At 68.2% G+C, this 57212-nt stretch carries 46 protein-coding genes and 1 pseudogene (2 of these 47 running past the window's edge); 22 read left to right on the top strand and 25 right to left on the bottom strand.

What is annotated here, in order from left to right:
- The 5 genes from C8D93_RS16430 to C8D93_RS16410 form a co-directional block, all read right to left on the bottom strand.
- Nucleotides 1–827, bottom strand: partial view of a type I restriction-modification system subunit M gene (locus C8D93_RS16430; RefSeq protein ID WP_110266317.1) — the 5' portion only. 805 nt of this gene lie to the left of the window's left edge; only the first 827 of its 1632 coding nucleotides appear in the window; it begins with the start codon at nt 825–827; its stop codon lies off the left edge, out of view.
- Nucleotides 824–1846, bottom strand: a complete 1023-nt coding sequence (locus tag C8D93_RS16425) for a virulence RhuM family protein (RefSeq protein WP_110266316.1) — start codon at nt 1844–1846, stop codon at nt 824–826. The genes C8D93_RS16430 and C8D93_RS16425 overlap by 4 nt, the downstream gene beginning before the upstream one ends.
- 172 nt (nt 1847–2018) lie before the next feature.
- Nucleotides 2019–2765: a DUF3800 domain-containing protein gene (locus tag C8D93_RS16420; RefSeq protein WP_110266315.1), complete on the bottom strand. Its 747-nt coding sequence runs from the start codon at nt 2763–2765 to the stop codon at nt 2019–2021.
- Between the two features lie 26 nt (nt 2766–2791).
- Nucleotides 2792–4093, bottom strand: a complete 1302-nt coding sequence (locus C8D93_RS16415) for a restriction endonuclease subunit S (RefSeq protein ID WP_110266314.1) — start codon at nt 4091–4093, stop codon at nt 2792–2794.
- A complete protein-coding gene (locus C8D93_RS16410) occupies nt 4090–7164 on the bottom strand; it encodes a type I restriction endonuclease subunit R (RefSeq protein ID WP_110266313.1) in 3075 nt (1024 codons plus the stop codon). The genes C8D93_RS16415 and C8D93_RS16410 overlap by 4 nt, the downstream gene beginning before the upstream one ends.
- A gap of 211 nt (nt 7165–7375) precedes the next feature.
- Here C8D93_RS16410 and C8D93_RS16405 point away from each other — a divergent pair, with 211 nt between their 5' ends.
- Nucleotides 7376–8089, top strand: coding sequence for an oxygen-binding di-iron domain-containing protein (locus tag C8D93_RS16405; RefSeq protein WP_110266312.1), 714 nt, complete (start codon nt 7376–7378; stop codon nt 8087–8089).
- Between the two features lie 25 nt (nt 8090–8114).
- Here the strand turns inward: C8D93_RS16405 and C8D93_RS16400 are convergent, their stop codons facing one another.
- Nucleotides 8115–8516 (bottom strand): hypothetical protein, encoded by a 402-nt coding sequence (locus C8D93_RS16400; RefSeq protein WP_110266311.1) that lies wholly within the window; start codon nt 8514–8516, stop codon nt 8115–8117.
- A 157-nt stretch (nt 8517–8673) separates the two neighbouring features.
- Between C8D93_RS16400 and C8D93_RS20770 the strand changes: the two genes are divergently transcribed.
- Nucleotides 8674–8841, top strand: coding sequence for a hypothetical protein (locus C8D93_RS20770; RefSeq protein ID WP_170124072.1), 168 nt, complete (start codon nt 8674–8676; stop codon nt 8839–8841).
- 23 nt (nt 8842–8864) lie between these two features.
- On the opposite strand, the gene C8D93_RS16395 is transcribed toward C8D93_RS20770, so the two are convergent.
- From C8D93_RS16395 to C8D93_RS16380, 4 genes are all read right to left on the bottom strand, one after another.
- Nucleotides 8865–9950, bottom strand: a complete 1086-nt coding sequence (locus C8D93_RS16395; RefSeq protein ID WP_110266310.1) for an alpha/beta hydrolase — start codon at nt 9948–9950, stop codon at nt 8865–8867.
- 14 nt (nt 9951–9964) lie between these two features.
- Nucleotides 9965–11335 carry a nucleotide 5'-monophosphate nucleosidase PpnN gene (gene ppnN / locus C8D93_RS16390; protein WP_110266309.1) on the bottom strand — a complete coding sequence of 457 codons (1371 nt, stop codon included), beginning with the start codon at nt 11333–11335 and terminating at the stop codon, nt 9965–9967.
- 96 nt (nt 11336–11431) lie between these two features.
- A complete protein-coding gene (locus C8D93_RS16385) occupies nt 11432–12568 on the bottom strand; it encodes an acyl-CoA dehydrogenase family protein (protein ID WP_110266308.1) in 1137 nt (378 codons plus the stop codon).
- 12 nt (nt 12569–12580) lie between these two features.
- The gene (locus C8D93_RS16380; RefSeq protein ID WP_110266307.1) at nt 12581–13780 is read right to left on the bottom strand and encodes an acyl-CoA dehydrogenase family protein; all 1200 of its coding nucleotides are present in this window, start codon (nt 13778–13780) and stop codon (nt 12581–12583) included.
- Between the two features lie 301 nt (nt 13781–14081).
- Between C8D93_RS16380 and C8D93_RS16375 the strand changes: the two genes are divergently transcribed.
- Entirely contained in the window at nt 14082–16160 is a 2079-nt protein-coding gene (locus C8D93_RS16375; RefSeq protein ID WP_110266306.1) for a 3-hydroxyacyl-CoA dehydrogenase NAD-binding domain-containing protein, read from the top strand.
- 284 nt (nt 16161–16444) lie between these two features.
- Here C8D93_RS16375 and C8D93_RS16370 read toward each other — a convergent pair whose 3' ends face one another.
- The 3 genes and pseudogenes from C8D93_RS16370 to C8D93_RS16360 all read right to left on the bottom strand — a co-directional run.
- The gene (locus C8D93_RS16370; protein ID WP_110266305.1) at nt 16445–18922 is read right to left on the bottom strand and encodes an acyl-CoA dehydrogenase; all 2478 of its coding nucleotides are present in this window, start codon (nt 18920–18922) and stop codon (nt 16445–16447) included.
- 26 nt (nt 18923–18948) lie between these two features.
- Entirely contained in the window at nt 18949–19611 is a 663-nt protein-coding gene (locus C8D93_RS16365) for a TetR/AcrR family transcriptional regulator (RefSeq protein ID WP_110266304.1), read from the bottom strand.
- 207 nt (nt 19612–19818) lie between these two features.
- Nucleotides 19819–20508 (bottom strand): annotated as a pseudogene (locus C8D93_RS16360) (prolyl oligopeptidase family serine peptidase); the annotation flags it as partial.
- 96 nt (nt 20509–20604) lie between these two features.
- On the opposite strand from C8D93_RS16360, the gene C8D93_RS16355 reads away from it, so the two are divergent.
- Nucleotides 20605–22050, top strand: coding sequence for an O-antigen ligase family protein (locus C8D93_RS16355; RefSeq protein WP_110266303.1), 1446 nt, complete (start codon nt 20605–20607; stop codon nt 22048–22050).
- On the opposite strand, the gene C8D93_RS16350 is transcribed toward C8D93_RS16355, so the two are convergent.
- Nucleotides 22027–23805, bottom strand: coding sequence for a patatin-like phospholipase family protein (locus C8D93_RS16350; RefSeq protein WP_170124071.1), 1779 nt, complete (start codon nt 23803–23805; stop codon nt 22027–22029). The genes C8D93_RS16355 and C8D93_RS16350 overlap by 24 nt on opposite strands.
- A 66-nt stretch (nt 23806–23871) precedes the next feature.
- On the opposite strand from C8D93_RS16350, the gene C8D93_RS20765 reads away from it, so the two are divergent.
- Nucleotides 23872–25677 (top strand): hypothetical protein, encoded by a 1806-nt coding sequence (locus tag C8D93_RS20765; protein ID WP_170124070.1) that lies wholly within the window; start codon nt 23872–23874, stop codon nt 25675–25677.
- A gap of 65 nt (nt 25678–25742) precedes the next feature.
- A complete protein-coding gene (locus C8D93_RS16345; RefSeq protein WP_245903943.1) occupies nt 25743–26360 on the top strand; it encodes a YdbL family probable chaperone protein in 618 nt (205 codons plus the stop codon).
- Nucleotides 26361–26488: 128 nt separating this feature from the next.
- Here C8D93_RS16345 and C8D93_RS16340 read toward each other — a convergent pair whose 3' ends face one another.
- The 3 genes from C8D93_RS16340 to C8D93_RS16330 all read right to left on the bottom strand — a co-directional run bounded on the left by C8D93_RS16340 (nt 26489) and on the right by C8D93_RS16330 (nt 30618).
- Nucleotides 26489–28438, bottom strand: coding sequence for a M2 family metallopeptidase (locus tag C8D93_RS16340; RefSeq protein WP_110266300.1), 1950 nt, complete (start codon nt 28436–28438; stop codon nt 26489–26491).
- A 21-nt stretch (nt 28439–28459) separates the two neighbouring features.
- Nucleotides 28460–29947 (bottom strand): peptide MFS transporter, encoded by a 1488-nt coding sequence (locus C8D93_RS16335; RefSeq protein ID WP_110266299.1) that lies wholly within the window; start codon nt 29945–29947, stop codon nt 28460–28462.
- Between the two features lie 197 nt (nt 29948–30144).
- A complete protein-coding gene (locus C8D93_RS16330; RefSeq protein ID WP_110266298.1) occupies nt 30145–30618 on the bottom strand; it encodes a DUF4112 domain-containing protein in 474 nt (157 codons plus the stop codon).
- Nucleotides 30619–30701: 83 nt separating this feature from the next.
- Between C8D93_RS16330 and plsB the strand changes: the two genes are divergently transcribed.
- The 3 genes from plsB to C8D93_RS16315 all read left to right on the top strand — a co-directional run bounded on the left by plsB (nt 30702) and on the right by C8D93_RS16315 (nt 35190).
- Nucleotides 30702–33191 (top strand): glycerol-3-phosphate 1-O-acyltransferase PlsB, encoded by a 2490-nt coding sequence (gene plsB / locus C8D93_RS16325; RefSeq protein ID WP_110266297.1) that lies wholly within the window; start codon nt 30702–30704, stop codon nt 33189–33191.
- Nucleotides 33192–33287: 96 nt separating this feature from the next.
- Nucleotides 33288–34025, top strand: a complete 738-nt coding sequence (bamJ, locus tag C8D93_RS16320) for an FKBP-type peptidyl-prolyl cis-trans isomerase (protein WP_110266296.1) — start codon at nt 33288–33290, stop codon at nt 34023–34025.
- An 88-nt stretch (nt 34026–34113) separates the two neighbouring features.
- On the top strand, nt 34114–35190 hold the full coding sequence (locus C8D93_RS16315; protein WP_170124069.1) for a DUF3080 family protein: 1077 nt from the start codon (nt 34114–34116) through the stop codon (nt 35188–35190).
- A 54-nt stretch (nt 35191–35244) separates the two neighbouring features.
- Here C8D93_RS16315 and C8D93_RS16310 read toward each other — a convergent pair whose 3' ends face one another.
- The 3 genes from C8D93_RS16310 to C8D93_RS16300 form a co-directional block, all read right to left on the bottom strand.
- Entirely contained in the window at nt 35245–36597 is a 1353-nt protein-coding gene (locus C8D93_RS16310) for a DUF1329 domain-containing protein (protein ID WP_110266294.1), read from the bottom strand.
- A gap of 66 nt (nt 36598–36663) precedes the next feature.
- The gene (locus tag C8D93_RS16305; RefSeq protein ID WP_245903941.1) at nt 36664–37134 is read right to left on the bottom strand and encodes a GNAT family N-acetyltransferase; all 471 of its coding nucleotides are present in this window, start codon (nt 37132–37134) and stop codon (nt 36664–36666) included.
- Entirely contained in the window at nt 37131–38591 is a 1461-nt protein-coding gene (locus tag C8D93_RS16300) for a RimK family ATP-grasp domain-containing protein (protein ID WP_110266293.1), read from the bottom strand. The genes C8D93_RS16305 and C8D93_RS16300 overlap by 4 nt, the downstream gene beginning before the upstream one ends.
- A 193-nt stretch (nt 38592–38784) precedes the next feature.
- On the opposite strand from C8D93_RS16300, the gene C8D93_RS16295 reads away from it, so the two are divergent.
- From C8D93_RS16295 to C8D93_RS16285, 3 genes are read left to right on the top strand one after another with little or no spacing between them, the layout of a single operon-like run.
- Nucleotides 38785–39780: an SPOR domain-containing protein gene (locus C8D93_RS16295; protein ID WP_170124068.1), complete on the top strand. Its 996-nt coding sequence runs from the start codon at nt 38785–38787 to the stop codon at nt 39778–39780.
- Entirely contained in the window at nt 39777–40805 is a 1029-nt protein-coding gene (locus tag C8D93_RS16290) for a glycosyltransferase (protein WP_170124067.1), read from the top strand. The genes C8D93_RS16295 and C8D93_RS16290 overlap by 4 nt, the downstream gene beginning before the upstream one ends.
- Nucleotides 40806–40809: 4 nt before the next feature.
- Nucleotides 40810–41748: an NAD-dependent epimerase/dehydratase family protein gene (locus C8D93_RS16285; protein ID WP_110266290.1), complete on the top strand. Its 939-nt coding sequence runs from the start codon at nt 40810–40812 to the stop codon at nt 41746–41748.
- Between the two features lie 56 nt (nt 41749–41804).
- Here the strand turns inward: C8D93_RS16285 and C8D93_RS16280 are convergent, their stop codons facing one another.
- The 3 genes from C8D93_RS16280 to C8D93_RS16270 form a co-directional block, all read right to left on the bottom strand.
- Nucleotides 41805–42797 carry a malate dehydrogenase gene (locus C8D93_RS16280; RefSeq protein WP_110266289.1) on the bottom strand — a complete coding sequence of 331 codons (993 nt, stop codon included), beginning with the start codon at nt 42795–42797 and terminating at the stop codon, nt 41805–41807.
- A 178-nt stretch (nt 42798–42975) separates the two neighbouring features.
- On the bottom strand, nt 42976–45453 hold the full coding sequence (locus C8D93_RS16275; RefSeq protein WP_245903940.1) for an ABC transporter permease: 2478 nt from the start codon (nt 45451–45453) through the stop codon (nt 42976–42978).
- A complete protein-coding gene (locus C8D93_RS16270) occupies nt 45446–46120 on the bottom strand; it encodes an ABC transporter ATP-binding protein (protein WP_110266287.1) in 675 nt (224 codons plus the stop codon). The genes C8D93_RS16275 and C8D93_RS16270 overlap by 8 nt, the downstream gene beginning before the upstream one ends.
- Between C8D93_RS16270 and C8D93_RS16265 the strand changes: the two genes are divergently transcribed.
- From C8D93_RS16265 to C8D93_RS16240, 6 genes are all read left to right on the top strand, one after another.
- Entirely contained in the window at nt 46119–46766 is a 648-nt protein-coding gene (locus C8D93_RS16265) for an arylesterase (protein WP_211307394.1), read from the top strand. The genes C8D93_RS16270 and C8D93_RS16265 overlap by 2 nt on opposite strands.
- Nucleotides 46767–46868: 102 nt before the next feature.
- Nucleotides 46869–48191: an NAD(P)/FAD-dependent oxidoreductase gene (locus tag C8D93_RS16260; protein ID WP_110266286.1), complete on the top strand. Its 1323-nt coding sequence runs from the start codon at nt 46869–46871 to the stop codon at nt 48189–48191.
- Nucleotides 48192–48204: 13 nt separating this feature from the next.
- On the top strand, nt 48205–48972 hold the full coding sequence (locus C8D93_RS16255) for a DUF1365 domain-containing protein (protein ID WP_245903938.1): 768 nt from the start codon (nt 48205–48207) through the stop codon (nt 48970–48972).
- 23 nt (nt 48973–48995) lie between these two features.
- Nucleotides 48996–50270, top strand: a complete 1275-nt coding sequence (locus tag C8D93_RS16250) for a class I SAM-dependent methyltransferase (protein WP_110266284.1) — start codon at nt 48996–48998, stop codon at nt 50268–50270.
- Nucleotides 50267–50617 carry a DUF1475 family protein gene (locus C8D93_RS16245; RefSeq protein ID WP_110266283.1) on the top strand — a complete coding sequence of 117 codons (351 nt, stop codon included), beginning with the start codon at nt 50267–50269 and terminating at the stop codon, nt 50615–50617. Before C8D93_RS16250 ends, C8D93_RS16245 begins: the two co-directional genes overlap by 4 nt.
- Before the next feature lie 4 nt (nt 50618–50621).
- A complete protein-coding gene (locus C8D93_RS16240) occupies nt 50622–51116 on the top strand; it encodes a DUF2062 domain-containing protein (RefSeq protein ID WP_110266282.1) in 495 nt (164 codons plus the stop codon).
- A 4-nt stretch (nt 51117–51120) separates the two neighbouring features.
- On the opposite strand, the gene C8D93_RS16235 is transcribed toward C8D93_RS16240, so the two are convergent.
- Complete coding sequence (locus C8D93_RS16235) at nt 51121–51663, bottom strand: mechanosensitive ion channel domain-containing protein (RefSeq protein WP_110266281.1); 543 nt, start codon at nt 51661–51663, stop codon at nt 51121–51123.
- A gap of 4 nt (nt 51664–51667) precedes the next feature.
- The gene (gene arsC / locus C8D93_RS16230) at nt 51668–52027 is read right to left on the bottom strand and encodes an arsenate reductase (glutaredoxin) (protein WP_110266280.1); all 360 of its coding nucleotides are present in this window, start codon (nt 52025–52027) and stop codon (nt 51668–51670) included.
- A 152-nt stretch (nt 52028–52179) separates the two neighbouring features.
- Here arsC and C8D93_RS16225 point away from each other — a divergent pair, with 152 nt between their 5' ends.
- The 4 genes from C8D93_RS16225 to C8D93_RS16210 all read left to right on the top strand — a co-directional run.
- Nucleotides 52180–52824: a TetR/AcrR family transcriptional regulator gene (locus tag C8D93_RS16225; RefSeq protein WP_110266279.1), complete on the top strand. Its 645-nt coding sequence runs from the start codon at nt 52180–52182 to the stop codon at nt 52822–52824.
- 70 nt (nt 52825–52894) lie between these two features.
- Nucleotides 52895–55507, top strand: coding sequence for a TonB-dependent receptor (locus C8D93_RS16220; RefSeq protein ID WP_146216638.1), 2613 nt, complete (start codon nt 52895–52897; stop codon nt 55505–55507).
- Between the two features lie 10 nt (nt 55508–55517).
- Nucleotides 55518–57161 carry a long-chain fatty acid--CoA ligase gene (locus C8D93_RS16215; protein ID WP_110266277.1) on the top strand — a complete coding sequence of 548 codons (1644 nt, stop codon included), beginning with the start codon at nt 55518–55520 and terminating at the stop codon, nt 57159–57161.
- Between the two features lie 16 nt (nt 57162–57177).
- Nucleotides 57178–57212, top strand: the 5' portion of a protein-coding gene (locus tag C8D93_RS16210) for an extracellular medium-chain-length polyhydroxyalkanoate depolymerase (protein ID WP_110266276.1). The gene runs 874 nt beyond the window's last position; 35 of the gene's 909 nt are visible here — the first part of the coding sequence; the start codon lies at nt 57178–57180; its stop codon lies off the right edge, out of view.

Below are 57212 nucleotides of genomic sequence, written 5' to 3'. Positions count from 1 at the left end.
GTGGTGATGTTCTTTTCCTGCCCGACAATCCTGCCGATGCCGTGCGGCCCCATGCGCTTGCGCACATTGAGCAGCAGCGACCCGGAACCACAGGCGAAGTCGAACACGCTGCCGAGGTGTTTGACCTTGCCGGTTGCGGGCTCCTGGCTGTCGAGCGTGACGATCGCGGAAAGAATGTCGGAGATGCGCTGCGGCGTGTAGAACTCGCCGGCCTTCTTGCCGGAGCCGGCAGCGAACTGGCCGATCAGGTACTCGTAGGCGTCCCCCAGCACATCGACATCCGTGGAAAACTCCGCCAACCCCTTGGCGATCTCCTTGATGATGTCGCAAAGCTTCCGGTTCTTGTCGACGTGGGTCCTGCCGAGTTTCTCCGAGCTGAGATTGATCTCGGAGAACAGGCCGCCGAAGGTCGTCTGAAAGGACTCCGTCTCGATGTGATGGAACCCCTTGCGCAGCGTCTCCAGCAGCTCGTCGCTCTGCTCCTGCGCCAACATCACGATATTTCCCCAGAGATACTGAGGCTTGATGACGTAGTGCACCTTGCGCCGCATCTGCTTCTCGAATTCCGGCGCGTCGCTGAGGTTTTCCTCATACCAGATTTGCAGCGGCGTGGAGACACCGGCGGCACGAAGTTGTTCCCGCGAAAGCTCCGGATAGTCCGGTCCCAGCTCCTTTCTCGCCGCCGCCTCGTAGTTATCCGAGAGATAGCGCAGGAACAGGAAGGCGAGCATGTAGTCGCGGAAGTCATCCGCGTTCATCGCGCCGCGGAGCTGATCGGCGATGTTCCAGAGCGTCTTTCCGAGCAACTTTTGGTCTTTGTCGTTCATGAAGCGGGCTTGTCCGATTTCCTGGTGCGACGCTTGAGCTTGCCTTCCAGGCTCTTCAGCTCGGCATCGTCAGCCTGATCGGCCGCGATGGCCTCCTGCCGCCTGCGACGCTGGTCAAACGTCACGTAGCGCTCGAAGGTGACAACCTCCATCTGCTCGTGACTGATCCCGCCCTTGCCTTCCAGCAGCGGGAAGCCGTTGGTGGTGATGATCTGGTCGATGTTTTCCCTCCAGAAGCTCATGCGCGTCTCCTTGCGGTTCTTCGCGCGCAGTTCGGCGGTTTCCAGAAAGATCACGACCAGGCGATTCAGCGTGTCGATCTCGTCTTCGGTCAGATAGTTCTTGGCAATCAGGATGTCCGTCTTGCGAACCTTGTCCCCCTTCCAGGCGAGCAGGCCGAAGTTCGGATCGTCCGGATTGGCACGAGCACTCACCAGCTCGGCGGCGGTCTGGCGGGTCACCGCGTAGAGCAGCAGATTCTGAACGGTGGCAAAGAACTGCTGGGTCGCACGGTCGGTCTTGTCGTAGTCGGTGCTCAGCGCAAAGAGGTCGCGCACCTTCTGGTAGAACCGCTTCTCCGAGGCGCGGATGTCGCGGATGCGCGCCAGCATCTCGTCGAAGTAATCCGGGCGGCCGTCCGGGTTCTTAAGCCGCTCGTCATCCATCGCGAAGCCCTTGAGCAGGTACTCCTTGAGGACGGTGGACGCCCAGCGGCGGAACTGCACCCCGCGCGGCGAGCGCACGCGGTAGCCGACGGCGAGGATGGCGTCGAGGCTGTAGAGCGTGACCGGCCGCCGGACCTCCCGCCCCCCCTCGGTTTGAACTACCGAGGATTCCTCGGTAGTTGCCTCGCGACGTAACTCCCCGTCCTCAAAGATATTCTTGAGGTGCAGGCCGACGTTGTCCGTGCTGGTATCGAAGAGCTGTGCCATTTCCCGCTGGCTCAGCCAGACGGTCTGGCCCCTGGCGCGAAGCTGGATCTGGCTCTTGCCGTCTTCGGTGGTATAGAGGATCAGCATGGCAGGCCCCTTTCGACCTCAAAGGCCACGCGAGATTGGGCCTTGGCCGGGCACCACGGCCTAGCCACTCCTTGCCACAGGCGACCTTCCCCGCTAATAATGCAATCGAAATCTGAGGCTGTGCCCCTTGGCCAGTAGTAGGATTTCCCCCGCCCGCCGCAAGGCGGGCTCTTTATTTTGGCCACACGACAATCCCTGTTGGCCCGCCAGAGAGTCGGTTGACCTCGGTCACTCTGGCCTCGCCGAGTTCCTCATAGACGTCCGGCCCAAACGACGCGCCCGGAAACACCCGGCGGAACGCCGCATAGGCATTGAGGTCGGCCAGCTGTATGAAGTAGGACTCGTGTGATCGCCGGTCCGATGAATCCTCCACGATGTTCTGCGCCTTCCGATCCAGCGAAGGTCCGCCAAACGCGGACGGCACGCGGCTGAAGCGGCGCATGGCGCGAATCTTCTTGCGGATGAACTCGCCGTGCCCTTCATCGGGCAACACATGGATGTTGTCCTTCCTGTCGGTGCCGAAGCGCTCCAACCGCTGGATCGCCCACTGCCAAGCCGTTTCGCGCACATCCAGATCACGCCTCTGGATCTTGGTCTTATCAATCAACACGGTGAAGGACCGGAACAGCCCGCACTTGCGCTGGAAGCGCAGCGCTGCGCGGTAGGCCGCCAGACGGGCTGGATAGGTCAGGCCCGCAGGCCTGATGTCGCCCTTGTTGTGGATCAACCAGCTGGCCTTGAGTTCGGCGCGCGGCGAGATGCGAAAGTTGTCACGCAGATACCGCCGAAACGCGATGGTCTGGTCCAGCGCGCTCAACCAGTTCGCATCGTGCAGCAAGACGCAGGACAGCGCGAACGTCCCGGTCGGCGAACGCTCCATGCCCGTGTCACCGCTTTCATCGAAATAGGCGAAGAACATCTACGTGCCTCCTCGGGGCATGGCTTTCAAGCGATTTCAGTTGTCGGAAAAAGCTGCTGCATGAGCCCTTTCTTGTGGGTCCTGAGGGCTTCGAGCTGGTCGCTTTGGGCGGCGATCAGGTCGTCGAGAGAGGAGAGGCAGGAGGCGATGCGCTGTTGTTCGGCTAATTGCGGCGTGAGAATTTCGACCGCCCGCAAAATTTCGTTGTTGATATTCTTCTGTGCGTTTTGAGGCGCGACTTTGTTGAGAAACTCTTTTTTTCCTCGGACTGCGAGTTCCAAAAAGTAGGGAGAAATCCCGCTGCTCGGAATTAGCCCGACAACGCTATCGGTAAAGCACGCCTCGTGTGTGAGCAACGCTGTGTCGCCGATGTTCGCAGCAATCGTTACTAGAACAATGGTCGGCTTGAATAACTTGCTTGCCGAAAGCCCTTTCTCATTGAGAGACTGGCTAGCGCGAACCGCGCCACCATTTGCATTGACGACATCTCCGGTCTGAATAAATGGATATTTGCCACCGAAGAACTGCGGATCATTTCGCGGCCTATGCGAAAACCGCCCTCGTTGGATCTCACAAACGTCTCCCAGCTTGACTGCGCTCCACTCCGGTGCATCTTGGAACTCGGGAAAGCGGAGGCGGGGGAGAGTTTCGCCTTCGCGGGGGAAGAGCTGCTGCATGAGCCCCTTTTTGTGGGCCTTGAGCGCGTCGAGCTTCTGGCGGCTCGCGGCGATCAGCTCGTCCAGCGTGCTCAGGCACTCGGCGATTTTTTGTTGTTCGGCGATTGAGGCCGCACCGCTGGGAAGCGGCACTGGCAAAGTGAGCAAGTCATCCTCTGCAATGCTGAGCGATCCGTGTGCTCGCGCCCCAACCTCGATGAACTTCCGTAGCCACTGCCCATGCAGATTTCCGAGGAACAGATAGTTCAGATAGCTCGGAGCTGGAGATTCACCACTGATACGAAAGGCGGTGAAGATGCTGTTGGGCACAGCCGCAAGAGCGTCGCCAGAATACAGTGCGATAAAGCCTTCAGGGTATTCCTTAGTCGCGCTCTTGTTATAGGCGAAGTCATTCTTCTTCAGCAGAAGGTAGTTCTTGTAAGAGCTGCCGGCGATAACGCGCCCGAACTTCTCAATCTGGCTGACGAGGCCTACCCCTGAGGTAATGCTCATTGGCACGCATTCGTTGTCGCCGACCTTATCTGTGCTGATCGTGACCAATGATCCGAGTGCTCGGGTTTCCCAGTCAGGACCACCCTGAAACTCGGAAAAGCGGAGCTTGGGCGCCGGTGCCGGCTTCGCGCACAGTGCCATAGCCTGCGAGCGCTTCATGATTCGTACGCGCTCAAGCCAGAAATCTCCCGACCTGACGCCCGCTTCTTCAGCACCGGCATCAGCGCATCCATCAACGCCAGCTCCTTCACCCGCCGCTCGCGCCAACCCAGGCCCAGCGGCGCCATCAACTCGGTGAGCTGCTCGCCGTCGAAGACGAGGCGTTGGAGGATGCGGTCCACGAACGCGTCGAGGCGCTCGGCGGCGAGGCCGTGGCGCTCGGCAATGGCGGCAAGCTCGGCGCCGAGACGTTCGGTCTTGAAGCGCTGGTAGCCGTCGCGGATGGCCTTCTCGTCCAGTCCCTGCCCTTGCTGCAGGCTGCGCACGTAGTCGGTGATCAGCTCGCGCTCGTCGATGAACTTGGCGTCCGCCGCAATCAGGCCGACGAGCTGCTCGCGGTTCATGCTCTGCCTGCCCGGCGTCTTCGATGAGAAGTTCGCCAGCAGCTTCATGATGTAGTCGTAGTCAATGACGGCGGAGGCGAACAGCACGAACTCGAAGTCGAGCTGTTCGATTGCCGGACTCGGCGCCTTGTCGCCGCTCTTGCCCTGCTGCTCCTTGAGCCGTTGGGCGGTAGAGAGGTAGACGCCACGGTAGGCGTTGAGCTCGTCGCGCGGCAGGAGCTGCTCCACCTCCGCCTGCGTTTCCGGCTTGAGGTCAGTGTACTGATCGAGCTGGGTCTTGAGGCGCTGCACTTCGCGGAAGCGCTCGATGAAGACGGCGCGGGCTTCGTCGCCCTTGAGGGCGGGCACGCTATCGGGCGTGGTCGGCAGATCTTGCGACTGCATGAACTGGTCGAGCCTGGTCAGGGCTTCCTTGAGCTTCTCGACCACCTTGGGGGCGGGATCGACCAGCCAGATCTCGCGGGCCTTGTCGGACTGGCCGCCGGAGAACAGCGTGATGGCTTCATCCACGGCCTTCTGCTGGGCACGGAAGTCCAGAATCTGGCCGTGCGGCTTGGTGGCGTTGAGCACCCGATTGGTACGCGACAGCGCCTGGATGAGGCCGTGGTGCTTGAGGTTCTTGTCCACGTACAGCGTGTTCAGGTACTTGGAGTCGAAGCCGGTGAGCAGCATGTCCACCACGATGGTGATGTCGATCTTCTCCGCGCCTTTGCGCGGCAGGTCGGCATTGGGGAACTTCTGCTCCTTGATGCGCTTCTGCACGTCCTGGTAGTAGCGGTCGAACTCGTTGACGTTGTGGTGGGTGTCGTAGCGGCTGTTGTAGTCGGCGATGATGGCCTTGAGGGCGGCCTTCTTCTGCTCCGGCTCTTCCTCGTTGTCCTTGCGCTCCTGCTCCAGATCGGCCGAGAGCTGGCTGATGTCCTTTTTCTCGTCCTGGGTCTGCGCGAGCTGCGCGGGCGGCGAGAACACGCAAGCAATCTTGAGTGGGACGAAGGCTGGATCGGTCGTCTGCCGCTCGTCCTGGAGCGTCTGGAACAGAGCGTGGTACTCGATGGCGTCGTTGATCGACGCCGTGGCGAACAGCGCGTTGAAGCGGCGCGCGTGGGTCGCCGAGTCGTGCTTGTCGAGAATGGCTTTGACGACGGCCCTCTTTTCGAGAATCCGGCCTGATTTGGGCGCGTCCTCGCCCTTGAGCTTGTAGTAGTCGACGTGAAAGCGCAGGACGTTCTTGTCCTCGATGGCGTTGGTGATGGTGTAGGCGTGCAGCTCGCGCTGGAACAGATCGACGGTGGTGCGTAGCGAAGCCTGTTCGCCGGCAATCTGCTTCTGCGAGGCGTTGTCGTCGAAGATCGGCGTGCCGGTGAAGCCGAAGAGCTGCGCGCGCGGGAAGAAGTCCTTGATGGCCTGGTGGTTCTCGCCGAACTGCGAACGGTGGCACTCGTCGAAGATGAAGACGATGCGCTTGTCGCTCAGCGGTGCGAGCAGTTGCGCGTAGGTCTGCCGGTTCTGCTGGGTCCGTTGCTTGTTGCGCTTGCTGTCTTCGTCCAGTGCAAGGCCGAGCTTCTGGATCGTCGTGACGATGACCTTGTCGGCCTTGTCGTCGGACAGCAGGCGGCGGACTAACGCAGCGGTATTGGTGTTCTCTTCGACGCAGCCTTCCTGGAACTTGTTGAACTCCTCGCGCGTCTGCCGATCGAGGTCCTTGCGGTCCACCACGAACAGGCATTTGTCGATCTGTTCGTTCTCCCTGAGCAGGGTGGCGGCCTTGAACGAGGTGAGCGTCTTGCCGCTGCCGGTGGTGTGCCAGATGTAGCCGTTGCCGCAGTTCTGGTCGATGCAGTCGACAATGGCCTGCACGGCATAGATCTGGTACGGCCGCATCATCAGCAGCTGCTGCTCGCTCTGGATCAGCACCATGTAGCGGCTGATCATGCGGCCGAGTTCGCACTTCTGCAGAAAGCGGTCGGCAAAGTCGTCGAGATGACTGACGGGCTTGTTGTCGCGGTCTGCCCAGCGGTAGACCGGCAGGAAGCGCTCGTCGGCATTGAACGCAAAGTGACGGGCGTTGTTGTTGGCGAAGTAGACCGTCTCGGTGCGGTTGCTGACGATGAAGAGTTGAATGAAGCACAGCAGCGTGCGGGCGTAGCCGTTGCCGGGGTCGTTCTTGTACTCGACGATCTGCTCCATTGCCCGGCGCGGATTCACGCCCAGGGTCTTGAGCTCGATCTGCACCACCGGCACGCCGTTGATCAGCAGCAGCACGTCGTAGCGGTGGTGGCTGTAGTCGGTGTTGATGCGCAGCTGGTGAACGACCTCGAAGTCGTTCTTGCACCAGTCGCGGATGTTGACCAGGGTGTAGACCAGCGGCGTGCCGTCGTCGCGGGTGAAGTCGTTCTTCTCGCGCAGGACGCGGGCGGCGGTGAAGACGTCCGGGATCGTGAGTTCTTCGAGCAGGCGCCGGAACTCGGTATCGGTCAGGCTGACGCGGTTGAGGGCCTCGAACTTCTGACGGAAGTTGGCCTCCAGGCTGGCGCGGTCGCGGATGTCGGGACGCTCGGTGTACTTGAGGTCACGGAGCTTCTCGATCAGCGCGGTCTCGATGTCCTGTTCCCGGATGCCGGGGGGACGAGGATCGGAGGCCTGTGGATAGGTGATCTCGGAGGACATCGGAGAAGTGTGATCTGGCGCGTCACAGCCGGGATGGCGCGAGTATAAACGCGCCCTTTTGCCCATGGATCAATTTGGCGCCCCGGCGGCATTGTCTCCAGCGACACTGGTGCACCACCTTATCGACTCGCCGACTTCTGATGGCCAGTGCTGGCACCGGCGCCCGAGAACCGGCATAGACTGCGCCATCCCTCCCACCACGAGGCGCGCCATGCAAACCGTCGTCGATGAAGTTGCGGATGGTGTGTTCCGGCTTTCCACCTACGTGCAGTCGGCGGATTTCACGTTCAACCAGTACCTGATTCGCGCGGACGAGCCGCTGCTGTTCCATACCGGCCCGGCGGCGATGTTTCCGCTGATCTCGGCGGCGCTGACCCGGGTGGTGCCGGTGGGTTCGCTGCGCTGGGTGTCGTTCGGGCATCACGAGTCGGACGAGTCCGGCTCCATGAACGAGTGGCTGCGGGCGGCGACGCAGGCGCAGGTCGCGGTCGGGGAGATCGGCTGCATGATCTCGATGAACGATCTAGCGGCGCGGCCGCCGCGGGCGCTGAAGGACAGCGAGACGCTCGACCTGGGCGGCAAGCGCGTGCGCTGGCTGGCAACGCCGCATGTGCCGCATTGCTGGGATGCGGGGGTGCTGTTCGAGGAGACGACGGGCACGCTGCTGTGCGGCGACCTGTTCGCCACCGTGGGTCAGCATCCCGCGACCAGCGAGGCGGACCCGGTAGGCCCGGCGCTGGCGGCGGAGGACATCTTTCACGCGACGGCGCTCACCGCCACCACGGCGCGCAGCATCCGCGACCTGGCCGAGCTGCGACCGCGAACGCTGGCACTGATGCACGGACCGGCGTACCGCGGCGATTGCGCCAGTGCGCTGCACGCGCTGGCGGACGGCTATGCGGAGCGGTTCGCCTCGACGCTCTGAGCGCCGCCGGCCCGGGTCGCGCCCCTCAGTCGAAGGAGTGCCAGGTCTCCGACGGCCCCTTCACCGTCCAGTTGCGGGTGTCGCAGGGCGGCGTGTCGGTGCGCTGCTTGAGCCGGTCGTAGGCGCAGCGCAGCGCGTCGTTGTGGTAGCCGGTGGTGTCGAGCGCCCCGGTGTAAGCCGGGCAGCCGTTCTCCTGGAGCATGCGGCGGTTGCGGTCAACGATCTGCAGCAGGGTGTCCGCGCTGCGCCGGTTGGCGGTGGCGACTTCCGGCTCGCGGGCGGTGGCGGCGAGCATCCTGGCAAGCGCCGCTTCCTTGAGGTTAGTGTCGATCTCGCCGGCCAGGGCCGCGCAGGCGGCCGGGTCCGCGGCCAGCAGCGGCAGCGGCAGGCCGAGCGCCGCGCACAACAGCAGGTGGGGGAGTTTCATGTCGCAGCTCCGGGTCTACGGGTTCCAGACCGCGGAACGATGAGCGCGGCGCGCTGACGCCTGCCTGAACCCGCCGCAGCGTTGCAGGCCGCGGCGATTCAGGCCCTGTTTGCGTGCGGCATGCTAGAAGCACCCCAGACCGCCCAAGGAGCAAGCCATGAACTGGACGCTGATCGGCGTGATCGTGCTCGCGGTGTTCGTGATCGCGGCGCCGTTCGCGACGCTGCGGTCCATCTCCTACATCAAGGCCAGGCGCGATGCGATGCGCGCAAAGCCGCTGCCGGATGACGACGACGATCCGGACAAGCCGACCGGCTTCTGGTGAGCGATCCCGCCCCGTCCGGCGTCTCAGCCGTCCGAGAGTGACGCGCCGGCCAGCGGCAGCGCGAGGATGGAGGCCGCGATCTCCGCGCCCTTGTACTCCTCGATGAAATGGCCGACGTCGGCAAAGGTGTGGGTGCGTTCGCGCATCTGCGGCAGCGCGGCGTGCCACTGGGCGATGACGCTGTCCTTGCCGCAGGGGTCCCACTGTCCGAACCAGCCGCAGGCGGGAATGCCCCGCCCCTGCGGACCCCAGACGCGCGGCAGTTGCTGCTGGATGTGCGCGTAGTACGCGTGGTTGTCCTGGACGCCGTGCCGCGCGTCGCGGTAGCGGTAGCCGTGGCCCCAGTACGGCGTCTGCCGCACGTTGCGCTTGGAGCTGCGCGCGTTGGCCGCGGTGCGGAAGCTCTGCGACCACACGTGTTCGGGCGTGCCCGGCGCGATGCGTCCGCGCGCATGGCGCCAGATCCAGGTCGCGGCCAGGCGGCTGAACGCGGCGAAGCCCTGCGGCCGCGCATGCGAGACGACGGCGGCGGCCACCCCGCCCCACAGCGCATCCGGCACGAGGCTCGCGGTGCTGGCCCACGGCAGCCACGGGAACGGGTAGTTGCAATAGGTGTAGCCATCCGCCGGCATCGGGAACACGGTGGTGTTGAGCACCACCAGGCCGGCGACGCGCTCCGGCTCGTCGATGAGCGCACCGATGCCGATCGGCCCGCCCCAGTCGTGGACGACGAGCACGACGCGGCGCAGGTCCAGGTGGCGCACGAGCTGGCGCAGGTTGGCGGCGTGATGCAGGTCGAGCATCTCGTAGTCCGCCTGGTCGGACAGGCCCATGCCGATGTGGTCCGGCGCGACGATGCGCAGCGGCCGCGGCGACGCCAGCAGCGCGTCGCGCACGTGCCGGTAGGTGTAGCTGCATTCCGGGTTGCCGTGGACCAGCAGCACGGTGAAATCCGGCTCCGCCTGCACCGCGGCCGGCGTGCGCAGGTCCGCGTAGAACATCTGCTTGCCGGCGTCGTAGCCCTCGGTGGGCCGGAACCAGCGCCGGCCGTCGGCCGGGCAGTAGTCGGCCGGCGGATCGTGCAGCGGCGTGTTGGACGGCAGCTCCATCGCGGGTGCGGTCTTCAGCGCACGATACGGTAGCAGGGCACGTAGTCGCTGCCCGGCAGTTTCATGCGGCGCTTGGCGGCAAAGGCGGCCAGCAGCTCGTCGAGCCGCGCCATGATCGCGGCGTCGCCGCTGATCTCGAAGGGCCCGCGTTCCTCCACGGCGCGGATGCCGTCGGCCTTGACGTTGCCGGCGACGATGCCGGAGAACGCGCGGCGCAGGTTGGCGGCCAGCAGATGCGGCGGCTGGTCGCGGTGCAGGTCGAGCGCGGCCATGTTCTCGTGCGAGGGCACGAAGGGATGCTGGAAGTCGCGGTCGATCTTCAGTAGCCAGTTGAAGTAGTAGGCGTCATCGCGCCGGCGGCGGAAGTCGGCGACCTGCTGGGCGCCGTTGTGCATCTCGCGCGCGACCTCGGCCGGGTCGTCGACGATGATGCGGTAGTGGCGGCGCGCCTCGTCGCCGAGCGTGGCGGCGACGAATGCGTCGATCAGCGCGAAATAGTCGCGCGCCGATGCCGGGCCGGTGAACACCAGCGGATACGGCATGCCCTTGTTGTCCGGGTGCAGCAGGATACCCAGCAGGTAGAGGATTTCCTCGGCGGTGCCGACGCCGCCGGGAAACACGACGATGCCGTGGGCCATGCGCACGAAGGCTTCGAGGCGCTTCTCGATGTCCGGCAGGATGACCAGCGCGTTGACGATGGGATTGGGCGCCTCGGCGGCGATGATGCCGGGTTCGCTGATGCCGACGTACTGCCCGTCGCCGATGCGCTGCTTGGCGTGGCCGATGGTCGCGCCCTTCATCGGACCCTTCATCGCGCCGGGGCCGCAGCCGGTGCCCACGTCGAGCCCGCGCAGGCCCATCTCGTAACCGACGAGCTTGCTGTAGTCGTATTCCTCGCGCGAGATCGAATGCCCGCCCCAGCAGACGATCAGCCGCGGCCGCGTGGTCGCGCGCAGCACGTTGGCGTTGCGCAGGATGTGGAACACCGCGTCGGTGACGCCCTCGCAGGAGCCCATGTCGAACGAGGGGTGATCGACGATCTCCTCGGCCACGTAGACGATGTCGCGCAGCACCGAGAACAGGTGCTCGCGGATGCCCTGGATGATGCGGCCGTCGACGAAGGCCTGGGCCGGCGCGCTCTTGAGTTCGAGCTGCAGCCCGCGCTCCTGCGGCACGATGCGGATGTCGAAGTCCGGATAGCGGGCCAGCAGGGCACGGCCGTCGTCGATGTCGCTGCCGGTGCTCAGGACCGCGAGCGAGCAGCGCCGGAACAGGGCGTGCAGGTCGCCGCGGCTGGCGTCGAGCAGGCGCCCGACCTCGGCGCGCGACAGCAGGGAGAGGTTGTTGCTCGGTGAAACGACGGCATCGACCACGGCTGGGGACATGAGGCATCGGGGCTCGCTGAACGGGCCCCGAGTGTAACCCCCGGGTGCAACGGCTCGACGATGGCGGGCCGCGTGCGGCCCGCCGACGCCAGGAGCCTAGGCCGCCAGTTGTCCGCCGAACTGCGCGAGGTGGTGATCGACGTCGCCGAACAGCATCGTGATCATCGTCAGGCGCTTGAAATAGTGGCTCACCGCGAGTTCGTCGGTGACGCCGATGCCGCCGTGCAGCTGCACCGCCTGCTGGCCGACAAAGCGTGCACTCTGGCTCACCAGCACCTTGGCCGCGGACACGGCGCGGCGACGCTCGGCGACGCCGGCCTCGAGCTTCGCGGCGGCGAGATACGCCATCGAGCGCGCCTGCTCGGCATGCAGATACATGTCGACCGCGCGGTGCTGCAGCGCCTGGAAGCTGCCGATGGGCACGCCGAACTGCTTGCGCGTCTTCAGGTAGTTGACGGTCTGCTCGATGAGCGCGGCCATGTTGCCGACCGCCTCGGCGCAGAGCGCGACGTTGGCGGCGTCCACCGCCTTCTCGACGATGGGCAGGGCGCCGTGCTGCGGACCGATCAGCGCATCCGCGCCGACGCGGACCTTGTCGAAGTGCAGGTCCGCGGCGCGCTGGCCGTCCTGCGTCGGGTAGCCGTGGCGGCTCAGCCCGGACGCGTCGGCATCGACGACGAACAGCGAGATACCCTGCGCCGAATCGATCTCGCCGTCGGTGCGCGCGGCGACGATGATCCTGTCGGCGACATCGCCGTGCAGCACCGCCGTCTTGCGGCCGCTGATGGACCAGCCGTCGCCGTCCTGCCGGGCGCGCGTCGCGATCTGCGTCAGCGCGTAGCGCCGCCGCGGCTCGCCGAGCGCGAAGGCCAGAAGCTGCTCGCCGCCGGCCACCGCCGGCAGCAGCGCGGCCTTCTGCGCGTCGCTGCCCGCGTCCGCGATCACGCCGGCGCCGAGCACCACGGTGGCGATGTACGGCTCGACGACCATCGCGCGGCCGAGCGCCTCCATGACCAGCAGCGTGTCGAAGGCATTGCCGCCGAAGCCGCCGTGATCCTCGGGCAGCGCGATGGCCAGCGCGCCGAGTTCGGCGAGCTGCTGCCAGTGCGCCCGGCTCCAGCCCTCGGCCGAGCCGATGATCCCGCGGCGCGTGTCGAAGTCATAGGCTTCGCGCAGGTAGCGGTCGAGGCTGTCGCGGAACTGGCGCTGCTCTTCGGTGAAGTTGAAGTCCATGGTCGCGTGTCCTCAGAACCCCAGAATCATCTTGGAGATGATGTTTTTCTGGATCTCGTTGCTGCCGCCGTAGATGGTGGTCTTGCGCATGTTGAAGTACTGGCCGGTCAGCGGCGGGCCGTAGTCCGGGCCGGCGAGCGGACCGTCGTAGCCCGGGTCGAGCGCGGCGTGCTGGAACGGCAGGGCGTCGTGGCCGAGCGCAAGCATCATCAGCTCCGACAGCGTCTGCTGGATCTCGGAGCCGCGGATCTTGAGCAGCGAGGCCTCCGGCCCCGGCGCCTTGTGCTCCATCTCGGCGGCGATCACGCGCAGGTTGGTGACCTCCAGCGCCATCAGCTCGATCTCGACCTGGGCGACGCGGTCGCGGAAGCGCAGGTCGTCTATCAGCTTGCCGCCGTCGGACGCCGGCTGCTGCGTGGCGATCTGCTTGAGCTGCTTGAGCCAGCGCTTGGAGCGGCCGATCTCGGCGATGCCGGTGCGCTCGTGGCCGAGCAGGAACTTGGCGTAGGTCCAGCCCTTGTTCTCCTCGCCGACGCGGTTGTCCACCGGCACCTCGACGTTGTCGAACCAGACCTCGTTCACCTCGTGCTCGCCGTCGAGCATGATGATCGGACGCACGGTAATGCCCGGCGTCTTCATGTCGATGAGCAGGAAGGAGATGCCTTCCTGCTTGCGCGCCTCGGGATTGGTGCGCACGAGACAGAAGATCCAGTCGGCGTGCTGGCCGAGCGTGGTCCAGGTCTTCTGGCCGTTGACGATGTAGGTATCGCCCTGGCGTTCGGCGCGGGTCTTGAGCGAGGCGAGGTCGGAGCCGGAGCCGGGCTCCGAGTAGCCCTGGCACCACCAATGCTCGCCGGACAGGATGCGCGGCAGGAAGTATTCCTTCTGGGCCGGCGATCCGAAGGCCATGATCACCGGCGCCACCATGCGCAGGCCGAACGGCAGCGTGGCCGGCGCGCCGGCGTCCGCCAGCTCTTCCTCGAAGATGTGCCGCTGCACGGCGGTCCAGCCGGTGCCGCCGTACTCCACCGGCCAGTTGGGTGCGACCCAGCCCTTGCGGTACAGCGCCTTGTGCCAGCCGATGAAGTCGTCCTTGGACAGGCGCTTGCCGCCCAGCACCTTGTCGCGCAGCCCGGGCGACAGTTCGGCGTCGACGAAGGCGCGTACCTCGTCGCGGAACGCCAGCTCCTCCGGCGTGAAGTTGAAGTCCATGCGCAGCCTCGAAAACTCGATCAGGGCGGCAGCTTAGTCAGCGCCGCCGGGTCGGGACAACTGAAACAGATGCATGCCCATGTATAAGGCTCCCGCATGCGGACGAGGGCGGCGGCATGCGGAAGGCGAATCATTCGGCATCCAGAGATTTCATTTGTCCGGCTGCGGCGGCGCGCCTAGTGTGGCCGCACTGCATGCCTTGCAGGAGCGCCTTCAGGCGCGACTTCGTCGCCGGCAAGGGCGCAGGGTCGCGCCTGAAGGCGTTCCTGCACATTCCGACAATCCGACCGAGGAGAACCTGATGACCGTCTGCACCTACGAAGCCCGCGGCGACGTGGCCGTGATCCGCATGGACAGCCCGCCGGTCAACGGCCTGGGGCTCGAATTGCGCAAGGGCATTGCCGAGGGTCTGGCGAAGGCGGCTGCCGATGCCGCGATCAAGGCGGTGGTGCTGACCGGAACCGAGAAAGCCTTCTCCGGCGGCGCCGACATCCGCGAGTTCAACTCGCCGAAGATGCTGGCCTCGCCGAGCCTGCACGAGATCATCGAGACGCTGGACGCCGGCACCAGGCCGGTGGTCGCGGCGATTGCCGGCGTCGCGCTGGGTGGCGGACTGGAGCTGGCGCTGGGCTGCCATGCCCGCGTGGCGCGCGGCGATGCGCAGATCGCGCTGCCGGAAGTGAAGCTGGGCCTGCTTCCCGGAGGCGGCGGTACGCAGCGCCTGCCGCGCGTCGTCGGCGTGCAGACCGCGCTAGACATGGTCGTGTCCGGCGCGATGGTGCCGGCGGCCAAGCTCGCGCAGACCCGGCTGTTCGATGCCGTGGTGGATGGCGATGTCGTCGAGGCGGCGGTCGAACTGGCGCGCCGCATGGACAAGCCGCAGCGCGTGCGCGACCTGAGCGTCGAGCTGCCGGACGCCGCGGCCTTCTTCGCCGCCGCACGCGAGAAGGTGAAGAAGGCGGCGGGACCGCTGCCGGCGCCGATGAAGTGCCTGGAATGCATCGAGGCCGCGGCCACGCTGCCCTTCGACGAGGGCATGAAGGTGGAGCAGGCCGGCTTCATGTTCCTGATGAACGGGCCGGAGTCGCGCGCGCTGCGCCACGCGTTCTTCGGCGAGCGCGCCTGCATGAAGATTCCGGACGTGCCCGAGGACACGCCGCTGCGGCCGATCAAGAGCGCCGCGGTGATCGGCGCCGGCACGATGGGCGGCGGCATCGCGATGAACTTCGCCAATGCCGGCATCCCCGTGCATCTGCTGGAGGTGAAGCAGGAGGCGCTCGACAAGGGCCTGACCATCATCCGCCGCAACTACGAGAACCAGGTGAAGAAGGGCAAGCTCACGCAGGACAGGCTCGACCAGCGCATGGCGCTGATCCGGCCGACGCTGAGCTACGCCGATCTGGCGCAGGACGACATCGTCATCGAGGCGGTGTTCGAGGACATGGGCGTCAAGCAGAAGGTCTTCGAGCAGCTCGACGCGGTGATGAAGCCGGGCGCGATTCTCGCCAGCAACACCTCGACGCTGGACCTGAACCGGATCGCCTCGTTCACGAAGCGGCCGGCGGATGTCGTCGGCCTGCACTTCTTCTCGCCGGCGAACGTGATGCGCCTGCTCGAAGTCGTGCGCGGCGAAAAGACTGCCAAGGACGTGCTGGCCACGGTGATGAAGCTGGCCAAGACCATCCGCAAGCTGCCCGTCGTCGCCGGCGTCTGCGACGGCTTCATCGGCAACCGCATGATCGGCAAGTACGCCAGCGAGGCGCTGCGCCTGCTCGATGAGGGCGTGCTGCCGCAGCAGGTGGACGGCGCGCTGGAGCGCTGGGGCATGGCGATGGGGCCGTTCCGCATGAACGATCTGGCCGGCAACGACGTGAGCTGGCTGATCCGCAAGCGCCACTACGCCGAAGACCCGCAGCGCCGCCGCGAGGCGGTGGCGGACCAGCTGTGCGAACTCGGTCGCTACGGGCAGAAGACCGGCAAGGGCTGGTACCGCTACGAGGCAGGCGACCGCACGGCGCATCCCGATTCCGAGGTCGAGCGGATCATCGTCGAGCAGCGCAAGGCCGCCGGGATCACGCCGCGACAGATCAGCGACGAGGAAATCGTCGAACGCCTGGTCTACGCGCTGGTCAACGAGGGCGCGCGCATCCTGGAGGAAGGCATCGCCCTGCGCGCCTCGGACATCGACATGATCTACCTCAACGGCTACGGCTTCCCGCTGCACCGCGGCGGACCGATGCTGGTGGCGGACATGGCGGGGCTGGCGCGGGTGGCGCAGCGCATGCAGGACTTTGCGCGCCTGCCGGGCGCGGACAGCGCCTTCTGGCAGCCGGCGCCGCTGCTGGCGCGGCTGGCGGCGGAGGGCAAGACGTTCAACTGATCCACGGGGTCTGCAACGAAGAAGGCCGGGCGCGAAAGCGCCCGGCCTTCTTCGTCCCGGCAGCGCGATTCCGGGATCGTGCTGCCAGAAAAAGGGCCGGACGACTGTGCATCCGGCCCAAGGTCACCCCTTTGGGAAGAGGAACACTCCGGCGGCCGCCCGCAGCGGCGGCCTCAACGCGGCGTCTGTGACACCACGAGACATCCTACACGACCGAGGCGTTGGGGCGAAACCGGACCCGGTGGGGCCAACCCCGACAAATGCCCCGGCCGGGCGCCGCCGGCTTACGCGACTCGCGCCCTAACTGCAGCCATTTCAATGACTTCAGCGCGCTCGGCGTCGTAGTTCCCGGCGATGTACTCCTTGCTGAAATCGTCGGTGGAAATGACCTCGTAGCGCACCTTGTCGTAGGTGTCGGCCTGATCGGCCTCCTCGCGGGTCATCAGGCCGCGGGTCACGGCATCGCGCAGGCGATCGGCCACGGTATCGCCGGCCAGCTCGCCCTTGTTCGCTAGCTTGAAGAACTTGAGGTAGGCCTCCTCGCAGTCCTGCGACACCTTCCAGGCATGCTCCATGCGGCCGACCGGGTCATGCTCGCCGCCGTTGACGAACACCAGCCAGGACAGGCGCTCGCGCACGTCGTTGGGCTCGAGGATCAGGTCGGCGACCCTGGCATTGACGCGGTCGGACACCGGCTTGAAGCGGTTGCCCAGTGGGAACACCACCAGGCGCATGACGCCGCGCGCCCAGGCCACCGGGAAGTTGCGGATGAAGCCGTCGAAGGCGTTGGCGATCTCGTACAGGCAGTGGTCAAGGGCCCAGCGCGCATGCGCCAGCTCGGCCTCGGTCTTCGGACCCTCGAGGTAGTACTTGGCGACGCAGGAGGCGATGTAGAGCTGCGAGAGCACGTCGCCCAGGCGCGCGGACAGGCGCTCGAGGAACTTGAGCTTGCCACCGAGCACGCCCATCGTCAGGTCCGAGCAGAAGGCCAGCGCGGCGGAGAAGCGCTCCATGTCGCGGAAGTACGGCGCCATCTCGCCGTCCACCGGCGAGCGCGCGAGCCGTGCACCGGTCAGGCCCAGCGTGAAGGCACGCACCGCGCGGTTGACCGAGAAGCCGATGTGACCGAACAGCAGTTTGTCGAAGGCCGGCAGGTCGTTCTCGCGCGCCGCCTCCATCTCCGGGAAGACGTACTCGTGGCAGCGGATCGCGCCCTGTCCGAAGATCATCAGGTTACGGGTGAGGATGTTGGCGCCCTCGACCGTGATCGCGACCGGCGTCGCCTTGTAGGCCGTGGCCATGAAGTTGCGCGGCCCCTGCTGGATGGCCTTGCCGGCCATCACATCCATGCCGTCGGTGACGATCTTCCGCATCAGCTCGGTCATGTGGTACTTGGCGATCGCCGTGACCACGGACGGGGCGCAGTGGTCGACGGCCGAGGCCGTCATCACGCGCATCGCCTCCAGCGTGTAGGCGTAGCCGCCGATGCGGCCGGTGGCTTCCTGCACGCCCTCGAACTTGCCGATCGACACCTTGAACTGGCGGCGGAAGCGGCCGTAGGCGCCGGTCATGCGGTACGCGGTCTGCCCGGCGGCGGTGCCGAGCGCCGGCAGCGAGATGCCGCGACCGGCCGACAGGCACTCGACCAGCATGCGCCAGCCTTTCCCGGCCATCGCCGGGCCGCCGATGATCCAGTCGACCGGGATGAAGACGTCCTTGCCGTGGATCGTGCCGTTCATGAAGGCCGCGCCGGGATAGTGACGACGACCGATCTGCACGCCCGGGTGCTTGGCCGGCACCAGCGCACAGGTAATCCCGTACTCGCTCTTCGACTTGTCGCCGAGCAGACCGTCCGGGTCGCGCAGCTTGAACGCGAGACCGACGACGGTCGCGACCGGCGCCAGCGTGATGTAGCGCTTGGAGAAGTTGAGCGTGATGCCGAGCACCTTCTTGCCTTCGTGCTCACCGTAGCCGACGACGCCCAGATCCGGCATTGCCGTGGCGTCCGACCCGACCTCGGGGCCGGTGAGGCCGAAGCACGGCAGCTCGCTGCCGTCGACCAGGCCCGGCAGCCACTGCTTCTTCTGCTGGTCGGTGCCGTAGTGCATCAGCAGCTCGCCGGGGCCCAGTGAGTTCGGCACCATGACGGTGACCGCCATCGTGATCGACTTAGTGGCGAGCTTGGTGACGACCGCGGACTGCGCGTTGGCCGAGAAGCCCAGGCCGCCGTATTCCTTCTTGATCAGCATCGCGAGGAACTTCTTCTCGCGGATGTACGCCCAGGCCTCGGGCGGCAGGTCCTTCTGCTCGAACTCGATCTTCCAGTCGTCGCAGAGCTTGCACAGCTCCTCGCACTCGTTGTCGAGGAAGGATTGCTCCTCAGGGGTCAGGGCGGTGTACTTGAAGTCGATCAGCTTGTTCCAGTCGGGGCGGCCGCGGAACATCTCGGCCTCCCACCAGGTGTCGCCGGCCTCCAGTGCCTCGCGCTCGGTGGACGACATTTCCGGCAGCACCTTCTTGAACACGCCGAAGATCGGCGCCGTGAGCACCGCGCGGCGCAGCGGCCGCAGGTTCAGCAGCAGGGCCAGCGTGACGAAGACCGTGCCGGCGATGGCGAAGGCCGTCGTGCCGATGAGGCCGAGGCCCTTGAGGGCGAGCAGCAGCACGCCGATCGCGGCGGTCCAGACCAGCAGCGGCGCGCCGGCGAAGGCCAGCGCCCATGCGGCGAGGACGGCGACGAGAGTGGTGACTAGAGCGGTCATGGCGACTTCTCCGTTGAGGGTGAGCGTTACGTCCCGTCGGTCGCGCGCCGCAGCGGCACGACATGCGGGTGGTTCTCCTCCACTACCGGGGTGACGTCTGCCGCACTGCGCGGAATCAGCGTCTTGATCATCAACTTCAGGTACTCGTTGAACGGCGCCCCGCCGGGCATCAGATCCGGCGTGTCGCGGCGGATCTGCAGGTTGCCCATGAACGTGGCATAGGCGAAGCGCGCCCAGTGCTGCGCGCGGGTCGCGTCGAAACCCAGCGCCTCGTAGCACTGCACCAGATACTGCATGCGGCGCTCGGACACACGCTGAACGAACTCGCGCACGAGCGGGTTGTCCTCGGCCGCAGCGATGGCGAGGTACAGCCGCCCCGAGCGGTAACCGGCGTTGGCCTCCTTGAAGACCTTGACGATGCGCGCATACGGATCGGGCTCGTCGCCGACGCGGGCCAGCACTTCCTCGGTCTCGCGCCGCTCCCAGCGCTCCAGCGCCGCACGCAGCAGCGCCTCGCGGTTGGGGAAATGCCAGTAGAAGCTGCCCTTGGTGACGCCCAGGCGGCGTGCCAGCGGCTCGACCGCAACGGCATCCAGGCCGCCGGCGGCCATCACCTCCAGCGCCGCCCGCGCCCAGTCCTCGGCGGTCAGGTTCGGCTTGGCATCGCTTCCGTTGGCGGCGGCTTTCATCGCTCGACAGGGGTCACATACGCAGGCGTATCGTGCCGAGCATGTAACCATACGCGGGCGTATGGCTCAAGGCTGGACAGGCATCGTTCGCTGTCGCGGCGGCCAAGCGAATGGGATGCAGGAAAGGCTTCAGCCGCGACGCTTTCCCGTGCCGCGCGAACGAAGCCGTCGCGGCTGAAGCCGCTCCTACAAACGGCGGGCGCGCCGCTATCGCGTCGTGTAATGCCGGATGAAGGCCAGCCGGTCCGCCTCTTCCTCGATGAGCTTGCCGATGGGCTTGCCGGCGCCGTGTCCGGCCTTGACGTCGATGCGGATCAGGATCGGACGCGCCGGATCGGCCTGGGCGCGCTGCAGCGCCGCCGCGTACTTGTACGAGTGCCCGGGAACGACGCGGTCGTCGTGGTCCGCGGTATTGATCAGCACGGCCGGGTACTTCACGCCGTCGCGCACCGTGTGCACCGGCGAGTAGCGGTACAGGTAGCCGAAGCCTTCCTCGTCGTCGGAAGTGCCGTAGTCGCCGGCCCAGGCCCAGCCGATGGTGAAGCGGTGGTAGCGCAGCATGTCCATGACGCCGACCGCCGGTAGCGCCGCCGCAAACAGCTCGGGGCGCTGGTTGAGCGTCGCGCCGACCAGTAGGCCGCCGTTCGAGCGGCCGCTGATGGCGAGGTGCGACGGCGCGGTCCATTTCTCGCGCACGAGGTATTCGGCTGCGGCGATGAAGTCGTCGAAGACGTTCTGCTTGCGCTGCTTCGTGCCCGCCTCGTGCCAGGCCCTGCCGTACTCGCCGCCGCCGCGCAGGTTGGCCTGCGCGTAGATGCCGCCCTGCTCCATCCACACCAGGTGGGACACGGAGAACGTCGGCGGCAGCGAAATGTTGAAGCCGCCGTAGCCATAGAGCTGCGCCGCTTGTGCGACCGCCCGCGCCCGAGCGTCGAACTGGTCGCCTGGTGTCTGAAACGCCACGCCGCGCCATCCGCCCCGGCCCGGTTCGTGATGCGCACCCGCTCCGAATCTCAATGGCTCGCCACCGGCATCGTGCTGCTGACGACCTGCGCGCTGCTGCTGATGCCGCTGCCGGCGGGCGCCAACCGGCCGTGGGCGCTGGCCTGGTTCGAGCTGCTGTTCGCTGCACTCACCGGCGTCGCCGTGATGTCGTTGCTGCTGACACGGATGCCGGTCCGGCTCGACCGCCTGCAGTGGGCCGCCGTGATCGTCTGGCTGCTATGGCTGGTCTGGATCGCGCTGCAGGCCGCGGCGCTGCCGGAGTCCCTGCTCGCACGTCTGGCGCCGGCATCGCGCGACGCCTACGTGCTGGTGGCCACCTGGGAGGGGCCGGTGACGGTGGCCATCTCCGTCGACCGCATGGCCACGCTCGCGCACCTGCGTGAAAGCGCCACGTACTTCTGCCTGTTTCTCCTGATCCTGCTGTGCGCACGTACGCCGCGGGCGCGCCGCTGGCTGGTGCACGGCCTGATTCTCGGCGCGGTCATCCAGGCCCTGCTCGGCGCCGGCATGACGCTGAGCGGGCTTGAGGTCGGTCCTTTCGGCCGCAAGACCGACTACCTCGGATCGGCGACCGGCACCTTCATCAACCGCAATCACTTCGCCGGTTACCTGGAGATCGGCGGCTCCCTGGCAGTCGGCCTGCTGCTCGCACGCGTCGCCGCAGCCACGCGCGTCACCGACTGGCGTGGCGCCGTGCGCGCCGCCATCAATCTGGTGCTGGGACATGCCCCGCTGCTGCGCATCGGCCTGCTGGTCATCGTCGCCGGGCTGGTCGTGTCGCGGTCGCGCATGGGCAACATCGCCTTCTTCACCGCCCTGAGCGTCGGCGGCGTGCTGTTCATCCTGCGCAACCGCGGCAACCCGCTGCGCAGCCTGATGTTCCTGGTTCTGGTGATGGTCATCGACCTGGCGATCGTCGGCGGCTACGTCGGCCTCGACGCGCTGCGCGAGCGCCTGCAGCCGCAGCTGCTGATGGCCGACCAGCGCCTGGCCACGTTCCCGGACCTGCAGCGCATGGCGGCACACTATCTGCCGTTCGGCAGCGGGCTCGGCAGCTTCGCCGTCGCCTATCCGCAGTTCCGCTCGACCAGCGTCTTCGCCTCGAACGAGCACGCGCACAACGATCCGTTGCAGTTCCTGATCGAGACCGGCGTGCCCGGCGTCGTGCTGCTGGCGCTGCTCGTCGCGCTGCCGCTGGCGCGCGCCCTGCAGGTCATGCGCCAGCGGCGCGACCCGCAGGTGCTCGGCATCGCGCTCGGTAGCGCGCTCGCGGTGTTCAGCATCGGCGTGCACGGTCTCGCCGACTTCAACCTGCAGATTCCCGCGAACGCGGCGACGATCGTCGCGCTGCTGGCGCTGATGCTGGGCCTGCCGAGCGAATCGCGCCGGCAGCGCCGCAGTGCCGGCGAATCAGCCGAGCAGCCGCCCGACTAGCGGCGTGAGCTGCTCGATGGCGTGCTCGTAACCGCGCTCGACCACCTCGTCCATCCGCTTCCAGTCGAACATGCCGACCTTGCTGACCGGCATGCGCAGATAGGCATCGGCCCGCGCGGCGCGCTGCGCCGTGCCGCTTTCGCTGGTCAGCGTCGCCGTGCGGAACATGATCGAGAACAGGCGCGGCCGCTCGTCGTCGCCCTTCATGCGCAGCAGGCCTTCCGGGTCCGGTCCCTCGATGCCGGGAGCGGCGATGCCGCCCTCGGTGCTGACGTCGGAGGCGATGATCGGCCCGCGTTCGAGCTGCTGCATGACGTCGGTCGGCAGGCTGTTGACGACCGCACCGTCGCACAGCAGCTCGCCGCGCCAGACGACCGGCGGCGCGACACCGGGCACCGCCATGCTCGTCGCCACCCACAGGTACAGCGGCCCGCGATCATGGACCACGGCGGCGCCGCGCGTGAGGTTGGTCGACACGCAGAAGTACGGCGTGCGCAAGGCTTCGATGTGCTGCTCGTCGAAGATCTCGCGCAGGCGGCGCACGAACTTGCGTCCACGGATCAGCGCGATGGTCGGAAACAGGTAGTCGTTGAGATGGTTCTGGCGCACGAAAGTCTCGCGCGCGATGTGTGCCATCTCGTGATGGTCGTAGCCGCAGGCGACCAGGGCGGCGAAAAACGCCCCCATGCTCGAACCGCCGACGAGATCGACCGGAATCTGCAGCTCCCGCAGCGCGCGCAGCAGGCCGATGTGCGCGAAGCCGCGCGCGCCGCCGCCGCCGAGCACGAGGCCGACGCCACGTCCGGTAAGCTGGCGCGCAAGGCTCGCGTAGTCGCTGTCGTGGTCCCGGCGCACGTAGTAGTGACTGCCGGCACCGACGCGTTCGCGCCAGCGCAGCACCTCATCCGGCTGCGCGCCGCCGGGGCGCAGCATCACCAGATCGACCGGCGCGCGCGCACCGCAGCGGCGCAGTTCGTCGACCATCGCGGTGGCGATCGCCGGCGTCTGCGTGTCGACGACGAACAGGATGCGATCGGCCTGGCGCATGCAGCGGCGCGCCCACGGATCGGCGTCGCCGCCGGCGACGTAGACCAGGTGCGTGCGCTCGGCCTCGATGCGGTTGAGGTGCTCGACCAGCCGACGGTTGTCCTCGCCGCCGTCAATGCGCGTCTGCGACAGGCCCGGCCCGAGCGCGGCATCCACCGCCGCGGCGTCGATCAGCACCGGCTGGCAGGCCGCGGTGACCGACAGTGCGGACGCGAGCTGGCGCGCCACCGCCACCGCATCGATCGCGGGAGTCGCCGGCACCACGGCGAAGCAGCGCATCTGCCGCTGGCGTTCGAGATGGCGCGCGCGCTGGTTGTCGCGAAGCCGCTGGATGATCACCCGCGTCATCTCGATCAGCGCCTGCGGATGCTGCGACACCACCGCATAGAGATGGTTGGCCGGAATGCGCAGCAGCAGGCTGTCGCGTATCGCGTGGACCGACGCCACGCTCGGCTCGCCGGACAGCGCACTGATCTCGCCGACCGGTTCGAGCCGGGCGATGGCGCCGGCGACGGTGCCGTCGGTGAGCACCGCACTGAGCCGTCCCGCCGCGACGATCCAGACGCTCTCGCACACCGTGCCCTGTTCGATCACGGTGCGACCGCTCGGCAGCTCGACCAGCTCGCAGCGCGCGGCAAGCGCGTCCAGCGCCACCGGACCGAGTCTGGCGAACAGCGGGCATTCGGCGAGGACGGCGCGCGGATTCATCGGGTACGTTTTGAGTCTAGCAGCGGCGCCGCTGCAGCGAGACCGCTTGCAGCGCATCATGCAGGCATGCGCACCGCCCTGCTCGTGATGCTGCTGATTGCCGCGCCCGCGGCCGCGGTCGATCGCGTCGAGCTCCGGATCGGACGCGTCGACGCGAGCGGCTGGCAGTTGCGCGACGTCGCGGCCGACTGGCATCGCGACGGTCGCGTGCGGCTGCAGACCCGTGCGCAGGGGCAGGCCCTGCCGCACCCGCTGCACGCGGAACTGGACTGCGTGCGCCTGCGGACCGACGACGGCGTCCGCTGCGGCGCACTGCGCCTGCGCGCGAGCCTGGACGGTGCCACGCTCGAGACGACCGGCGCTGCGCACGTCGCAACCGCCGACCGCTGGCAACTGACGCTGCAGCAGGCGCGCCTGCGCCTGCAGCACGACAGCGAGGACGGCCGGCTGGCCGCGGAAAACCTGCAGCTGGGCCTTTCCGGCGACATCGACCGGCGCGACGGCGAGACCCGCCTACAGGTACAGGCACAAAGCCTGGGCGGTCAGGCCTACGTTGAACCCTGGTTCGTCGATCTCGACACGCAGCCGCTGGCGCTCGAGGCAGCGCTGAGTCTGAGCGGCACCGACGCCTTGCAGATCGGGCGCTTGCAGCTTCGGCTGCCCGGCGCCGCCACCGTGGCGGCCAGCGGTGAGCTGCGCCTCTCGGACTGGACCCGACGGCACCGACTGCAGGTCGACGTCGACATCGCCGATACCGCCCCGCTCGTGCCGTATGCACAGGCCGCGCTCGCGACCACCCGGCTGCGCGGCCTGCAGGCAGACGGTGCACTGCGCCTTGCCGCCACGGTCGACAACGGGCGGCTCGTGCAGGCGGATGCGACGCTCGACGATCTCTCCGTGACCGCACCCGACCTCGCCGCCGGGTTCGACGGCCTCGACGGCCGCATAGCATGGACCGATGCGGGGACGGCTCGGGCGTCCCGTCTGGCGTGGCGCTCCGGGCAGATCGGCCGCATTCCGGTCGGCGCCGCCCAGTGGCGCTTCGAGACGGCCGGCCGGCGGTTCGCCTTGCGCGAACCCGTGGACGTACCGCTGCTGGATGGCAGCCTCGCCATCGAACGCCTCGCATTGTCCGGGCTCGGCAGCGAAGCGCTGCAGGCCGACTTCGCGGCGCGCCTGCGGCCGATCGGCCTCGCCGGCCTGTGCCGGGCACTCGGCTGGCCTGAATTCGCCGGCACGCTGTCGGGCTCGGTGCCGGGCCTGCAACTGCGAGACGGCCGCCTGTTCCTCGACGGCGCCCTGAGCGCGTCGGCTTTCGACGGCGAGATCCGCGTCAGCGACCTGCGCATCATCGAGCCGTTCGGCGTCCTGCCGCGCGTCGCCGCCGACGTGCACCTGCGCCGGCTCGATCTCGCGGCGCTCACCGGCGCCTTCGATTTCGGCCGCATCACCGGCCGCCTCGATGGCGACATCGACGGACTGCGGCTGATCGGCTGGGAGCCGGTGGCGATGGACGCGCACCTGTACTCCACGCCCGGCGATCGCAGCCGCAAGCGCATCTCGCAGCGTGCGATCGACAACATCTCGGCAGTGGGCGGCGGCCCCACCGGCCTGCTGTCGCGCGGCGTGATGCGCTTCTTCGACGACTTCGCCTACCGCCGCATCGGCTGGCGCTGCGTGCTCGACAACGGCATCTGCCGCATGGACGGCATCCGGCCGTCCGACGAGGGCGACGGTTACGTACTGGTCCAGGGCTGGGGCCTGCCGCGGATCGACGTCGTCGGCTACTCGCGCCGGGTGAGCTGGCCGGTGTTCATGTCGCAGCTGCGCAGCATCGGCAGGACCGGCCCGGCCCGCATCGACGGTTCCTGACCGGTTCATCGCCGGTTCGCGGGCGCGTCCTATACTGGGCCATCGCCGAACACCGGATGTCCGCCATGAACACCCTGAGCCTGATGCGCGCCGGATGCCTCGCCGCCATCGCACTGAGTGCCGCCTGCGTCACGATCAATGTCTACTTCCCGGCCGCGGCGGCCGAGAAGGCCGCCGACCGCATCATCGACGATGTCTGGGGCGACAGTGCTGCACCGGCGCCGGGCGGCGGCGAGACCTCGTCGCTGACGGGAGGCACGCTGCTGGTCGCGGCTGCCGGCGCGCTCAAGTGGACCCTCGACGGATTGATTCCGGCCGCCGAAGCCGCCGAACCGAATCTGGATGCGACCTCGCCCGAGATCACCCGGCTGAAGACGCAGATGGAGCGCCGGTTCACCGACCTCAAGCCGCTGCTCGACCAGGGGCTGGTGGGCCTCGGCGCCGACGGCTTCGTCGCCGTGCGCGATCCGTCCGCCGTACCGCTGGCCGAGCGCAACCGGGTGCGCACGCTCGTGGGCAACGAGAACGCCGATCGCGCCGCCCTGTACCGCGAGATCGCCGTCGCCAACGGCCAGCCGCAGTGGGAGACGCAGATCCGCGAGGTCTTTGCCGGCCGCTGGATCGCGAAGGCGCAACCGGGATGGTGGTATCAGAACGACAGCGGCGCCTGGGCGCAGAAGTGACGACGCAAGCCGTGGCCTGAATCACGCCCGCCGCCCCGCCCCCGGGTCTGCGGCAGCTGCGGCACTGATCCGGCACGGAAAGGAAAACGGCACCCGAAGGTGCCGTTTTCGTGACGCGATCCCGGACCTCAGCGCTTCGCAGCCTCCCAGCCGCAGCTCAGGCCCTCGTTCTGCTCCTCGAGATAGGCCAGCAGCGGCTCGAAGTATTCGATCAGCGCGCTGCCATCCATCTCGCGGGTACCGGTCAGCTTCTCCAGCGTCTCCTGCCACGGCCGGCTGGCGCCCTGCGCGAGCATGTCCATGAAGCGCTTGCCCGCCTCCTCGTTGCCGTAGATGTCGCAGGCGTGCAGCGGGCCTTCGTAGCCGGCGGCGTCGCACAGCGCCTTCTGCATCTGGAACTGCAGCACGAACGACAGGAAGTAGCGCGTGTACGGCGTGTTGCCCGGGATGTGGTACTTCGCGCCCGGATCGAAGTCTGCCTCGCTGCGCGCGACCGGCGGCGAGACGCCCTGGTACTGCGCCCGCAGATCCCACCAGCCGGCGTTGTAGTCGGCCGGCTTGAGGTCGCCGGCGAACACCTTCCAGCGCCACTGGTCGACGAGCTTGCCCCACGGCAGGAAAGTGATCTTGTCGAGCGCCCACTTCATCTGCGAGTTGATCACCGCCTTGTTGTCGATCTCCTGCTGCGGCACCAGACCGATCTTGGCCAGGTGCTCGGGCGTCAGCGACAGCGTGACGACGTCGCCGATCGCTTCGTGGAAGCCGTCGTGCGCGGCACCCTGGAAGACCGGCGGCAGGCCGTTGTACATCAGGTAGTAGTAGATGTGGCCGAGCTCGTGGTGGATCGTGCTGAGCTGTTCCTCGTCCGGCTCGATGCACTGCTTGATGCGCACGTCGCCCTGCATGTTCATGTCCCAGGCGCTGGCGTGGCAGACGACGTCGCGATCGCGCGGCTTGACCAGCAGGGACTTGTCGTAGAACGACTCCGGCAGCGCCGGCATGCCCAGCGAGGTATAGAAGTCCTCGGCGATCTTGGTCATCTGCACCGCCATCGCGGCGTCGGCCTGATGTTCAAGCTCGGCGAGGTCCAGCGGTGTCGGCTTGCCCTTGAACTCGGACAGCAGGCGCTTGTACTCGCCGTCGCGCCGCGCCTTGAGAGCGGCGGTGACGTCGAGTGAACCCACGCCCGGATACGGTTCGACCAGCGGGTAGATGTTGCTCCACTGCTGTGCCCACATGTTGCCCAGCAGATGGGCCGGGATCAGGCCGTCCTTGGGCACGACCTCGTCGCCGTACTCGGCGTTGAGCTTGCCCCGCACATGGCAATGCAGTGCATCGTAGAGCGGGCTGACCTGCTGCCACAGGCGCTCGACCTCGGCGTCGAACTCGGCCGGGCTCATGTCGTAGCCGGCGCGCCACATCTCGCCGAGATTGGCGAAGCCGAGCTCCTTCGCGCCCTCGTTACCCAGTTCGGCAAAGCGCACGTAGTCCTCGCGGATCGGCTTGGCGGTCTCGTGCCAGCCGAGCCAGGCCTCGGCCCGCGCCTCGGGCGTGGCCGTCGGGTCGTTGACGATCTTCTCGATCTCCGGAAGGCTCAGGCACTCGCCCTCGGCCTTGCACCACTTGCCGGAGCCGTAGTTGGCTTCCATCTTCGACAGGATCTTGGCCAGCTCGGCGCGCTTCGCCGGATCGCTCGGCGCCGGGTTCGCCGTCGACAGCTTGAGCAGCAGGATCGCGCGCTCGGTGTCGTCGCTCGCGTCGACTTCGTTGAACTGCTTGGATTCCTGCACCTTGCGGCTAAGGTACTCCAGCCACTCCTCGTTGGCGCGCGACGCCAGCAGCTGCGTGTCGTCGGTGATGTAGGTCGCCTGCGCCCACTGCGCGGCGCTGAAGTACGGCAGCTTCTCGCGGTAGTCGTCGTTGATGCCGGCGACGAAGGCGTCGGCATCGGCCGCCGATGCCGCGGTCTGCACCGGCTTCCTGGCCGACTGCGGTTGCTCGCCGCCGCCACCGCAGGCAGCCAGGCCCAGCGCCGCCATCAGCAGCAGCGCTCCGGAACCGATTCGGGTTACAAGCATTTGCGTCCTCTCCGGGTGTTTCTAGTGTGATGTCGCCGAGCCGTCGGCCCGGCCTTCGAGTTTCTTGATCGGCCCGATGAACAGGGCCAGCAGCACGCCGAAGCCGGCCGTGGTCAGGAACACGGTCATGAAGCGCGACGGCATCTCGGCGACGCTGTCGTCGCCGAAGTAGCCGGCGATGAGTCCGCCGATCAGATTGCCCAGTGCAGCCCCCATGAACCAGGTCCCCATCATCTGCCCCACGTAGCGCGGCGGCGCGAGCTTGGTCACTGCCGACAGACCGACCGGCGACAGACACAGTTCCCCGGTGGTATGCAGCAGGTAGGTCAGGATCAGCCAGGTCGGCAGCACCTGTTCGCCCTGGACGACGAACTGCGCGGCGAAGTAGAGCACCAGAAAGCCGAGGCCCATCTGAATCAGGCCGAGCGAGAACTTGGCCGGGATCGACGGATCGAGATTGCGCCGGCCCAGGTGCACCCACAGCGCGGCGAAACCCGGCGCCAGCAGGATGATGAACAGCGAGTTGACCGACTGCAGCCAGGAGGCCGGCATCTCCCAGCCGAACATCACGCGGTCGGTATAGCGTTCGGCGAACAGGTTGAAGCTCGATCCGGCCTGCTCGAAGCCGGACCAGAACACGGCGGCGCAGACGAAGAAGACGGCGATCACGCCGACGCGCTTGCGCTCATCGGCATCGAGCCCGCCGAAGCCGATCACCCAGGCGAAGAATGCCGCGGCGGCACCGACGATCACGTAGACGCCGGCCGAGGCCATGGCCACCGCGTCGATGACGAACAGGCCGGCCATCGCGGCGAAGGCCACGGCCAGCAGCGCCACCGTCGCCGAGCCGACCGCGATCCAGCCGCGGCGGCGCCCGGCGGCATCGCCGAGCTGCGGCTCCACGCCCGCACCGCCGAGATAGTGGCTGGTCATCCGGTACTGGATCAGGCCCAGGACCATGAACACGCCGGCCGCGCCGAACCCCCAGTGCCAGCCGACGCGTTCGCCGAGCAGGCCACAGACCAGCGGGCCGGCGAATCCGCCGATGTTGATGCCCATGTAGTAGATCGAGAAACCGGCGTCGCGACGCGCCCCCATGTCGCCGGGATACAGGTGCCCGACCAGCGCACTGACATTCGGCTTGAGCAGGCCGGTGCCGAGCACGATCAGGAGCAGGCCGAGGTAGAAGGTCGGGCCGAACGGCAGGGCCATCGTGAAATGGCCGGCCGCGATCAGGATGCCACCGTACCAGACGGCGCGCTGCAGGCCGAGCAGCCGGTCGGCGATCCAGCCGCCCGGCACCGCGAGCAGATAGACGCCCGCGGTGTAGATGCCGTAGACCGCGGTCGCGGTCTGGTCGTCGAGTCCCATGCCGCCGGTCTCGACGCCGGCGACCATCGCCAGCACCAGGATCGCGCGCATGCCGTAGTAGCTGAAGCGCTCCCACATTTCGGTGAAGAAGAGCGTGGAGAGGCCGCGCGGATGTCCGGCCCAGGTCTTTTCGGTCATTTCATGGCAGATATTTGACGACGCGCCGCACTATGCCCGGCCGGGATCACCGGCTGCATGGGTGTATTTCCTCATGCACATCCTGTGCAAGCCGAGGCCATCCATGGCCTCGCCTTTCAAAACAAGCCAAGAATCGTAGGGCGGGTTAGCGGTATCGCCGCGTAGCCCGCCGAGCGCCGTGAACAAGCTGGGAGGGCTCAAAACAAGCGGGCGGCTAGCGTCCACAGGCCATAAATTGCGAAGAGCAATACGGCGACGACGGCCGCGGCAAGGGCATAGTTCTGCCAGCGCGGCGCCGGCGGTCGCCGGCCCTCCACGCGGTCCAGATGCTCGATCAGCAGCTTCGCGTTGCGCCGGTTGGCCTTGAAGGCAATGTCGAGGAGGTCGCCGAGCAGCGGCACGACGCCCACCAGCGCGTCCACGGCGAGGTTGCCGGCCATGCGCAGCAGCGTCGACCCCGGGGCGCCGGTGCGGGCGCCCTCGAGCAGGAACCAGCCGCCGAGCAGCAGGCCGATGGCGTCGCCGATGCCGGGGATCAGGCCGATCAGCGCGTCGAGGCCCAGGCGGATACGGGTGCCGGGAATGCCCACGGCGGTGTCGAGCAGCCGCGAGAGCTGCTCCGCCCGCTCGCGGGCGGCGCGGGCCTGCCGCAGGGTTTCGGCGTCGGTCATGGCGGTTCAGGTCGCTGCGCTAAACTCGCGGCATTATCCGCAGATCGCTCGGTCGCCGCCGCTGAGGGGCCGATGGGAGACCCATGCGCGCATTGCTCAACCGGGTGCTGTACGAGCTGGTGTGGTGGCTGTTCCGGCCGTTCAACGCCTTCATCCGCTACCGCAATGCCCCCGAGCCGCTGATTCCCGGCCTGGGCCTGGACCCGGCCAAGCCGGTGGTGTTCGTCCTTTCCAACCGGTCCTGGGTCGACTACTTCGTGCTCGACCGGATCTGCAAGGACCTCGGCCTGCCGCAGCCGAGCCGCACCGGCTCGAACTTCCCGACGCCCGAACGCGCCGGCGTGGTCTACATGCCGGCGCTGCTGGAAACGCGGGTGCGCAACACCGACCTGCTGCGCCTGATGGAGACCGGAATCGCCACCAAGTCCTTCGAGGCGCAGGTGGTGCCGGTGTCGATCTTCTGGGGCCGCGACCCGGGCTCGGAGACGAGCTGGTTCAAGCTGATCTTCGCCGACAGCGTCCAGGCCGGGCGTGTGCGCAAGTTCTTCATCATGCTGGCCAACGGCCGCAACGTGTTCGCCAACTTCGGCCTGCCGCTGTCGTTCCGCGAGACCGTCGACCGCGAGAAGGACGCGACCACGGCGATCCGCAAGCTGATCCGCGCGCTGCACTTCCATTTTCTGCGGGCACGTACCGCGGCGCTCGGGCCGACGCTGGTGCGTCGCCACGTGGTGATCCAGTCCCTGCTCAATACGCCGGTGGTCGAACAGGCGATCGCGCGCGAGACCGGCCCGGCGCTGACCCGCGAGAAGGCCCGCGCGTACGCACGCAAGTGCGCTGAGGAGATCGCCGCGGACTACTCCACCGCCGCGATCCGCTTCCTCGAGCGCCTGCTGTCGGTGTTCGTGTTCAAGCGTGTCTTTTCCGGCGTGGACGTTCGCGGGCTCGAGCGCGTGCGCGAATGGGCGCAGCAGTACGAGATCGTCTACATGCCGGCGCACCGCTCGCATGCCGACTACCTGCTGGCCTCGTATTCGCTGTACCACGCCGGCCTGGTGCCGCCGCACATCGCGGCCGGCGTGAATCTGAATTTCTGGCCGGTCGGCGGCCTGCTGCGGCGCTGCGGCGCCTTCTACATGCGCCGCAGCTTCTCCGGCGATCGCATCTACACGGCCGTGTTCCGCGCCTACGTGGACTCGCTGATCCAGCGCGGCTACGCGATCGAGTTCTTCCCCGAAGGCGGCCGCAGCCGCACCGGGCGCCTGCTCGCGCCCAAGACCGGCCTGCTGTCGATGGTCGTCGAGGCCGGCCTGCGCCAGCGCGCCCGCAAGGTGCTGCTGGTACCGGTCTACGTCGGATACGACCGCGCCTGGGAGGTGTCGAGCTACGCCAAGGAGCTGCGCGGCGCCAAGAAGCAGAAGGAATCGGCCGAAGGCCTGCTCAAGGCCGGCAAGATCCTCGGCAAGTCCTACGGCAAGGCCTACATCAACTTCGGCGAGCCGATCCGCCTGCAGGACTATGCCGACCGGCACCTCGACGGCTGGCGCACGCACTTCACCGCCGAGTCCGAAGGTCTTCCGCCGGGGTTCAAGCGCTTCGTCAGCGAACTGGCGCTCGAACACGCACGCCGCGTCAATGCCGCGGCGGTCGCCAATCCGGCCGGCCTGACCGCGGTCGCGCTGCTGTCCGCGCCCGAGCGGGTCGTCTCGCAGGACGAGCTGGTCGAGCAGATCGGCCATCTGGTGTGGCTGCTCAAGGGCAACCCGGCGAGCGAGCACCAGTACATTCCCGAAACGGCCCCGCGCGCGATCGTCGAGTTCGCCGCCCCCATCGTCCGCGCAGTACGCGTGCCGCACGCCTGGGGCGACCTCTATGGCGTGTCCGCGCGCGATGCCGTGCCGCTGACCTACAACCGCAACAACATCCAGCACCTGTTCGCGATCCCGTCGCTGGTCGCCAACCTGTTCCGCACGCGCCTGCTGCTGACCGACGAGCTCGTCGTGACCGCCGTGCGCGCGCTGCACCCGTTCCTGCGCACCGAGTTCTTCCTCGCCGAGGACAGTGCGCAATGCGAGGCGACGACGCGGCGCTGGATCGAGGTGATGCTGCAGCTGGGCCTGCTCACCCGCGAAGGCGATCGCCTGCGGCGCCCCGACGCCGGCCAGCCGGCATACTCGACGCTGGCGATGCTCGGCCGCGTCCTCAACGAAACGCTCGAACGCTACTGCATGACCGCGCTGCTGCTCGCCGCCGAACGTCGCGGGCCGCAGGATCTCAAGCGCGAGCGCGTCGAGGAGGACTGCCGCATGCTGGCAGAGCGCATGGCCATCCTCACCGGCCGGGATGCACCGGAATTCTTCGACAAGGCCCTGTTCCGCGGGTATCTGAACACGCTCATCGACATCGGCCTGCTGCGCCAGCGCGAGGACCAGAGCCTGGAAGTCGACGCGCGCATCGAACGCATCGCCGAACGCTCGCAGGAGCTGCTGTCGGACGAGTCGCGGCAGATGCTGTTGCAGCTGCTGTCGCGGCGCAAGACGCCCGAACCGGCCGAGGGCGCGCCAATCGCCTGAATCCCCCGGTGTCGCGGGTCGCGTGTCATGGGCCGCGCGCTATAATCCGGAACGCCTGGGGCCGTTACGCCCCTTTTTTCGTATCTGCGGGGAAACATGAACAAAGCCTTTCGATTGACGGCCGCCGCGCTTGCGCTCGCGGCGCTTGCCGCCTGTGCACAGCAGGAGCAGGGTGCCGCCGATGCCGCCGCGCCGGCGTCGCTCGACACCGATGCCCAGAAGTTCGGCTACGCCATCGGCGTCGATCTCGGCAAGTCGCTGCAGCCGGTCAAGGGCGACGTCGACATCGCCGCGCTCAAGGCCGGTCTCGACGATGCCTTCGCCGGTACCACGCCCAAGCTCGACGACGCCGCGCGCGAAGAGATCAAGAACAGCGTCGCCCGGAAGATGCAGGAGCGCCAGCAGGCCGAGCGTGCCGAGCAGGCCGCCAAGGCACAGCAGGAGGGCGAGGCCTTCCTCGCCGAGAACGCCAAGCGCGAGGGCGTGAAGACCACCGAGTCCGGCCTGCAGTACGAGGTGCTCACCGAGGGCAAGGGCGAGAAGCCGACCGCCGAGGACCGCGTGACCGTGCATTACAAGGGCACGCTGATCAACGGCGAGGAGTTCGACAGCTCCTACGCCCGCGGCCAGCCGGTGACCTTCCCGCTGTCGAACGTGATTCCGGGCTGGACCGAGGGCGTGCAGCTGATGACGCCGGGTTCGAAGTACAAGTTCGTCATTCCCTCGAAGCTCGCCTACGGCGAGCGTGGCGCCGGCGTCAAGATCGGCCCCAACGAGACGCTGGTGTTCGAGGTCGAGCTGATCTCGATCGAGAAGGACGAAGCCAAGAAGTAAGAGCGCCTCGCGGTGCTCCGGACGGCGGCCGCCCTGCGGCCGCCGTTTTTCGTTGGGTCGGCCCCAGGCGTCCGTCGATAATGCCGGCGTGGACGCCGCGCGCCGACTCCTGCCGCCGATCATCGCCCTGCTCGCCTGCGGCTGCGCGCCGCAGGCCGACGACCTGCTGGCCGACTATCGCGCCCGCGTGCAGCGGGCCGCCGGAGCGGACGTCGGGAATCCCGTCTATCCGGATGTGCCGGCGTACCCGTCGCACCGGGATCGCGCGGTGGCGATTCCCGAGGTGCGCGGCAGCGTGTGGGAGCTGCTGTTCGACCTGCCGGACTGCGAACTCGATCATCTCGTTTCCGAACGCAACAGCATCCTCGGTCGCTACTGGCCGGCGACCAGCCGCTTCGACTACGAACTGCGTTTCCGCCTGCGACTCGATCGCTGTCGCGCGCGGCTCGGGCGACAGGAACCCGCCGACGAGGAACAGCGGGAGTTTCTCGAACGGCTCGAAGAGATCGACGCCGCCAAGCGCGACGTGCTGCCGGCCGTCTGGTGGGCACTGAGCTACGACAGCCCCGAGTTCGAGCAGGCGTTCTCGCCCGCGGCACCGCCGCTGCCGCCGGAAGCACCGGGGCGACGCCAGGCCGCGCTGGCAGCACTCGATCACCTCCAGGGGTTGTCCGCGCTGCTCGATGCCCCGGCCGACGGCCTTGCATTGGCGCCGCTGGAGCGGGCGCTGGAGCAGCTCGCCCAGTCGCGCTACGGTGGCGGACTGCTGCGCAGCCTCGCGCTGCTGACCGGCGAGCTCGATGCCACCTCCACGGCGCTCGAGCACGCCGCGGCCGCGGCGGTCTGCCCCCAGAACCGGCCCACCCCCAGGGGGCGCGTGCTGCATCGCGTCTTCAACCGCTACTACGCGGGCAAGGTGCAGCCCTACTTCGCCGAGGTCCAGCGGGGCGGCCGCGCGTGGCTGGACGCCCATGCCCGTCTGCTGGACAGCCAGCGTGTCGCCTGGCCGCCAGCCTTCGAACGCTTCCGCGGCCGCGCCCTCGGCGACGGCCCGGACTCGCTGTGGCAGCGCTGGAGCGCCGCCCGGGTCCGCCACGTCGAGGCCTGGCAGCGCGTGCTGCGCCAGTGCGCGCTGATGCCGGGCACTGACACACGGGAGCCGTGAAACGAAGAAGGGGCGCCGCATGGGCGCCCCTTCTTCGCACAGCGGATCGATGTCCTACTTCGTGGCCTGCTTCTGCACGTTGGACGGATCGAAGTACTGGATCGGGAAGTCCTTGACGTAGGCTTCCGGCTCCTCGTTGCTGAACTCCAGCGCAAGGTAGCGGCCGCTCTGCAGGTCGTAGACCGTGCCCATCGCCGGCGAGTAGAACGGCTCGGCATACGCCTGCAGCGAATGGCCTTCCTGCCAGCGCCACAGCGCGCCGCGACGGTCGTAGATGTCGACCAGCGCGATCTGCCAGCTGTCCTCGTCGATGTAGAAACGACGCTTGGCGTAGATGTGCGAGGTCGTCGGCTTCACCTCACCCTCGACCACCCATACGCGATGCAGCTCGTAGCGCGGCAGCTCGGGATTGATGTGACCCTTCTGCAGGATGTCCGAATACTTGTACTTCTCTCCCGACATGTCGTAGGAGTTGTACGGGATGTACACCTCCTTCTTGCCGACGATCTTCCACGTGTAGCGGTCGGTCGCGCCGTTGAACAGATCGAGCTGGTCGTTGGTGCGCAGACCGTCGGCGGCGGTGCCCGGGTTGTCGTAGCCGACGTTCGGTGCGCGACGCAGGCGACGCTGGCCCGGGTTGTACTGCCAGGCGCGACGCGGCTCGGTGACCTGGTCCATGGTCTCGTGGACCAGCGTGATCGTGCCGGCCAAGCGTGCCGGGTCACGCACGATCTGCAGGAAGTAGATCAGGACGTTGTCGATCTCGTCCGGACCGACTTCCGGGTTGTTGTAGTGGAACTTGATGTCCTCGGTGATCTTCACGAGGTTGTAGTCGCCGCCCGTGGTCACCGCGGCCTGGACGTTCCAGCGCGTGGTGCCGACGCCGCGGAAACGCACCTTGTGATTCCAAACCGGCTCCTTGCCGGACTTGGGAATCGGGAACGGCACGCTGACCGACGCGTTGGACAGGCCCTCGCCCTCGCTGATCAGCTCGGCGTTGAGCGCGTTCTTGTAGGTGGCCTCGTAGACGAAATCCGCGTACCCCGCGGTGCGCCGCGTCGGATACACCTTCATCTTGTAGGTGCCCGGGTACTGCTCGAACATGGCCTTCTGGCCGGCGCTGAGCTTGTCGGCGTGTTCCTTGTAGTTCTGCGCCGTGATCGTGAACAGCGGCTTGTCGTCCGGGAACGGATCGCAGTAGCGATGCTTCTTGCCCTTGTAGCACGGCGGCGCCGTCGTCAGGCCGCCCTCCCAGGCCGGGATCGTGCCGTCGGCATTGGCGCCACGCTCCGCGCCCATCGGCGTGAGTGTGGTCTTGAGCTTGTCCGCTTCCTCCTGGGAAACCTTGGCGGCCAGCGGAAGGGTCGCGAACATCAGGGCCGCCGCGACGTGCGAAGCACGTTTCATTGTTCTCTCTCCTCAGATAAGCCTGCTTACGATAGAGCAGTTTGGAATGTCCATCTAGCGGTAATTTCAGACCAGAGCGCTGAACGGCTTGCGCAGGCGGATACCCGGTGCGCCGTCCTCATAATAGTCCGGCAGAACGGCATCGATGCGATAGCCCAGACCGTCGTAAAGCGTCCGTGCCGCCACGTTGTCTTCCCGCACTTCGAGCGCGACGCCGCAGCAGCCGCGTTGCCGCGCGTCGGCTTCTGCGGCAACGATCAGGCGACGGCCGATGCCCTGTCCGCGATAGTCCGGATCGACCGCCACCGAGTAGATGCGCGCCCAGCGGCTGTTGCGCCGCAGCAACAGGATGACGGCGCCGGCGATGTTGCCGCCGGCGACGGCGACGCGCACGCTCGCCGTCGGCACGCGCAGGAAATGCCGCACGCTGCGCACGCTCATGCGATCGCCGGGGAAACTCCGTTCGAGCGCGAGAATGCCGGCAGCGTCGCCGGCGCGTGCGGCCCGCACACGCACTTGCGAAGCCGCTGCGCTCACGTGCGCGTGCGCGCCTCGAGGCGCCGGATGAAGTACTCCATGATGCGGCGGTAGAGCGCGTCCTTGAGCACCAGGTCCTCGACCCCATGATCGATGTTCGGGTTGTCGTTGACCTCGATGACCTTGGCGACCTTGCCGAACTGCTTGAGATCGACGCCATAAAGGCCGCTGCCGACCGCGCGCGCCGCCTGGACCGCGATGCTCACCACCTGCGGCGGTGCATCCTCGATCGCCAGCGTCTCGTGATTGCCCTCGACCTTGGCACCGTTGCCGGCCCGCTTGACCACCTGCCAGTGATCCTTGGCCATGAAGTAGCGGCAGGCGTACAGCGGCTGACCGTCCAGCACGCCGACCCGCCAGTCGTACTCGGTCGGCTCGAAACCCTGGCCGATGATCAGGTCCGAGCGCTCGAGCATGTCGCTGGCCTTGCGCTTGAGTTCGGCCGCCGACTCGACCTTGATCACACCCCTGGAGAACTGCGAGTCCGGCTGCTTGAGCACGCACGGGAAGCCCAGCGTCTCGGCCACCTGCTTGAGGTTGCGCGAGTGGATCAGCATGGACTTCGGCTGCGGAATCCGGTGCCGTTCCATCAGCTGCGCGAGAAACACCTTGTTGGCGGCGCGCAGGATCGACAGTGGATCGTCGACGACGACCAGTCCCTCGCGCGCGGCGCGGCGCGCGAAACGGTAGGTGTGGTGATTGACCGCGGTGGTCTCGCGGATGAACAGGGCGTCGAACTCGGCCACGTGGCCGTAGTCGCTCTTGTCGATGAACTCGACGTCGAAGCCCAGGTCCTCGGCGGCCTTCTCGAACAGCTTGAGCGCGCGCGCGTTCGACGGCGGCTCCTTTTCGTCCTCGTTGACCAGGATCGCCAGGTCATATCGCGCCGATTCGCGGCGCACGCGCGGGCTGCGCTTGCGCTCGAAGTAGTCCCGCGCCGCCTCGTACAGGAATTCGTGGTGCGCGGCCGGCACCTCGCCCAGCGCGATCGGACCGACCCACTCCACGCGCCACTCGTCGCCCTTGTAGACGAAGGTCGCCTGCAGCAACGGTGCGGGAAACTGGTTGAACAGGAAGCTGGCGAGCCGCTCGTGGCGCTTGGCCAGGCTGCGCCCGAAATAGATGTTGAGGACGTACTCGCTCGAGCCGATGCGCGCCAGCGAGCGCTGCATCAGTTCCTCGATCTCCTCGTTGACGATGCGCGGGCTCTCGGCGAGCTTGAGGTCCTGGATCGTCGTGATTTCCGGCAGCGGCTTGTGGCCGCGCGCGCCCGCCAGCAGCGAGACGTAGTACCCGGTGGACTGGTAGGCGAACGAGCGGCACAGGTTGTACACGCGCACCCGCCGCGCGCGGGTGTGCATCTCGTGGGTCAGGTAGTCCCACGCGGTCACGACCTCCATGCCGGGGATATCCACCGGCCAGTCGGCGCGCTGGTCGACGACGACGATGCCGCTCATGTCGGACGGGTTGCCGCGGGCAGAGGATCGACAGGAAGCGGGTCGGGCATGGCGGGCGGTGGCTGGGCGCGAGCATCGTAGGCAAGCGACGCGCAAAAGTCTAAGCGCGCGCTCGCCGCGGTGGCTGACAGTTGCTCGCGTTGCACCTACTCTTGGCACTGCGCCGGCAACGCTGCCAAGGGGGAAGGGTCCGATGAACGCTCGTCAGTCCGGTTTGGCCATGCTCGTGCTCGCGTGCCTCGCGCCGGGCACGGCGGCGGCCACCGCACTCGGGGTCAGTGCCACGGCCGGCGACGTCGGGATCGTGCGCGACAGCATCTACAACCCCGTGCGCCCGGCCGACGCGATCGAACCGGGCGTGCGCCTCCAGACGGCGCGCCCCGGCCGTGTCGAGCTGCAGCTCGAACCGGTGGGCCGCTTCGCCCTCGGCGACGACAGCCGCGTGCTGCTGCACAGCATCGAGGCGGTCGATCCGCCGGCGCGCATGCACCTGGTGCGCCTGGTGCACGAGGCCGGCACGCTGCGCGCGAGCAGCCGTACCGCCGGCACGACGCCGGCCGACCTGCGCATCAACCTCGGCGCCGTGCGCATGCGCGTGTTCGGCGCCGAAGTGTGGATGGAGCGTGCATCGGCCTTCGACGAGGTCTGCCTGGTGGCCGGCGCGGTGGAAATGCAGACGCCCGCCGGCCCGCAGCGGCTGGACGAACCCGGCGCCTGCCTGCGCGTCACCGCCGGCGGCCTGCAGCACCTGGACGCCGCGGCGGCCGGGCCGCTGGCCCCGCGCCTGCTGCGCACGACCGCGGACACGCGACTGGCAGCGGCGGCGGCAGCCGCCGCATCGACGGTGGCGACGGTCACGCCGGCGCCGCAGCCGCCACCGCCGCCGGTACCCGAACGCCCAGCCCCGGAGCCGTCTGCCGAGCCGGCACCCGCGCCGCCGGCCGGCGCCGGCCAGTGGACCATCGTGCTGGCGTCGCTGCCGGAGCGCGACCGCGCCGACGGCGAGGCGGCGCGACTGCGTGGTCTCGGCCTCGACGCCACAGTGATCGCGGCCGCGCGCGACGACGGCACGACGACCTGGCGCGTCGTCAGCGGCAGCTATCCGCAGAAGGCCGACGCCGCCGACGACATCGCGGCGATCCGCAAGCGACGCGGCCTGTCCAGTGCCTGGGTCACGCAGCTGCCGTGAGGCCCCTGCGGCAGCTCAGCGTCGTCGTCCCGACGCTGGATGAGGCGCTGACGCTGCCGGCACTGTTCGACAGCCTCGCCAGCCAGCGCGACATCACGCTGCAGTGCGTCATCGCCGACGGCGGCTCCGCAGACGACAGCGTCGCGCTTGCCCGGCGGCGCGGCGCGCGGATCGTCCGCAGCGGCCGCGGGCGCGGCCGACAGCTCAACGCGGGCGCTGCCGCGGCGGCACACCCGTGGCTGCTGTTCCTGCACGCCGATTCGCAGTTCACCGATCCGGACCAGCTCGCCGAGGCCCTCGACACCGTGGCGACGGCACGCCGGAACACACCCTCACCGCCGCCCGCCGGGCACTTCGCGCTGCGTTTTGCGCGTGGACAGGCCGGTCACGACATGCTGTTCGCGCTGCTCGAAGCCAAGAGCGCCTCCAACCGTCCGTACAGCATCAACGGCGACCAGGGCCTGCTGATCCACCGCGACGACTTCGCCGCCCTCGGCGGCTACGACGAGTCTCTGGCGCTGTTCGAAGACCAGCGGATCGCCACCCGCATCTTCGAGCACGGTCGCTGGCTGCTGCTGCCGCATCGCCTGCTCACCTCCGCGCGGCGCTTCGAGGCCGAGGGTCACGCGCCACGCTACGCGCTGATGGCCCTGATGATGGCGATGGAGCAGGCCGGCCTGCTCGGCGGCTTCGTCGCCGAGGCCGGTCACGCCTATGCCGCGCAGAAGGACGCCCGGCGCCTGCGGCTCGCCCCGTTTCGCGCGGCCGCCCTGCGCCAGCTGCGCGCCGCCGGTCTGCGCCGCGGGCTGCGCGGGGTGATGGCCTGCGGCCGGCTGATCCGGCAGAACGCCTGGCAGCTGGCGCTGCTGCTCGACCTGGTGCGCCACCACGACGACGGCCGCTGGCTGCACCGCTACGACCGCCTGCTCGCGCCGCTGCTCGCCCATCGCGGCACCGACGCACTCGCCGGCGCGGCGGCCGTGGCGGCCCTGCTCGCCGGCCCTTCCCTGCTCGACCGTGGATGACGCCATGAGCGATCTCGCTTCGCCGACCGTCCTGATCACCGGTGCTGCCGGGCTGGTCGGCCGCGCACTGTGCGCCCGCCTGCAGGCGCAGCCGTCATTGCAGGTCGTGGCCAGCGACCTGCGACGGCCGGCCGACGACCCCGGCGCGCAGCGCTTCGTCGCCGCCGACCTCGCGGATGCCGACTGGAGCGGCCTGCTGCGCGAGCACCGGATCACGCACGTCGTGCATCTCGCGGCGGTGGTGGCGGCGCAGGCCGGGCGCGATGCGGACCGCATCCATGCCCTCGAGGTCGGGGGCACCCAGCGCCTCTACCGCGCATGCGTCGAAACCGGCGTGAGGCAGTTCGTCGTCGCTTCGAGCGGCGCCGCCTACGGCTATGCGCCGGACCTGCCGGTCCCGGTTTCCGAGGATTTCCCGCTGCGTCCGCACCCGGACTTTCCGTATGCCGCGCACAAGGCCGAAATCGAGCATTGGCTCGCCGCACAGGCCGACGGCCCGCGGCGGCTGGTCCTGCGTCTGTGTACGGTGCTCGCACCCGGCCGTTCGACGCCGGTGACCGCCCTGTTCGAAGGCCGGCGCATCCTCGGGCTGCGCGGACACGACAGCCCCTTCTGTTTCGTGCACTTCGACGATGTCGCCGGTGCGATCGCGCACGGACTGGCGACCGGGGCCGCCGGCACCTACAACGTTGCCGGCGACGGCTGGATGCGCCTCGCCGAGATCGCCGAGCGCCTGCACAAGCCCATGCTGCAACTGCCGCCGGGCCTACTCCGCGGTGCGCTGCGCATCGCCCACGCCTTGCGCCTGAGCGGTTACACCGCGGGGCAGGTCGACTTCCTGGCCTACCGACCGGTGCTCGACAACGCCCGCCTGAAGTCGGCCTTCGGCTACACGCCGCGGTACGACAGCCGCGGCGCCTTCGAGGCCTGGCTGCGCGGCTGAGCCGCGGACAGAAAAAAGCCCGCACGAGGGCGGGCTTTTTCCGGCAGCGAAGCCGATCAGGCCTTGAGCAGGTCCTCGATCGCCGCACGCTCCTCGCGCAGCTCGGTCTCGGTCGCGGTCATGCGCGCACGCGAGAACTCGTCGACCGACAGGCCCTGCACGATCTCGTACTGGCCGTCCTTGCAGATGCAGGGATAGCCGTAGACGATGCCCGGCGCGATGCCGTAGCTGCCGTCCGAGGGCACGCCCATGCTCACCCACTTGCCGTTGCTGCCCAGCGCCCAGTCGCGCATGTGATCGACGGCGGCCGACGCGGCCGAGGCCGCCGACGACAGGCCGCGCGCCTTGATGATCGCGGCGCCACGCTGCTGCACGGTGGGGATGAAGTCCTTCTCGATCCAGGCCTGGTCGACCAGCGACTTCGCCGGCTTGCCACCGATCGTCGTGTGGCTGATGTCCGGGTACTGCGTGGAGCTGTGGTTGCCCCAGATGATGACCTTGTCGATGTCGTTGCCATGCACGCCGGTCTTGGTGGCAAGCTGCGAGACCGCGCGGTTGTGGTCGAGGCGCACCATCGCGTGGATCTGCTTCGGATCGAGACCGCCCTTGGCGGCAGCGGTCGCGGCGATCAGCGCATTGGTGTTGGCCGGGTTGCCGACGACCAGCGCACGCACGTCCTTCGACGCCTTGGCGGCCAGGGCCTTGCCCTGGGGTCCGAAGATGCCGCCGTTGGCGGTCAGCAGATCCTTGCGCTCCATGCCGGGGCCGCGCGGACGCGCGCCGACCAGCAGGGCGTAGTCCGTGCCCTCGAACGCCGTCATGGGATCGCCGTGCGCCTCGATACCCGCGACCAGCGGAAACGCGCAGTCGTCGATCTCCATGATCGTGCCCTTGAGCTTCTCCTGCACTTCCGGCACCGGCACTTCGAGCAGCTGCAGGATCACCGGCTGGTCGGGTCCGAGCATCGAGCCGGACGCGACGCGGAAGATGAGCGAGTAGGCGATCTGGCCGGCGGCGCCGGTGATGGCGACCTTGACGGGCTTTTTCATCAAAGAACTCCGTGGTTCGGAACAGTAGGCGGCGGCCGGACGGCCGGGAGGGGCCGCGATTTTACCCGTTCCCGGCCCGTCCCGGCCCTTATGGGTTTCGCCCTGGCCATCCACGGCCGGGCGTTCGGAATCGCTGCGGGTGCCGCCGGCACGCGACAGGACACCATCCCTCCACCCCTCAGGCCTGCTGCAGCACGGTTTTGGGCGGCGTGTTCAGCGTCGGCCGCAGCGAAATCCAGCCCAGAACGGCGACGACGCAGGCGCCGAGCAGCGTGCCGATGAGCCACAGCAACGGTCGCGGCCCGTACGGAATCCGGAACACCTGCTCGGCGAGCACCCAGGCCACGGTCTGCGCAGCGATCGCGGCGACCAGTCCGGCCAGCGCGCCGAGCACCGCGTACTCGGCGATCAGGCCGCGCACGATCAGCCCGGCGCGCGCGCCGAGCGCGCGCAGCAGCGCCGTTTCGCGCACGCGCTCGGCGCGCGTGCCCTCGATCGCGGCGAGCAGCACGCACAGGCCGGCGGCGAGCGTGAACAGGAAGATGAACTCGACCGCGGTGACGATGCGCTCGACGATGCCGCGCACCTGCTGCAGCATCGCCTCGATGTCGAGCACGGTGATGTTCGGGAACTGCGCGACGAGTTCGCGCAGCAGCGCGCGGTTCTCCGGCGCCAGGCGGAAGCTCGACAGCCACTGCTTGGGCACCGCGTCCGACAGCGCCCCGGGCGTCGTCAGCAGGAAGAAGTTCGGCTTGAAGCTGTCCCAGCCGACGGTGCGGAAGTTGGTCACCGTGAGCGTCACCGCCTCGCCGGCGAAATCCAGGGTCATCGTGTCGCCGAGCTTCAGGCCGAGGCGCTCGATCGCATAGTCCTCGGCCGACAGCCACGGCTGGCCGGCGCCCGATTCGCCCCACCATTCGCCTTCGATGATGCGGTTGTCCTCATTGAGCGCCGTGCCCCAGGACAGGTTGAAGTCGCGATTGATCCAGCGCTGCGTTTCCGGATCGTCGAAGGAGTCCGCGGTCACCGCCGCGCCGTTGAGCGCAACCAGGCGCCCGCGCGCCATCGGCCACAGTTCGATCTCGCCGTGCCCGCGCTCGGTGAAGAAGCGGCGCAGCGGCTCGACCTGGTCGCTCTGGATGTTGATAAGGAACTGATTGGGCGTGTTCTCCGGCAGCTTTTCCTGCCAGCTCACGAGCAGGTCCTCGCGCACGACGGAGACCAACAGCAGCGCCATCAGTGCCAGGCCGAGCGCCGCCACCTGGGCGACGGTCGCACGCCGACGCCGCGCGACGTTGCCGAGCCCGAAGCGCCATGACATGCCCACCGCGCGCTTGAGCGGCGACAGCGCCAGCACCAGCAGCCAGGCCAGCCCCGCAAGCGCGAGCAGTGCCGCCGCCGAGCCGCCGAGCACGGCCATCGCCATCTTCGGGTCGCCGGTCGCGAGCCACAGCAGCGCCGCGGCCGTCGCCAGCGCCGCAAGCCAGATCGCACGCGCACCGCCGGACCCCGTTTCGACGCGCTGGAACACGCGCAGCGGCGGCGTGCGCCGCGCGGCCAGCAGGGGCGGCGCGGCAAAGCCGAGCAGCATCAGCAGCCCCAGCGCGGCGGCCGCGAGCAGGGGCCATAACGGCGCCGGCGGCAGGCTGAGCTGCAGCAGGTCGGTCAGCAGCGCGGCGATGCCGGCCTGCACGCCGTAACCCACGGCGGCGCCGAGCAGCGAGCCGACGGTGCCGAGCAGCAGCAACTGGGCGACGAGGGCGCGGCCGAGAAACGCCTGGCGCGCGCCCAGGGTCTTGAGCAGGGCGATCTCGTCGCGCAGCTTCTCGCCGTATTGGCGTGCGGACAGCGCGACGGCCGCGCAGGCCAGCAGCGTGGCCGCGAGGATCGCCACGTCGAGGAACTGCCCGGCACGATCGAGCGAGTTGCGGATCTCGCGACGCGCCTCCTGCGGCCGCAGGCGGCGCACGTTCTCGGGCGGCTCGGCCTCGAGCAGGGGCGCCAGCGCGGCCGGCGGTCCGGCGAACAGGCGTACGTATTCGACGCGCGAGCCCGGACCGACGAGCTGCGTCGCCGGAAGATCGGCGGCGTTGATCATCAGGCGCGGCGCGAGGTCGGCGAAGCCGTTGCCGCGATCCGGCTCGTTCTCCAGCACCCGCGTGACGCGCAGCTCGCTGGCGCCGGTCTGCACCGCCGTCCCCGGCTGCAGGCGCAGTTCCTGCCACAGCCGTGCATCGGCCCAGGCCTCGCCCGGCGGCGGAATCCCCGCCGCTTCGCGCGCCGGGCCGAAGGGTTCGTCGGCGATGCGCAGGCTGCCGCGCAGCGGATACCCCTCGCCCACCGCCTTGATCGACGCCAGCACCGAGGCCTCGCCGGCGAACACCACCGTCGCGAACGACGCGGTGTCGACGCTGCGCACCCCGGAGGACGGCGCCACCAGCGTGTCCGGCAGCGGCTTGCGCGAACGGAACAGCAGGTCGCCGCCCAGCGCCTCGCCGGTCTGCGCTTCCAGTGCCGCGCGCACGCGCTCGGTGAACAGGTTCACCGCGGAGACGGCCGACACCGCGACCGCGAGCGCCAGCGCCAGCACGACCAGCTCGCCGGATCGCCAGCCGCGGCGCAGGCGTCGCGCAGCGTAGGCGGTCGCGCTAGCCATCGAGACGCCCGTCGCGCAGCGTGATCGTGCGGCCGCAGCGTGCGGCCAGCTGGGCGTCATGGGTCACCAGAACCAGCGTCGTGCCGCGCGCCGCGTTCATCTCGAACAGCAGTTCGACGATCTGCGTGCCGGTGGTGGTGTCGAGATTGCCGGTCGGTTCGTCGGCGAACAGGATGGCCGGCTCGCCGCAGAACGCGCGCGCCAGCGCCACGCGCTGCTGCTCGCCGCCGGAGAGCTGATGCGGATAGTGGTCGAGGCGCTTACCCAGACCAACCCGGTCGAGCGCGGCGCGCGCGCGCTCCTGCGCGTCGGCGAGGCCGGCGAGCTCGGCCGGCAGCATCACGTTCTCCAGGGCGGTGAAGCCCGACAGCAACTGGAACGACTGGAAGACGAAACCGACACGGCCGGCGCGCAGCCCGGCGCGCGCATCCTCGTCGAGACCGTCGATGCGCGTGCCGTCGAGCTCGATCTCGCCGGCGCTCGGCACGTCGAGCCCCGCCAGCAGCGACAGCAGCGTGGTCTTGCCGGAGCCGGAGCGGCCGACGATGGCCAGCGACTCGCCGGCCGCGACCTCCATCGAGACACCGCCCAGAATCGTCAGCGGCGCGCCACCGCTGCTAACCTCCTTGCCGACGCCGCGTGCGGCGACCACCGTCCTTGCCACCATGATGCTCCGTCTCGTTCTTGCCGCCGTCCTGGCCTGCGCCGCGTGCCTTGCGCGCGCCGAAACCGGTACGGCCGGGGATTCCGCCGGGTCCGCACCGACGATTCTGGTTCTGGGGGACAGCCTCAGCGCCGCCTACGGCATTCCGGCAGAACGCGGCTGGGTCGCGCTGCTGCAGGAACGGCTGCGGGACCGAGGCTATCCGCACGGCGTCGTCAACGCCAGCGTCAGCGGCGAAACCACCGCCGGCGGGCTGGCACGACTGCCTGCGTTACTGGACCGCCACCAGCCGCAAATGGTTCTGATCGAACTCGGCGGCAACGACGGCCTGCGCGGACTGCCGCTGGACAAGCTCGAAGACAACCTGCGCCGCGCGGCCACGCTCAGCCGCGACGCCGGCGCGACACCGGTCCTGTTCGAGATGCGCATCCCCAGCAACTACGGGCCGGTCTACAGCCATGGTTTCCAGCAGGCGTTCTCCTCGGCAGCCGAAGCGCTCGACGCCCCGCTGGTGCCGTTCTTCCTGGCCGGCATCGCACTCGACCCGGATGCGTTTCTCGACGACGGCATCCACCCGAACGCAGGCTCGCAGCCGAAGATGCTCGATGCCGTATGGCCGACCCTCGAGGCCGCGCTGCCGGCGCCCTGAGCTTGCCGGTCCGCGCCGTTTTGTGACGCGCCCGCGCATCCCGCGTCGCGGGATTCGCGTATAAGGCGGCGCGATCCCCGCATTCTCGCGCCATCCACTCTGATGAAGATTGCCGTCATCGGCTCCGGCATTGCCGGCCTGTCCGCCGCCTTCTACCTCGCCCGGCGTCATGAGGTCGTGCTGTTCGAGCAGGACGATCGCGTCGGCGGGCACACCCATACGATCGAGGTGCCGACGGCGAGCGGCGTACAGGCCGTGGACACCGGCTGGATCGTCTACAACGGCATCAACTACCCGAATCTCACGGCGCTGTTCGGCGAGCTGGGCGTGCGCACGCGGCCGACGAGCATGTCCTTCGGCGTCTCGCTGAACCACGGCGCCTACGAGTGGAAGGGCAGCGACAACCTGCTCACCGTGTTCGCGCAACCCGCCAATCTGCTGCGCGCCGGCCATCTGCGACTGCTGACGGAGATCCTGCGGCTCAACCGGGTCTGCAACCGCCTGCTGAAGCTCGACACCCTGCCCGGCGGCTCACTCGGCGACTTTCTGCGCGACGCGGATTTTTCCGCCGAACTGCAGGCGCGCTACCTGCTGCCGATGGCCGGCCTGATCTGGAGCTGCTCGCCGCGCCAGGCCATGGAGTATCCGGCCGCGGATTTCATGCGCTTCTTCGACGCGCACTCGCTGTTCACGGCGACGCAGCAGCCGACCTGGCATACGGTGATCGGCGGCAGTCATACCTATGTCCGGGCGCTGCTCGAACGTTACTCCGGCACCGCGCGCCTGCGCACGCCGGTGGCGCGCATTGCCCGCAGTGACGCCGGCATCGAGGTCACGACCGACGTCGGCAGCGAACGCTACGACCGCGTCGTCTGCGCCACGCACAGCGACCAGGCCCTGCGCCTGATCGCCGACCCCGCTACCGCCGAGCGCGAAGTGCTCGAAGGCATCCCGTACAACGCCAGCCGCGTCGTGCTGCACACCGACGAGCGCTACCTGCCGCGGCGCCGGCGCGCCTGGGCCTCGTGGAACTACATCAACGACACGGCCTTCGGCGCCGACGTGTCCGGCTACCGCGGGGTCGATTTCGACCGCGAGGTCCATGACCGGCCGATCTCGGGCAGCTACTGGATGAACCTGCTGCAAGGCATCGACGGCCCGGTGAACTACGTCGTCACGCTGAACCCGACGCGCGAGATCTCCGGCGACCGCATCGTCTATGACACGGTCTACCACCACCCGCACTACGGCCCCGGGAGCGTGCGCACGCACCGACGGCTTGCCGGCATCCAGGGCAACGGCGGCCTGTGGTGGGCGGGGGCATGGACGGGGTATGGTTTCCATGAGGACGGCCTGCTCTCGGGTCTGCGCTGCATCGCCGGCATCGACCGCGAATGCCTGCCGTCCTGGGCGACGGGCCTGTAAGGGGGACGGGACGGTGACGAACGGGAGCGGGGACGGCTGCCTGTACGCGACGCGGGTGATGCACCGGCGTCGCGTGCCGCCGTTGTACCGCTTCGTCTACCGCGTCTTCTACCTGCTCGTCGACGTCGACCGGCTTGATGCGCTGTCGTCGCGCCTGCGCCTGTTCTCGGTCGACCGCTTCAACCTGCTGTCGCTGCGCACGCGCGACCACGGCGACGGTCGCGGTCTGCGCGCCTGGGCCGAGAGTCTGCTGGGCAGTCGCGGCATCGAGCTCGACGGCGGCCGCATCCGCCTGCTGACCTTTCCGCGCGTGCTCGGCTTCGCCTTCAACCCGATCAGCCTGTGGTATTGCGATCACCGCGACGGCCGCTTGCGCGCGGTGATCGCGGAGGTCAACAACACCTTCGGCGAGAAGCACAGCTACCTGCTTGCATCCGACGGTGCGCCACTGCCGTATGACGTGCCGATCGAGAAGGAAAAGGTGTTCCATGTCTCGCCGTTTCTCGACCGGCTCGGGCAGTATCGCTTCACGCTGGGGGCGCCCGATGCGCGTGTCCGCGTGGCGATCCACGAAACACGGGAGGGCGAGGCGATTCTCGATGCGACGCTGGCCGGCGAGCGCCGGGCGCTGACCGATGCGGCGATACTCGGACAGGTCCTGCGCATGCCGTGGATGACGGCCAAGGTCGTGGCGGGCATCCACTGGGAGGCCCTGAAGCTGTGGCTGCGCGGCGCGCGATTCCATCGCAAGCCGGAGCCGCTGCGGCCGGACGTGAGCTGACGGACAGACCTGCAGGGAGACGCATGGACGATCGCGACCTCGAACACGGTGCCGACCTGAACCGCATCCTGCGGCGCGACGGCTTCTCGCCCGACCTGCCGGCATCGCTCGCCGGCGATGGCCGCCTGTCATGGGGCCTGCGCCTGATGATGTACATGCTGCGCGGCCTGCGCGTCGGCACGCTGGACGTGACGCTGCCCAACGGCGAACTGCGCAGCTTCCGCGGCACCGAGCCCGGCCCGCACGGCGTGCTGCACATCCGCTCCGGCGCAATGATCGGTCACGTGCTGCGCGGCGGCGAAGTCGGCTTCGGCGAGGCCTATCTCGACGGTCTCTGGGATTCTCCCGACCTGTCGCCGCTGCTCGCGGTGATGTATCTCAACGAGCCCTACTACAAGGGCCCGTACGAGAAGAACATCTTCGGCCGCTTCTACGGCTGGCTGCGCCACAAGCTGCGCGCCAACACCAAGTCCGGCGCGCGCGAGAACATCGAGCACCACTACGACCTCGGCAACGAGTTCTACAGGATGTGGCTCGACGACACGATGGCGTACTCAGCGGGCATGTTCATCAGACCCAACGAAACGCTGATGGACGCGCAGCTCAACAAGTTCCGGCTGATGGCCGAACGCCTGGACCTGCGTCCCGAGCACCATCTGCTGGAGATCGGCTCCGGCTGGGGCGGCTTCGCGATCCATGCGGCGAAGCATCACGGCTGCCGCGTCACCAGCATCACGCTGTCCAGAGAGCAGCTTGCCGAAGCCCAGCGCCGCGCCGATGCCGCCGGCCTCGCCGACCGCGTGCGATTCGAGCTGCGCGACTATCGCGACGTCGCCGAGACCTACGACCGCGTGGTGTCGATCGAGATGTACGAAGCCGTCGGCGAGGCCTACTGGCCCGGCTACTTCTCGACGATCGAGAAGGCGCTCAAGCCCGGCGGATACGCGGCGATCCAGGGCATCACCATCAGCCCGAAGATCTTCGACGACTACCGCCGCAAGCGCGACTTCATCCAGAAGTACATCTTCCCCGGCGGCATGCTGTGTCCGCCCGAGCTGTTCCAGGCACTCGCCGCGAAAGCCGGGCTCGTCGCCGAAGACGCGAAGTTCTACGCCCGGGACTACGCCGACACGCTCGCCCACTGGCATCGCAATGTGCTTGCCGCGCGCGAGCGGATCGTGCAGCAGTTCGACGAGCGCTTCCTGCGCATGTGGCGCTACTACCTGAGCTACTGCGAGTGCGGCTTTCGCACCGGCAGCATCGATCTGATGCAGATCACCTTGAGGAAACCGGCATGATCCGAATCGCGGGTGTCTTCGCCGTCATCGCCATCGCCGGCCTGATCGGTGTCTCGACCTGGGCCACCGGCCACGTCAGCATCGTCCCCGCCATCCAGGACCTGATCGCGAATCCCTCGGCCGGGTACACGCCGTGGCTGGTCGCGACGCTGTTCGACGCCTATTTCGGCTTCATCTGGTTCTGGCTGTGGATCGCGTACAAGGAGACGCGCTGGTCGATGCGGCTGCTGTGGCTGGTGCTCGTGCTCGGCCTCGGCAACATCGCGATGGGTGCCTACATGCTGATCCGCATCGCCCGGCTGCCCAGGGGCGCGACCGTCGAAGACCTGCTGCTGCGGCGGGCCTGAGGCCTTGAGCACCGCAACCGAGAAAGCGCAGTTCGGCGGCTTCTGGCAGCGCCGCGTCGTCGCGCCCATCGTCGCGCAGCTCAAGCAGGGCATCACGCCGGAGAAGATCGCGCTGACGCTCGCGCTCGGCGCCGTGCTCGGCATCTTCCCGATTCTCGGTTCGACGACGATCCTGTGCGCCGCCATCGGCATCTGGCTGAAGCTCAACCAGCCGGTGATCCAGATCGTGAACTACTTCATGTACCCGGTGCAGATCGCGCTGCTGCTGCCGTTCTACCGTGCCGGCGAAACCCTGTTCGGCCAGCCGCACGTGCCGATCTTCTCGGTCACCGAGCTGATGCAGCGCTTCCAGTCCTCGCCGACGCAGTTCCTCGTCGACTACGGCATGGTCGGCGTCTACGGCATCGTCGTCTGGGCGCTGGTCGCGCCGCTGCTGCTCGCCGGGCTCTACTACGGAAGCTGCCCGCTGCTGCGCGCCCTGGGGCGTCGCACGCGGTAGACCGCTACTGCCAGCGACGCGTGATGCGCTGGAAGAACAGGCTGTTGGGAATCTGCAGCAGCGTGCCGGCGCCGTTCTCGCCCGACTCCTCCAGCGTCGTGTAGATCAGGTTGATGTCGAGCACGCGACCCTTGAGGCCCGGCTTGTCGCCGCTTTCGAGCACCTCGATCTGGTCGTGCAGTCGGAACGGACGCGTGGTGGCGATCAGCAGCATGCAGAAGATGTTGGACAGCACGCTCCACGCCGCGAAGAAGGCCACCGCGCCGACCGTGGCGAAGCCGGTGAACGCCGTCCACAACACCATGCCGGACACGCCGATGCGCTCCAGGCACAGCAGCAGCGCGGCGCCGTAGATCAGGAAGCCCGAACCGCGGCGCATGCCCACGGCCATCTCGGTCGGCAGCCGGTAGCGTTCGCAGGTGCGGCGGATGACGCGATGCACGAGCACGCGCAGCAGCACCGCCACCGCCAGCACCAGCACGACCTGCACCGCCGGCACGATCACGTTCAGCCAGCCGTGCGCCCAGACCGGCAGAAGATCCTTCATCGCGTCACCGTCCGTCGAACAGCGCCAGCACCTGCTCGGGCGGTCGTCCGATCGCCGCCCGGCCCTTGTGGATCACGATCGGCCGCTCCAGCAGCTTCGGGTGCTCGGCGAGCACCGCCAGCCACTGCGCGTCGCTGTAGCCGTTGTCCTTGCCCAGGCCCAGTTCGGCGAACAGCGCTTCCTTGGTGCGCACGAGCTGCAGCGGCTTCACGCCCAGCAGCCGGCAGATCTCGGCCAGCTCGGCCTTCGTCGGCGGCGTCTGCAGGTATTCGATCACCGGCAGGTCGACACCGCGATCCCGCAGCAGGTTGAGGGTCTCGCGGCTCTTCGAACAGCGCGGGTTGTGGAGGATGCCGTCGCGCATCGGTCCGGTCTCGTCGGCGGGTGGGCGGCGAGTATAGAGAAGGCCCGGCCATGAGCCATGGGGTTCGTATTATTTGAAACGATCGTTCGTTGACATTGAAGAGTATATTGATCTACAAATATCATTAGCTTGAAACGTTCGTTCGTTAAACGATGAGCAAAGCCAGTCCGCACCGCCGCGTTGCCGCCGAGAAGCCACGCCTGCCTGAACTGCCGGCCCGCCGCGGCGCCTACGCCGTGGTGCTCGATGCCGCGCTGCGGCTGTTCGCGGAACGCGGCTACGGCGGCACCTCGGTGCGCGACATCGCAACGGTGGCCGAGGTGCAGCCGGCGACGCTGTACGCGCACTTCCCGTCGAAGGCGCACGTGCTCGCCGAGCTGGTCCGCATCGGCCACGAGGTCCATCAGCAACGCTTCCGCGAAGCGCTGCTCGAGGTGCAGCCGGCGCCGCGGCTGCAGCTGGCGGCGATGGTGCGAGCACATGTATCGATGCACGCGGACTACCCGATGCTCGCCGTCGTCGCCAACGCCGAGCTGCACGCCCTGCCGGCGGAGCTGGCGGCCCCGGCACTGCAACTGCGGCGGGAGAGCGAGCAACTGCTGCTGGAGATCGTCGAGCGCGGAGTGCGCCTCGGCGAGTTTTCGGTGGCGCAGCCGTGGCTGGCCGTCGCGGCGATCGGTTCGATGGGCCTGCGCGTGGCCAACTGGTACACGCCTGACCTCGGCATGAGCGCCGATGCGGTCGCCGATGCCTATGTCGAGTTCGCCTGGCGCATCGTCGGCGCGAAACCGCAGTAAGTCGATTTCCGGCGCAGGACGGTGCCGCGCCAGAACGGCACCCGCGCAAGACCAGCGAGAGGAGACCGCGATGGCGCGGGGGAGAGGCGGGACACGACGCAGCCGGCGGCGCCGGCACACCGCGGGCCTGATGGCGGCCGCGCTGGCGCTGGCGCACGCCGCCGCACCGGCGAACGAGGACGCGCTGGACTTCCTGCTGGCCGCGCCGGCCGATGAACCGGCGCAGCCAGCACCGACGCCCGAGCCGGCGCCCGCACCGGAAACGCTTCCATCCGCCGATGCCGCGCCCCTGGCGACCATTCCGCTGGAGCCGCCGGCCGAGCCGACACCCACGCCGCGGCCGGCGCCGAGCGGCCCGCGCCTCGAGGAGATCGTCGTCACCGCGCAGAAGAAGGCGCAGTTCGTCGAGGACGTGCCGATCTCGCTGTCGGTCGTCGACCACAAGTTCATCGCCAGCTGGGGCATCACCGACGTGCGCGAGGCGATGCTGTTCGTGCCCAACGTCAAGGTCGAGGAAGCCGGCTTCTTCGCCTCGCCGCGCGTGCGCGGCTTCAGCTTCAACAACAACAATAAGGCCTTCGAGCCGCCGGCCGGCATCGCGCTCGATGGCATTCCGTACACCCGCGTCGAGTACTTCAATGCCGCCCTGTTCGACGTGCAGCGCATCGAAGCCCTGCGCGGCCCGCAGGGCACGACCTTCGGCAAGAACACGACCGCGGGCCTGATCCACGTGGTCACGCAGAACCCGACCGACGACTTCACCGGCTACGCCGACGTGCAGCGCGGCGAACTGGACCGCCTGCGCATTGAGGCGGCCGTGGGCGGACCGCTGATCACCGACGTACTGAACTTCCGCATCGCCGGCCTCTACGACGAACGCGACGGCTTCATCCGCAACACCACCGCGCCGCTGGTCCCCGGCCTGCCGTCGGAGCTGCGCTCGCAAGGGCGGCGCGGCGTCCGCGCCAAGCTCGACTTCATCGACCTGCTCGGCGCGACGCTGCGGTTGAGCGTCGAGACCGTCGAGCTCGAATCCGGGGGCGCCGGTGCGGAGATGTACAACGCCAGCGAACGCATCCAGGCCGTGCTGCGCCGCTACGACCCGAACGCCGACTTCGAGCGCAACAACTACACCGCCTCGATCGACCAGCCCGACGGCCGGATTGCGCAGATCGACACGATCAACGCCGAGTTCGGGACCGGCCTCGGCGACTGGAATCTCGTCGCGCTCGCCGGTCACTCCGTGCTCAAGAACGAGCTGCAGGTCGATACCGACTTCTCACCGGCACCGGCGATCTACGGCGAGGATCGCGACCGCTCGCCGACGACGAGCTTCGAGCTGCGCGCCGAATCGCCCGAGTTCGACGGCCTGTTCGGCCTGCCGGTGCTGTTCGGAGCGGACCTCGGATCGAGCAACCTGCTCGTCGGCCTCTACCACCAGCATCGCGAAATCCAGGGCGGCGGCTTCGAGTTCCGCATCGGCACGCTGCCGTTTCTCGAACTGACGCTCGCCGGCACCCAGGACGCGCCCGCCGAAACACTGCTCGCCGCCTTGCCGCCGCAGGTGTTCGCATTGCTGTTCGCCGCGATCCCGGCCAGCCCGCCGGGGGGCGACAACCTCTACGAGGAGGTCAAGCAGGGCTTCGAGCAGCAGGCCGACGCCAGCGCCCTGTTCGGCCAGTTCGAGTGGTCTTTTGCGCCGCGCTGGACTGCCCAGCTCGGCCTGCGCTACAGCGTCGAGGACAAGTCCGCACGCTGGAACTCCGTCTACACCTCGCCGGGCCCGAGCGTGCTGCTGCCGCTCGCCGGCATCTCGCAGTTCAGCGCCGAGCGCTCGCAGTCCGAGGAACAGCTGCAGCCCAAGCTGTCGCTGAACTGGCAGCCGACCGACGACGTGAGCCTGTTCCTGCACTGGGCGCGCGCGTACAAGGGTGGCGGCTTCAACGCCTTCGCCTTCCGCGATCGCGACGACGAGCTGGTGTTCCAGCCGGAGGTCGCCACCGAGTGGGGCTTCGACTTCAAGGGCTCGCTGCTCGATGGCCGCGCCAAGCTCAACGTTTCGCTGTACCGCCTCGACATCGACGACTTCCAGGTGCTGACGCGCATCCCCGACGCGCTCACCGTCGGCCTGGGCGTGACCAAGGTCGAGAACGCGGCGAAGGCGCGCTCGCAGGGCGTCGAGGCCGACTTCACCTGGCTGGTGACCGAGTGGCTGACGCTGATCGGCACCGCCGCGTTCAACGACACCGAGTATCTCGACTTCAAGACCAACGACTGTCCGGCGGACCAGGACAACACCGACGGCGACGATGACCAGCGCTGCGACGCCACCGGCAAGGGCTTCGCGTTCGCACCGCGCCAGAGCTACACGCTGTTCGCCAACCTCAGCTTCCCGATCGGCGACGGCGGCCTGCGCTGGGGCTTCGGCGGCGGCGCCGAGTACCAGTCGCTGCAGTACCTCGACATCGACCTCGATCCGCGCAAGACCCAGGAAGGCTTCTTCCGCTATCGCGCCAACATCGGCATCTCCAATCCGATGCAGGGCTGGTCGTTTCGCGTCTTCGGCGAAAACCTGGGCGACGCGCGCACCTCGATCCGCCAGGGCGACGTCGTACCCGGACTGTTCGTGAACATCCAGGAAGCGCCGCGGCAGTTCTACGCGCAGCTGCGCTACGAGTTCTGAGGACACCCGCATGCGCTCGACGATGATGACCACGCCGCTGACGCTCGACCGCATCCTCGAGCGCGCACGCATCTTCCACGACGTGCAGATCGTCTCGCGGCGGCCGGATCGCTCGCTGCTGCGCACGACCTACGGTGATCTCTACCGGCGCGCGCGCCAGCTCGCGCAGGCGCTGACCGCCGCGGGCCTGAAGCCCGGCGATCGCGTCGCGACGCTGATGTGGAACCACGCGACGCACCTGGAGAGCTACTTCGGCGTGCCCATCGCCGGCGGCGTGCTGCACACGCTCAACCTGCGCCTGCACGCCGAGGACATCGCCTACATCGCGCAACATGCCGGCGACCGTTTCCTCATCGTCGACGACTGCCTGCTGCCGCTGTACGCGAAGTTCCGCGACCAGGTGCACTTCGAGCGCGTGATCGTCGTGCGCTTCGACGGCGGCATCGATCACAACCACGAAGACTACGACGCCTTCATCGGCGCACACGACGGCGACTTCGCGTACCCCGCGCTCGACGAGAACGCGGCGGCCGGCATGTGCTACACCTCGGGCACGACCGGGCGGCCCAAGGGCGTGGTCTACTCGCACCGCTCCAACGTGCTGCATGCCCTGGCCGAGGCGCTGCCGGATGCGATGGGCCTGTCGATGCGCGACGTGCTGCTGCCGGTCGTGCCGATGTTCCACGCCAACGCCTGGGGCCTGCCCTACGTGGCGACGATGGTCGGCTGCGTGCAGGTATTCCCCGGCCCGCATCTCGACGCGCAAAGCCTGCTCGAACTGATGTCGGAGACCGGCACGACGCTCGCCGGCGGCGTGCCGACGATCTGGATGGGCGTGCTGCAACTGCTGCGCGATCATCCGGGCCGCTGGCCGCTCGCCGACGGACTGCGCCTGATGGTCGGCGGTTCGGCGCCGCCGCCGGCGCTGATCCGGGGACTGGCCGACCACGGCATCCAGCTGCATCCGGCCTGGGGGCTGACCGAGACCTCGCCGCTCGCGAGCTTCAACCGCCTGCGCCCGGAACTCGACGCACGACCGCCGGCCGAACGCCTGCGCTACGGCGCCAAGGCCGGCATTCCGCTGCCGCTGGTCGATCTGCGTCTGGTCAACGAGGACGGTATCGCGCCCTGGGACGGCGACAGCGTCGGCGAGATCGAGGTGCGCGGCCCCTGGGTCACGGCGAGCTACCACGAGCGCCCGGACGCGGCCGACCGCTTCAGCGACGACGGCTGGTTCCGCACCGGCGACGTCGCCGCGGTCACGCCCGAGGGCTACATCACGATCACCGACCGCGCCAAGGACCTGATCAAGTCCGGCGGCGAATGGATCAGCTCGGTGGACCTGGAGAACGAGCTGATGGCGCATCCGGCGGTCGCCGAGGCCGCGGTCATCGCCGTGCATCACGACAAGTGGATGGAACGGCCGCTCGCCGTGGTCGTGACACGGCCGGGTGCACAGGTCACGGCCGAGCAGTTGCGCGGCCATCTCAAGGGCAAGGTCGCGGACTGGTGGCTGCCGGACGGCTACGAGTTCATCGAGCAGATTCCGCGCACCTCCACCGGCAAGTTCCAGAAGCTCAGGTTGCGCGAGATGTTCGCGCAGTGGCGCGCACCCGAGGGTCACGGGGCGGCGCCTTCGACCACTACCGACTGACCCGCAGGAGACGGCGATGACGAGGAGAACGGGGACACGCGGCCTGGCCGC

This window comes from Sinimarinibacterium flocculans (assembly GCF_003201205.1).
Taxonomy (GTDB): Bacteria; Pseudomonadota; Gammaproteobacteria; order Nevskiales; family Nevskiaceae; genus Solimonas; species Solimonas flocculans.
Note: the sequence above shows the minus strand (reverse complement) of the source record. Positions and strands in the feature narration are given on the sequence as shown.

Coding starts and splice junctions, on each gene's coding strand:
- C8D93_RS16425 (WP_110266316.1), bottom strand. CDS start 1,846: ATGCTGATCCTCTATACCACCGAAGACGGCAAGAGCCAGATCCAGCTT.
- C8D93_RS16420 (WP_110266315.1), bottom strand. CDS start 2,765: ATGTTCTTCGCCTATTTCGATGAAAGCGGTGACACGGGCATGGAGCGT.
- C8D93_RS16415 (WP_110266314.1), bottom strand. CDS start 4,093: ATGAAGCGCTCGCAGGCTATGGCACTGTGCGCGAAGCCGGCACCGGCG.
- C8D93_RS16410 (WP_110266313.1), bottom strand. CDS start 7,164: ATGTCCTCCGAGATCACCTATCCACAGGCCTCCGATCCTCGTCCCCCC.
- C8D93_RS16405 (WP_110266312.1), top strand. CDS start 7,376: ATGCAAACCGTCGTCGATGAAGTTGCGGATGGTGTGTTCCGGCTTTCC.
- C8D93_RS16400 (WP_110266311.1), bottom strand. CDS start 8,516: ATGAAACTCCCCCACCTGCTGTTGTGCGCGGCGCTCGGCCTGCCGCTG.
- C8D93_RS20770 (WP_170124072.1), top strand. CDS start 8,674: ATGAACTGGACGCTGATCGGCGTGATCGTGCTCGCGGTGTTCGTGATC.
- C8D93_RS16395 (WP_110266310.1), bottom strand. CDS start 9,950: ATGGAGCTGCCGTCCAACACGCCGCTGCACGATCCGCCGGCCGACTAC.
- ppnN (WP_110266309.1), bottom strand. CDS start 11,335: ATGTCCCCAGCCGTGGTCGATGCCGTCGTTTCACCGAGCAACAACCTC.
- C8D93_RS16385 (WP_110266308.1), bottom strand. CDS start 12,568: ATGGACTTCAACTTCACCGAAGAGCAGCGCCAGTTCCGCGACAGCCTC.
- C8D93_RS16380 (WP_110266307.1), bottom strand. CDS start 13,780: ATGGACTTCAACTTCACGCCGGAGGAGCTGGCGTTCCGCGACGAGGTA.
- C8D93_RS16375 (WP_110266306.1), top strand. CDS start 14,082: ATGACCGTCTGCACCTACGAAGCCCGCGGCGACGTGGCCGTGATCCGC.
- C8D93_RS16370 (WP_110266305.1), bottom strand. CDS start 18,922: ATGACCGCTCTAGTCACCACTCTCGTCGCCGTCCTCGCCGCATGGGCG.
- C8D93_RS16365 (WP_110266304.1), bottom strand. CDS start 19,611: ATGAAAGCCGCCGCCAACGGAAGCGATGCCAAGCCGAACCTGACCGCC.
- C8D93_RS16355 (WP_110266303.1), top strand. CDS start 20,605: ATGCGCACCCGCTCCGAATCTCAATGGCTCGCCACCGGCATCGTGCTG.
- C8D93_RS16350 (WP_170124071.1), bottom strand. CDS start 23,805: ATGAATCCGCGCGCCGTCCTCGCCGAATGCCCGCTGTTCGCCAGACTC.
- C8D93_RS20765 (WP_170124070.1), top strand. CDS start 23,872: ATGCGCACCGCCCTGCTCGTGATGCTGCTGATTGCCGCGCCCGCGGCC.
- C8D93_RS16345 (WP_245903943.1), top strand. CDS start 25,743: ATGAACACCCTGAGCCTGATGCGCGCCGGATGCCTCGCCGCCATCGCA.
- C8D93_RS16340 (WP_110266300.1), bottom strand. CDS start 28,438: ATGCTTGTAACCCGAATCGGTTCCGGAGCGCTGCTGCTGATGGCGGCG.
- C8D93_RS16335 (WP_110266299.1), bottom strand. CDS start 29,947: ATGACCGAAAAGACCTGGGCCGGACATCCGCGCGGCCTCTCCACGCTC.
- C8D93_RS16330 (WP_110266298.1), bottom strand. CDS start 30,618: ATGACCGACGCCGAAACCCTGCGGCAGGCCCGCGCCGCCCGCGAGCGG.
- plsB (WP_110266297.1), top strand. CDS start 30,702: ATGCGCGCATTGCTCAACCGGGTGCTGTACGAGCTGGTGTGGTGGCTG.
- bamJ (WP_110266296.1), top strand. CDS start 33,288: ATGAACAAAGCCTTTCGATTGACGGCCGCCGCGCTTGCGCTCGCGGCG.
- C8D93_RS16310 (WP_110266294.1), bottom strand. CDS start 36,597: ATGAAACGTGCTTCGCACGTCGCGGCGGCCCTGATGTTCGCGACCCTT.
- C8D93_RS16300 (WP_110266293.1), bottom strand. CDS start 38,591: ATGAGCGGCATCGTCGTCGTCGACCAGCGCGCCGACTGGCCGGTGGAT.
- C8D93_RS16295 (WP_170124068.1), top strand. CDS start 38,785: ATGAACGCTCGTCAGTCCGGTTTGGCCATGCTCGTGCTCGCGTGCCTC.
- C8D93_RS16285 (WP_110266290.1), top strand. CDS start 40,810: ATGAGCGATCTCGCTTCGCCGACCGTCCTGATCACCGGTGCTGCCGGG.
- C8D93_RS16280 (WP_110266289.1), bottom strand. CDS start 42,797: ATGAAAAAGCCCGTCAAGGTCGCCATCACCGGCGCCGCCGGCCAGATC.
- C8D93_RS16275 (WP_245903940.1), bottom strand. CDS start 45,453: ATGGCTAGCGCGACCGCCTACGCTGCGCGACGCCTGCGCCGCGGCTGG.
- C8D93_RS16265 (WP_211307394.1), top strand. CDS start 46,119: ATGATGCTCCGTCTCGTTCTTGCCGCCGTCCTGGCCTGCGCCGCGTGC.
- C8D93_RS16270 (WP_110266287.1), bottom strand. CDS start 46,120: ATGGTGGCAAGGACGGTGGTCGCCGCACGCGGCGTCGGCAAGGAGGTT.
- C8D93_RS16260 (WP_110266286.1), top strand. CDS start 46,869: ATGAAGATTGCCGTCATCGGCTCCGGCATTGCCGGCCTGTCCGCCGCC.
- C8D93_RS16250 (WP_110266284.1), top strand. CDS start 48,996: ATGGACGATCGCGACCTCGAACACGGTGCCGACCTGAACCGCATCCTG.
- C8D93_RS16245 (WP_110266283.1), top strand. CDS start 50,267: ATGATCCGAATCGCGGGTGTCTTCGCCGTCATCGCCATCGCCGGCCTG.
- C8D93_RS16235 (WP_110266281.1), bottom strand. CDS start 51,663: ATGAAGGATCTTCTGCCGGTCTGGGCGCACGGCTGGCTGAACGTGATC.
- arsC (WP_110266280.1), bottom strand. CDS start 52,027: ATGCGCGACGGCATCCTCCACAACCCGCGCTGTTCGAAGAGCCGCGAG.
- C8D93_RS16225 (WP_110266279.1), top strand. CDS start 52,180: ATGAGCAAAGCCAGTCCGCACCGCCGCGTTGCCGCCGAGAAGCCACGC.
- C8D93_RS16220 (WP_146216638.1), top strand. CDS start 52,895: ATGGCGCGGGGGAGAGGCGGGACACGACGCAGCCGGCGGCGCCGGCAC.
- C8D93_RS16215 (WP_110266277.1), top strand. CDS start 55,518: ATGCGCTCGACGATGATGACCACGCCGCTGACGCTCGACCGCATCCTC.